Annotated in this window: 44 protein-coding genes and 1 tRNA gene (2 of these 45 cut by a window edge); 26 read left to right on the top strand and 19 right to left on the bottom strand. The window is 35.2% G+C overall.

All coding sequences use genetic code 11. The features are described from left to right. Positions 1–403 carry the 5' portion of an NAD(P)H-binding protein gene (locus NWE55_RS06945; protein WP_155090662.1) on the bottom strand. The gene continues 392 nt to the left of window position 1, outside the view, so only the first 403 of its 795 coding nucleotides appear in the window; its start codon is at positions 401–403; its stop codon lies beyond the left edge, outside the window. Positions 404–502: 99 nt separating this feature from the next. Here NWE55_RS06945 and NWE55_RS06940 point away from each other — a divergent pair, with 99 nt between their 5' ends. Further along, a complete protein-coding gene (locus tag NWE55_RS06940; protein WP_155090663.1) occupies positions 503–1,768 on the top strand; it encodes an alkaline phosphatase family protein in 1,266 nt (421 codons plus the stop codon). Between the two features lie 54 nt (positions 1,769–1,822). Here the strand turns inward: NWE55_RS06940 and NWE55_RS06935 are convergent, their stop codons facing one another. The 7 genes from NWE55_RS06935 to NWE55_RS06905 form a co-directional block, all read right to left on the bottom strand. Then, positions 1,823–2,593 (bottom strand): porin family protein, encoded by a 771-nt coding sequence (locus NWE55_RS06935; RefSeq protein ID WP_155090664.1) that lies wholly within the window; start codon positions 2,591–2,593, stop codon positions 1,823–1,825. Between the two features lie 27 nt (positions 2,594–2,620). Then, complete coding sequence (locus NWE55_RS06930; protein WP_155090665.1) at positions 2,621–3,805, bottom strand: PCMD domain-containing protein; 1,185 nt, start codon at positions 3,803–3,805, stop codon at positions 2,621–2,623. Between the two features lie 435 nt (positions 3,806–4,240). Then, a complete protein-coding gene (locus tag NWE55_RS06925) occupies positions 4,241–5,014 on the bottom strand; it encodes a porin family protein (protein WP_155090666.1) in 774 nt (257 codons plus the stop codon). A 17-nt stretch (positions 5,015–5,031) separates the two neighbouring features. Continuing rightward, positions 5,032–6,189 (bottom strand): PCMD domain-containing protein, encoded by a 1,158-nt coding sequence (locus tag NWE55_RS06920; RefSeq protein ID WP_155090667.1) that lies wholly within the window; start codon positions 6,187–6,189, stop codon positions 5,032–5,034. Between the two features lie 300 nt (positions 6,190–6,489). Next, positions 6,490–7,287: a porin family protein gene (locus NWE55_RS06915; protein ID WP_155090668.1), complete on the bottom strand. Its 798-nt coding sequence runs from the start codon at positions 7,285–7,287 to the stop codon at positions 6,490–6,492. A gap of 1 nt (position 7,288) precedes the next feature. Next, positions 7,289–8,380 (bottom strand): PCMD domain-containing protein, encoded by a 1,092-nt coding sequence (locus NWE55_RS06910; protein WP_155090669.1) that lies wholly within the window; start codon positions 8,378–8,380, stop codon positions 7,289–7,291. A gap of 486 nt (positions 8,381–8,866) precedes the next feature. Next, positions 8,867–10,393, bottom strand: coding sequence for a bifunctional GNAT family N-acetyltransferase/carbon-nitrogen hydrolase family protein (locus NWE55_RS06905; RefSeq protein WP_155090670.1), 1,527 nt, complete (start codon positions 10,391–10,393; stop codon positions 8,867–8,869). Between the two features lie 159 nt (positions 10,394–10,552). Here NWE55_RS06905 and NWE55_RS06900 point away from each other — a divergent pair, with 159 nt between their 5' ends. The 9 genes from NWE55_RS06900 (at position 10,553) to NWE55_RS06860 (ending at position 22,516) form a co-directional block, all read left to right on the top strand. After that, positions 10,553–10,888, top strand: a complete 336-nt coding sequence (locus NWE55_RS06900) for a single-stranded DNA-binding protein (RefSeq protein WP_155090671.1) — start codon at positions 10,553–10,555, stop codon at positions 10,886–10,888. 223 nt (positions 10,889–11,111) lie between these two features. Continuing rightward, positions 11,112–11,801 carry a response regulator transcription factor gene (locus NWE55_RS06895; protein WP_160339247.1) on the top strand — a complete coding sequence of 230 codons (690 nt, stop codon included), beginning with the start codon at positions 11,112–11,114 and terminating at the stop codon, positions 11,799–11,801. Then, positions 11,791–13,149, top strand: a complete 1,359-nt coding sequence (locus NWE55_RS06890; protein ID WP_155090672.1) for a sensor histidine kinase — start codon at positions 11,791–11,793, stop codon at positions 13,147–13,149. The genes NWE55_RS06895 and NWE55_RS06890 overlap by 11 nt, the downstream gene beginning before the upstream one ends. Before the next feature lie 768 nt (positions 13,150–13,917). Further along, a complete protein-coding gene (locus NWE55_RS06885) occupies positions 13,918–14,613 on the top strand; it encodes an MgtC/SapB family protein (RefSeq protein ID WP_155090673.1) in 696 nt (231 codons plus the stop codon). Between the two features lie 21 nt (positions 14,614–14,634). Further along, positions 14,635–16,032 carry a magnesium transporter gene (gene mgtE / locus NWE55_RS06880; RefSeq protein WP_155090674.1) on the top strand — a complete coding sequence of 466 codons (1,398 nt, stop codon included), beginning with the start codon at positions 14,635–14,637 and terminating at the stop codon, positions 16,030–16,032. 215 nt (positions 16,033–16,247) lie between these two features. Next, the gene (locus NWE55_RS06875; RefSeq protein WP_258204678.1) at positions 16,248–17,363 is read left to right on the top strand and encodes an efflux RND transporter periplasmic adaptor subunit; all 1,116 of its coding nucleotides are present in this window, start codon (positions 16,248–16,250) and stop codon (positions 17,361–17,363) included. Between the two features lie 21 nt (positions 17,364–17,384). Continuing rightward, positions 17,385–20,498: an efflux RND transporter permease subunit gene (locus NWE55_RS06870; protein WP_155090676.1), complete on the top strand. Its 3,114-nt coding sequence runs from the start codon at positions 17,385–17,387 to the stop codon at positions 20,496–20,498. A gap of 7 nt (positions 20,499–20,505) precedes the next feature. Continuing rightward, positions 20,506–21,804, top strand: coding sequence for a TolC family protein (locus NWE55_RS06865; RefSeq protein ID WP_155090677.1), 1,299 nt, complete (start codon positions 20,506–20,508; stop codon positions 21,802–21,804). A gap of 10 nt (positions 21,805–21,814) precedes the next feature. Further along, positions 21,815–22,516 carry an outer membrane beta-barrel protein gene (locus NWE55_RS06860; RefSeq protein WP_155090678.1) on the top strand — a complete coding sequence of 234 codons (702 nt, stop codon included), beginning with the start codon at positions 21,815–21,817 and terminating at the stop codon, positions 22,514–22,516. Between the two features lie 91 nt (positions 22,517–22,607). On the opposite strand, the gene NWE55_RS06855 is transcribed toward NWE55_RS06860, so the two are convergent. The 3 genes from NWE55_RS06855 to NWE55_RS06845 all read right to left on the bottom strand — a co-directional run bounded on the left by NWE55_RS06855 (position 22,608) and on the right by NWE55_RS06845 (position 25,051). Continuing rightward, positions 22,608–23,297 (bottom strand): HAD family hydrolase, encoded by a 690-nt coding sequence (locus tag NWE55_RS06855; protein ID WP_258204677.1) that lies wholly within the window; start codon positions 23,295–23,297, stop codon positions 22,608–22,610. 46 nt (positions 23,298–23,343) lie between these two features. Then, positions 23,344–24,318, bottom strand: coding sequence for a deoxyhypusine synthase family protein (locus NWE55_RS06850; protein WP_208103209.1), 975 nt, complete (start codon positions 24,316–24,318; stop codon positions 23,344–23,346). A 172-nt stretch (positions 24,319–24,490) separates the two neighbouring features. Beyond that, positions 24,491–25,051, bottom strand: coding sequence for a Crp/Fnr family transcriptional regulator (locus NWE55_RS06845; protein ID WP_155090681.1), 561 nt, complete (start codon positions 25,049–25,051; stop codon positions 24,491–24,493). A 347-nt stretch (positions 25,052–25,398) separates the two neighbouring features. On the opposite strand from NWE55_RS06845, the gene pafA reads away from it, so the two are divergent. Both pafA and NWE55_RS06835 read left to right on the top strand, forming a co-directional pair. Further along, on the top strand, positions 25,399–27,051 hold the full coding sequence (gene pafA / locus NWE55_RS06840) for an alkaline phosphatase PafA (protein ID WP_258204676.1): 1,653 nt from the start codon (positions 25,399–25,401) through the stop codon (positions 27,049–27,051). Positions 27,052–27,193: 142 nt separating this feature from the next. Next, on the top strand, positions 27,194–30,115 hold the full coding sequence (locus NWE55_RS06835) for a M16 family metallopeptidase (RefSeq protein ID WP_258204675.1): 2,922 nt from the start codon (positions 27,194–27,196) through the stop codon (positions 30,113–30,115). Positions 30,116–30,190: 75 nt separating this feature from the next. Here the strand turns inward: NWE55_RS06835 and mfd are convergent, their stop codons facing one another. Both mfd and NWE55_RS06825 read right to left on the bottom strand, forming a co-directional pair. Then, a complete protein-coding gene (gene mfd / locus NWE55_RS06830; RefSeq protein ID WP_258204674.1) occupies positions 30,191–33,547 on the bottom strand; it encodes a transcription-repair coupling factor in 3,357 nt (1,118 codons plus the stop codon). Then, positions 33,547–34,146 (bottom strand): hypothetical protein, encoded by a 600-nt coding sequence (locus NWE55_RS06825; protein ID WP_155090685.1) that lies wholly within the window; start codon positions 34,144–34,146, stop codon positions 33,547–33,549. Before NWE55_RS06825 ends, mfd begins: the two co-directional genes overlap by 1 nt. Positions 34,147–34,308: 162 nt before the next feature. On the opposite strand from NWE55_RS06825, the gene NWE55_RS06820 reads away from it, so the two are divergent. Next, a complete protein-coding gene (locus tag NWE55_RS06820) occupies positions 34,309–35,262 on the top strand; it encodes an NAD-dependent epimerase/dehydratase family protein (RefSeq protein ID WP_155090686.1) in 954 nt (317 codons plus the stop codon). Positions 35,263–35,302: 40 nt separating this feature from the next. On the opposite strand, the gene NWE55_RS06815 is transcribed toward NWE55_RS06820, so the two are convergent. Beyond that, positions 35,303–35,476, bottom strand: a complete 174-nt coding sequence (locus tag NWE55_RS06815) for a hypothetical protein (protein WP_155090687.1) — start codon at positions 35,474–35,476, stop codon at positions 35,303–35,305. A 296-nt stretch (positions 35,477–35,772) separates the two neighbouring features. On the opposite strand from NWE55_RS06815, the gene NWE55_RS06810 reads away from it, so the two are divergent. The 3 genes from NWE55_RS06810 to NWE55_RS06800 all read left to right on the top strand — a co-directional run bounded on the left by NWE55_RS06810 (position 35,773) and on the right by NWE55_RS06800 (position 37,913). Beyond that, a complete protein-coding gene (locus NWE55_RS06810) occupies positions 35,773–37,065 on the top strand; it encodes an aldehyde dehydrogenase family protein (protein WP_258204673.1) in 1,293 nt (430 codons plus the stop codon). 50 nt (positions 37,066–37,115) lie between these two features. Further along, positions 37,116–37,757 (top strand): trimeric intracellular cation channel family protein, encoded by a 642-nt coding sequence (locus tag NWE55_RS06805; RefSeq protein WP_155090689.1) that lies wholly within the window; start codon positions 37,116–37,118, stop codon positions 37,755–37,757. An 82-nt stretch (positions 37,758–37,839) separates the two neighbouring features. After that, a tRNA-Asn gene (locus NWE55_RS06800) sits at positions 37,840–37,913 on the top strand. Positions 37,914–38,607: 694 nt separating this feature from the next. Here the strand turns inward: NWE55_RS06800 and NWE55_RS06795 are convergent. From NWE55_RS06795 to panC, 3 genes are read right to left on the bottom strand one after another with little or no spacing between them, the layout of a single operon-like run. Then, entirely contained in the window at positions 38,608–39,570 is a 963-nt protein-coding gene (locus tag NWE55_RS06795) for a lysylphosphatidylglycerol synthase transmembrane domain-containing protein (RefSeq protein WP_155090690.1), read from the bottom strand. Between the two features lie 8 nt (positions 39,571–39,578). Then, on the bottom strand, positions 39,579–39,929 hold the full coding sequence (panD, locus tag NWE55_RS06790; protein WP_155090691.1) for an aspartate 1-decarboxylase: 351 nt from the start codon (positions 39,927–39,929) through the stop codon (positions 39,579–39,581). Between the two features lie 11 nt (positions 39,930–39,940). After that, complete coding sequence (gene panC, locus NWE55_RS06785; RefSeq protein ID WP_155090692.1) at positions 39,941–40,789, bottom strand: pantoate--beta-alanine ligase; 849 nt, start codon at positions 40,787–40,789, stop codon at positions 39,941–39,943. 109 nt (positions 40,790–40,898) lie between these two features. Here panC and NWE55_RS06780 point away from each other — a divergent pair, with 109 nt between their 5' ends. The 8 genes from NWE55_RS06780 to NWE55_RS06745 all read left to right on the top strand — a co-directional run bounded on the left by NWE55_RS06780 (position 40,899) and on the right by NWE55_RS06745 (position 51,627). Next, on the top strand, positions 40,899–41,702 hold the full coding sequence (locus NWE55_RS06780; RefSeq protein ID WP_155090693.1) for a glycogen/starch synthase: 804 nt from the start codon (positions 40,899–40,901) through the stop codon (positions 41,700–41,702). A gap of 33 nt (positions 41,703–41,735) precedes the next feature. Further along, the gene (locus tag NWE55_RS06775; protein ID WP_258204672.1) at positions 41,736–43,388 is read left to right on the top strand and encodes a DUF4270 family protein; all 1,653 of its coding nucleotides are present in this window, start codon (positions 41,736–41,738) and stop codon (positions 43,386–43,388) included. Between the two features lie 20 nt (positions 43,389–43,408). Beyond that, positions 43,409–45,253, top strand: a complete 1,845-nt coding sequence (gene glmS, locus NWE55_RS06770; protein ID WP_155090695.1) for a glutamine--fructose-6-phosphate transaminase (isomerizing) — start codon at positions 43,409–43,411, stop codon at positions 45,251–45,253. A gap of 152 nt (positions 45,254–45,405) precedes the next feature. After that, positions 45,406–46,920 carry a F0F1 ATP synthase subunit beta gene (gene atpD / locus NWE55_RS06765; RefSeq protein WP_155090696.1) on the top strand — a complete coding sequence of 505 codons (1,515 nt, stop codon included), beginning with the start codon at positions 45,406–45,408 and terminating at the stop codon, positions 46,918–46,920. Positions 46,921–46,940: 20 nt separating this feature from the next. Then, positions 46,941–47,222: a F0F1 ATP synthase subunit delta/epsilon gene (locus NWE55_RS06760; protein WP_155090697.1), complete on the top strand. Its 282-nt coding sequence runs from the start codon at positions 46,941–46,943 to the stop codon at positions 47,220–47,222. A 422-nt stretch (positions 47,223–47,644) separates the two neighbouring features. After that, a complete protein-coding gene (radA, locus tag NWE55_RS06755) occupies positions 47,645–49,015 on the top strand; it encodes a DNA repair protein RadA (RefSeq protein WP_155090698.1) in 1,371 nt (456 codons plus the stop codon). 16 nt (positions 49,016–49,031) lie between these two features. After that, on the top strand, positions 49,032–50,675 hold the full coding sequence (locus NWE55_RS06750) for a DUF4139 domain-containing protein (protein ID WP_155090699.1): 1,644 nt from the start codon (positions 49,032–49,034) through the stop codon (positions 50,673–50,675). Positions 50,676–50,829: 154 nt separating this feature from the next. Further along, positions 50,830–51,627 (top strand): M48 family metallopeptidase, encoded by a 798-nt coding sequence (locus tag NWE55_RS06745; protein ID WP_155090700.1) that lies wholly within the window; start codon positions 50,830–50,832, stop codon positions 51,625–51,627. 82 nt (positions 51,628–51,709) lie between these two features. Here the strand turns inward: NWE55_RS06745 and NWE55_RS06740 are convergent, their stop codons facing one another. Both NWE55_RS06740 and NWE55_RS06735 read right to left on the bottom strand, forming a co-directional pair. After that, positions 51,710–53,167, bottom strand: coding sequence for a lipopolysaccharide biosynthesis protein (locus NWE55_RS06740; RefSeq protein WP_160339052.1), 1,458 nt, complete (start codon positions 53,165–53,167; stop codon positions 51,710–51,712). 42 nt (positions 53,168–53,209) lie between these two features. After that, the gene (locus NWE55_RS06735; RefSeq protein WP_258204671.1) at positions 53,210–53,962 is read right to left on the bottom strand and encodes a PdaC/SigV domain-containing protein; all 753 of its coding nucleotides are present in this window, start codon (positions 53,960–53,962) and stop codon (positions 53,210–53,212) included. Between the two features lie 275 nt (positions 53,963–54,237). Between NWE55_RS06735 and recO the strand changes: the two genes are divergently transcribed. Both recO and ileS read left to right on the top strand, forming a co-directional pair. After that, the gene (gene recO, locus NWE55_RS06730; protein ID WP_155090702.1) at positions 54,238–54,954 is read left to right on the top strand and encodes a DNA repair protein RecO; all 717 of its coding nucleotides are present in this window, start codon (positions 54,238–54,240) and stop codon (positions 54,952–54,954) included. A gap of 94 nt (positions 54,955–55,048) precedes the next feature. Then, on the top strand, positions 55,049–57,671 hold the 5' portion of the coding sequence (gene ileS, locus NWE55_RS06725) for an isoleucine--tRNA ligase (RefSeq protein ID WP_258204670.1). It continues 779 nt past the right edge of the window; the window shows 2,623 of its 3,402 coding nt (coding positions 1–2,623); its start codon is at positions 55,049–55,051; its stop codon lies beyond the right edge, outside the window.

Raw genomic sequence — 57,671 nt, 5'->3', positions numbered from 1 at the left:
GGGCAGTTGCTTCTTGTGAGTATTCTGTACACTGTTCTGTAATTGTTACTGAAGATGGGGCATAAACGGAAACTGAACTCATCATGATCACATTCTTGATTTGCTGTGTTTCTATTGGCTCAATGAGTTTCTTAAAGTTTAGTGCATAAGTTGGGGTATCTTCATTACGAAAGGGAGGGATGGTAATAATTAGCGTATCTATACCATTTAAGAAAGTATTTAGGACAGCGCTATAATCATCAGTGTATAAGTCTAATAGGTAAGGGTCAATACCTTGTTCTTCGAAGTATTTTAGCTTGTCCAATGAGGTAGTTGTACCTTTTACGGTGTATCCTTTTTCTATTAAATTTTGAGCTAAAGGCAGTCCTAACCAACCACACCCTAAAATACCTATGGTTTTCATATTCTTAATATTAGATTTAAATTTGTTATAAAAATAAGCATTTACTTTGTAGTGCTTGATTTATCTCAAGATATTTGAACATTGAAAAACACGAATAAAATGAACAAACTGTTATTATCAGTTCTTGGTTTTTTGACTATGACATTAAGTACAAATGTTGTAGCTCAAGAAAAAGAGAAACAATTGGTTATTGAGAATCGCTTAAATAACCCAAAACAGGTTGACAAACCTTATGTTATTTTGATTTCTATAGATGGGTTTAGACACGATTATATAGAAAAGTACAATGCCGAGTTTCTAAAGAGTTTAGGGGAACAAGGAGTAAGAGCAGAGTCTATGCTGCCTTCTTATCCTTCTGTAACTTTTCCAAACCATTATACGATTGTGACTGGATTATACCCAGCTCATCACGGACTTGTTGGAAACAATATTTATGATCCTAAAATGGATGCAAGATATTCGTTGGGCAATGCTAAAGCAGTTCGAAATAAAGATTGGTACGGAGGAACACCTCTATGGGTGTTAGCTGAACAACAAGAGATGTTATCTGCTTGTTATTATTGGCCAGGTTCTGAAGCTGATATTAAAGGTGTTTTACCATCGTATTACTACAAGTATTCTGAAAAAACTCCTATGCAGGATAGAATAGGCGAAGTTGTGAATTGGCTGAGCTTACCAGAGGATCAACGTCCACATTTCATCACTTTTTACTTGCCAGAAGTTGATCACGCAGGACACCGTTATGGACCAGATGCACCTGAAACAGAGGCAGCTGTTAAATTCGCTGACGAATCGATTAAACAGTTAGTATCCGAAGTAAGCAAAACAGGTCTTCCTGTTAACTATATTGTAGTTTCTGATCACGGTATGGTGGAATTGAACCAGAAGAAACTATTGAAGTTTCCAATCAAACTTACAGGTGAAGACTTTAAGATTACGAGAAACGGAACGTACGTGAGTGTATTTGTAAATGATAAATCTAAAATTGACTATTGGTACAACAAAATTTCATCAGCTGCCAATAAGAAGTATATGAAGGTGTATAAACACGATGAATTGCCAGAGTCATATAATTTTGGTGGAGAACACGATCGTTTTGGTAGAGTAGGAGATATTGTAGTTACAGCAGAGTCACCTTACTATTTTACAGATAGAAAACTTGCTGGTAGCCATGGATTCGATCCCAAAACAGTAAAAGAAATGCATGCTATTTTCTTGGCGTATGGACCGCAAATCAAATCAAATAAAGTAATTCCTTCATTCGAGAATGTGCATGTGTATCCTATCGTAACTGAAATTTTAGGTTTAGAAGTTACTGAAGATATAGATGGAAATACTGAAGTTGCAAAACAAGTATTGAAGTAAAATTTTTGATCATTAAAAAAGGCATATAGTCAATTGACTATATGCCTTTTTGTTTTAAAACTGATAACCAAAACCTAAGTTAAGGTATATGTTGTGCATGGAGAATGATATCGCATCGAAATCACTTCTAAGTACCCCATTGAATCCATAAGTAAGATCTGAGAATAGTTTGAAGTTTTTATTCAACGTCCATTCACCTCCTATTTGAGCTCCCCATTGAAACTTGCGAACTTCGTCCGAGAAGTCGTATTCTCCACGTTCCTCATCTTTAAAGTTGATTCTATCACCGACAGGAGAGTCTTTTCTAAAGGTTCCATCATAGACATAACCATCAAAGTTCTTGTCAATAAGACCTGAGAGATATACTCCCCCATAGATGTTCCATTTAGGCGTTATTCTATAGACTGCAGATATAGGAAATGTTATGTAAGTATTTCGAACATTTGTGCGTACTTTTCCATCATAGTATCCATTTAATTCTGTTCCTTCATAGAAAATACGAGTTTTGTAATCTTTTACTTCAGCTTTTGTTTTCATACCTTTTCCTTCAAATCGCAAGCCGATTCTTACCCCCCATTTTTGATCAACTGTAAGCCATTTAGTAGCATTCGCTTCCAAGCCTAATTGTAATGTTGGATTATAACTGTCAATCTTTCTAATTTCACGAGGTAATCCCAGAGGAGAGCTCCCTCCAATACTAAATTGAGCTCTTACTTGATAGTCCATATTGTGGATAAAGAAGTTTTCTTCTTTTGTGTTTTCTGTTACTTGAGCCGTAACATATAAGGGCATCAGAGCAACTAATATGATATATATATATTTCATTGTTTCAAATTTTTAGAATAGTTGTCATTAATTGTCTTCAAGAACAAGTTCAATCTCGTCAATCCAAAGTGTACTACCGATAGCACCTCTAAAGTCTGCTCCTTGGATACTGGAAGTGAATACAAGTGCAATCATATATTCTTTTGAAGGGTCAAAAGTTTTGTCATTAACATTTTTGAAATTTGCTTCAAATGGCGTCCATTGTTCAGTTTCTGGATAACTACCTTCCTCTATTCTCGCAACCATTACCATTTTCTCACTCTCAAAGTTATGAACACCATCCAAATAATTCTTGTCTGTTGTCTTTTCAAATAATATGGCATAAGCGTCCCATGTATCTCTATCTAAGTCTTTTAGAGCAAATTCATTTTTAGCTCCATAAAAATCACCTGCTTTATATTTGTAGAAGCCTTTTAATGTGATGGGCTTTCGATTGGTATTATAAGGTATACCAAATTTCGGTGACGCCGCTGGTACTGACATGTTTAAACTAAAAGTACCAGTAAATAAATTACCAGCTGCGATCCCTGGTGTTTTTATGAATCCAGTCATTTTGTGATCTAAACCAGTGAGAATGGTTGATAGCTTCGCCGCTTTGCCTTTGTATCCATCAAAATCTACAGCAGTGGGATATTGTGAAGGATTTGTTAGTTTTAATTTTCCAGCAGGCATTATTGAAAACCCTTGGTTCCCACTTGACCAAAGGGTGTTTACCTCATTTTTATCTGTATAGCTTATGAAATTAATATATACATCAGAAGCATACCTTTCATCGACGTCATACTCTTCTTGTAAAACCGCACTTCCTTTGTATAAAAGGTAGTCTTCTAAATTAAAGTAAGTTGGAAACTCACTAAGGATAAAATTCACATAATACGTTTTGGTCCAAGCATGGTCTTCAGAAGTAACAATATACTTCTGAGGTCCATTTGTAAAGTCCAAGCTGGTACCACTTTCAGGTTGGATGGTAGCTCCAGGAGAAAGTACAAATTCAGGGGCAAAAATATTGTCTTCTTTATTTTGTTTTAGTTGGAATATTATAATATCCTCATCTCCAACTTTTTTATTGTGATTGAGAAGTAGTACTTCTGCATCTGCTATTGTAGCCTCTAATATATAAGCTTGTTTGCTCGGTGCTTCATCTTTTATGCATGAGGATAATGTCACGCTTATCAGTAAGAATAAGCTAAACAATAAGTAGTTTTTTTTCATTGAATCGTCATTTACGTTAATTTACTTTTGTATTACTCTATCTAAATAGAAATTTAACTCACAAAGGTATACATCTATTAAAGAGTAGATAGTTTCCTTGAAAGTTGTTAATGATATGGTTTAAGTGTAAGGTGGGGATAAGAAAGTGTTCTTATAGGGCAACTAAAGATTGGATACATTGAATTGTATTTATCTTGATGATGGAAACTTTGTTATTTATGTATTATATAAATAAGCCGACCTGTTTAGAGTCGGCTTAATTTTATATTAAGTTTGATTAGATATAATTTCCACATTAGTTAAATACTGCAAAACCACTCTACTTTATTGTGTTAACAAGATCTCTAAGGTAACACTTTTGCAGATTTGAATTGCAACATTAGGTCTACTTGAAATTATTATCTTTTGTTTATGTCCCTATCGCATATTTTTGTTTTAAAACTGATAACCAAAACCTAAGTTAAGGTATATGTTGTGCATGGAGAATGATATCGCATCAAAGTCACTCTTAAGCACCCCATTGAATCCATAAGTAAGATCTCCGAATAGGAAGAAGTTCTTATTCATTTTCCATTCAGCTCCAATTTGTGTACCCCATTGAAATCTATTTACTTCATCTGAGAAGTCGTAATCAGCTTGTTTACCATCTTCAAAGATAAGTTTTTGACCAGTCGAATTACCTTGTCTTAAGTAACCATCATAAACATACCCATCAAAGGATCTGTCAATGGTAGCAGATAGATAGATACCTCCATATACTGTCCATTGAGTATCTACATTATAGGTAGCTAATATTGGAAAAGTTAAGTAAGTGTTTCTCACTTGTGTCTTTACATTACCAGTGAAGTTACCTTTTACTTGTGCTCCGTTATAATTGATCTGTGTAAGGTAATCTTTTACTTTCGCATCTGTTTTCATTCCTTTTCCTTCCACTCTTATACCTGTACGGATACCCCATTTTTGTTCCTCTGTAAACCATTTTGTGAAGTTAGCCTCCATTCCTAATTGTAACGTTGGATTATAACTTTTTATATCTCTTATTTCACGTGGTAGTCCCAGTGGAGTTGCTCCACCGATACTGAATTGTGAACGTATTTGTACCGTTGTATTTGTATTGAAGAAGTGTTGTCTTTTTACCTTTATTTCTTGTGAAAAAATAGGCAATGAAAGTGCACAGATTAATATCGTTGTTATATATTTAAAGTTCATGTGATCCTTTTTTTAGATTAGTTTTTAGGGTTCTCGTTTTCATCATTTGTCAAGATTTCAACCTCGTCAATATACAAAGTACTTCCAATGGCACCATTAAACAAACTACCTTCTTCACTCGAAGAGAAGACTAAAGCAAGTTTATATTTTTTGTTCTTTGGGTCATAGGTTTTTCCTTCTACATATTGGAATGGTACTTCGAATAAGGTCCAAGTACTTGTCTCTTTTTTCTGTGATTCAGGTACTCGTGCGATAGAGACGATCTTTTCATCTATAAAATCATGATCTCCATATAGCACATCTTCTGGACCTGCTTCAAACAAGATTGCATAGGCATCCCATCTATCTTCTTTGATTTTGTTTTTCTCTAAGTTATTAATTTGGAATTCCTCACCTCTTTTATACTTAAAGTATCCTCTAAGCATAATTGGTTCTTTAGTGAAGCTAACTCCAAATTTAGTTCCTTTTAATGGTTTAGATACCGCTATTGCTAAATCAAATTCTCCTAAGAATAAGTTACCTGCAGCAAGGGGACTTCCCATCATAGGACCTAAAGGTTCTGTTGATAATGTGGTAAGTTTTAGTCCATGTCCTACAAACCCATTAGATACAGCTGAAGTAGGAAAGTCACTTGGCTTTTTCGGATTGTCTGTATCTCCATCAGTCATCGCAAAACCAATGTTTCCACTAGCCCATTCGAAAGTTTCTTTTTCTTTTCCCGTATCTTCATCTATTCCGTTCTCATAGAATACGTGGTAGATATCTGCATTATAGAAACCACCAGCTTTCTCCTTGAATGTTTCAAATTGATATGCTGTTGATATTTCAGAGTTTACAAATTCTATAGTATAGTTTTTTTTGAAAGTAGCACTCTGTGAAGTTACTTCATAAGTCAAAGGCCCTTTACTAAAGTCTCTTACCGTTCCGCTTGCTGGTATAATTGTTGCTCCGTTTGTAAGTCGAAACTCTGGTGCTACTTTAGTTAAATCAAGTGATTTATATACGGTAAATGTCACTTTATCATTTGAAATAATAGGAGATGACAATATAAATTCCTCCGGAATAGTTGCTATTTCTATATCAGCCTCGTTATTTAATGCCTCATCTTTGATACAAGATGAAAAGGTTATCCCTATAAACGCGAGTAGGGGTATAAATAAGTAATTTAATCGCATAGGTTAATCATTTTATTAATTAGTAAATTATTATGTGTTATGTTTTGTTCGGTAAAAACCGAACTGCAAATTTACACAAACTATTTGATTGATTAATTGATTGCTAAATCACAGTGAATTGGAATCTTTAGCTTTTTTTGGTCTAAAAAGCTAAATAACAATTCGTTTTATTAGCGAATTGTTATTTTTAGGTGCGTTTTTTTAGAGTTTGACAGTGAAAATAACGCGAATGGCTTTTGAATAAAAAAAAAGCCTGAAGATAGTATCTTCAGGCTTATGCTATAGGGTATGAGATGAAAACTAAAATTGGTAACCAAATCCTAAATTGACGTAAATGCTATACATATTAAAAGTTATGGCATCAAAGTCTTTTTTGAATAAGGGATTTAACCCCCAGTTTAGATCGGCAAATAGGCGAAAATGTTCATTCATCTTGTATTCACCCCCAAATTCTAACCCCCATTGAAATCGGTTTAATTCATTCGAAAAATCGTAGTCACCTTTGGCACTTTCTTCGAAGACAATAGGCGTACCAACGGGTGTGCCCTCACGCATTACTCCGTCGTATACATAGCCTGTGAAGTCCTTATCTATCAATCCAGAAAAGTAGAAACCGCCATAGACATTCCAGCTATTTGTCGCCTTCCACGTTGCTAAGACTGGAAAAGTAACGTAAGAGTTCTTCATTGTGGTCTTCACATTTCCTGTAAAATATCCTTTAGTCTGTTTGCCTTCTTCTCCATCTATTTGGGTATAGTAGTTCTTTACATTTGCATCAGTTTTCATTCCTCTGCCTTCAAATCGCAAACCTGTTCTAATTCCCCATTTTTGGCTTTCTGAAAACCATTTTGTAGTTGTAAATTCCAGACCAAGTTGCAGAGTTGGATTATAGCTGTTTACCTCTCTGATCGATGCTGGCATTCCAAGTGGAGTACTTCCTCCAACACTGAATTGTGCCCTCAGTTGGTGGTCCATGTTTTCTTGGAAGAAGTTACGAAACTTCGAGGTAGTAGAAACCTCTGTATTCTCTTGAGCAAGGGCTGTAGTAGTACAGCAGCTTGCAACTAGCAGAACGGTATATAAAAGTATATTTTTCATCTTATTCGTCTTTGTCAAAAACCAATTCTATTTCATCTACCAGTAAGGTGCTTCCAATAGCCCCTGTGAAAAATGCTCCTTCTATACTCGAAGTCATGACTATAGTCAGCATGTAATCTCTTTGAGGGTCGTATGTCTTTCCAGGTAGTAATTCAAAAGGCACTTCAAACTCAGTCCAAGTGTTTGTCTCTTGTCTTAGTTCTTTTGGTATACGCGCAATGGCTATATTTCGAGGATCTTTAAAATTGTGATCTCCCGATAAGTAATTATTTTTCTTCTGCGTTTCAAAAATGATTGCGTAGATATCGAAGTCGTCTTTTTTATTTGGAACAGGTTTGAAATTCACATCTGTTACCACTTCACCAGCTTTATATTTATACACTCCACGGAGTGATTTGGGCATTTCTCCATTGTATGGCAGTCCAAATTTGGTTGATTTAACTGTATTTAGATAGTTTAGTTTAAATGTACCAATGAATAGATTACCCGCAGCGATTGGATTACCCGTTTTGGCTGCGAAATCAGCTGTGTAAACCGTTTGCATTTTTACGGCAAGTCCTCCGCGACGTCCAGGAGCAATTGTAGTTGGGTATCCTTCAGGGGGAGTAGATCCAGCTATTGTAGCATATCCCTCATTGCCACTGTCCCAATCCATTATTTTATCTCCATTGGATCCAATCTCAAAAAAGCGATAATACCTGTCTTTATCTGTTAGTTCAGCATTATTGAAGGTGTATAAGGTACTTAATTCGTCTGACGTGAAACTTATTGTATAATCTTTACGCCACTTTTTGTCTTGTGCAATAACAGTTACCTTTTGGCTGTTTCTAAAATCTCTTGTCAGGCCGTTTGGAGGATCTAACGTCGCATTAGGCGATACTATAAAAACAGGAGATTGATGTTCAAGGTCAATATTTGACTTGACTCTAAACTCCACTGTAGTATTCGTAATAATAGGTTCTGTCTTTAAGTATTCTGACGGAATGTATGCCTCTAAAATATCTGCATTTGTATCGAGTTCTTCCTCTTTAATACAACTAATTGTGATTATAGAAGATAGAAAAAGTAGACTAAGAGCGATTTTCCTAAACATAGTAAGTTGTTTTTATTACGATAGTGAATATACAAGTTTCTTGCCAATTTTTAGTTTTGTTTTATCACTTCCTGTGATGTCAAAGGTCATCAAGTCAGTGGAGAGTAGAGATAGAGTGTATCTGCCAAGGCTTTGAGGTATTGTAGGAGGACTTGTTATCGCTGTGTTCTAATATTGTTGACAGGGTTATCGCATAGTGGTCGGCTAAAAAAGGTAATAAATAAGCCGATCACAAGCCGACCAAAAGCCGACCACAAGCCGACCACCATTTAAAAGGATGCCTAAAAGGTGGATTTAAAATGCGGGTAATAGGTGGTTTTATGGCCTTTTTTGTGTGATAAAGGTGTCGTTTGCTTGAAGTTTAATGGTTGTGAAGAGGAGTGATACTCAAAGGGGGGACTTTGGGTAAGAGTTATAAACCTAAAAAGGGACTATCTCATTGTTTTTTGAGATAGTCCCTTTTTATTGACGTATAGTTCAGTAGGTTTACTTTAATTTTCTTGTTTCATAGAGATCCAGTCTTCTGTCTTTCTTGATTTGCACACTACCGTGTTCGTGTAATTCTTTTAGTAAATCAACGTCAACGTCAACAATCAATGTCATTTCAGTATTTGGAGTAGCCTCTGCTTTAACCCCATTAGTAGGGAAAGCGAAATCAGAAGGCGTAAACACAGCAGCTTGAGCAAACTGTATATCCATGTTGTTTACTTTAGGCAAGTTACCAACACATCCTGCAATAGCAACATAGCACTCATTCTCAATGGCTCTTGCAGCAGCACAACTGCGAACGCGTGAGTATCCATTTTGGGTATCGGTCAAGAATGGAACAAATAAGATATCCATACCTTGATCAGACATCAATCGCGATAATTCAGGGAACTCTACGTCATAACAAATCATAACGCCAATTTTTCCACAGTCGGTGTCGAAAGTCTGTATTTTCGAACCTCCTTGCATACCCCAATAGTGTACTTCGTTTGGCGTAATATGTATTTTTTGATACATTTCGTAGGATCCATCTCGCTTACATAAGAACCCTACGTTGTAAAGTGTTCCATCTACTAAGTGAGGCATACTACCCGTGATAATATTTATGTTGTAGGATATTGCAAATTCTTGAAACTTCTTGCGAATAGGCACAGTGTATCGGGCTAATTCTCGAATAGCCTCTGCTTCTGATAAGTGGTTGTAATCGGCCATTAGTGGAGCAGTAAATAGCTCAGGGAATAGCGCAAAGTCACTTTCGTAGTCAGATACTGCATTAATAAAGAATTCTGCTTGATCAAAAAATTCATCTAAGTCGTTTAGGGGACGCATTTGCCATTGAATTAATCCAAGTCGAATAACACTTTTTTTGGTGTTAATTAACTGAACATCTTTTTCATAGTAAATATTGTTCCATTCAAGTAGGACAGCGTATTCTTTAGAGCTAACATCACCTTCAAGATAGTTGCGCATTAACCTTACCATGTGGAAGTCGTTAGCCAATTGGAAAGACATCACAGGGTCGTGAATTTCTTTGGTTTTTACTTTCTCAAGATACTGCTTTGGAGTCATTTCTTCAGCGTATTTTGAATAGTTGGGAATACGACCAGCAAATACAATAGATTTTAAATTCAGCTGTTCACATAATTCTTTACGGGCGTCGTATAAACGTCTTCCCAAACGCAAACCTCTATATTTAGGGTGAATAAACACATCGATACCATAAAGTACATTTCCTTTAGGGTTGTGCGTATTGAAGGTAGAATATCCCGTAATTTGATCATAAGTGTGCGCAGACATCGCCTGCTTTTCATCAATAATTAAAGATAAAGCAGAACCTACCACGACATCATCTACTAAAATTACCAATTGACCTTCAGGAAAGACATTTAGCAAGTCAGCAATCTCCCCTTTATCCCAGTAAGGATCTTCCAATCCTTTGTAGGATTCCATCATCGAACGCTTCAATTCTATATAATCGTCAATCTGTAAATTTCTTAGTTCAACTTTATTAATTTGGTTTTCCATGATTTTTTGTTGCAATTTACAAAGATTTAAGGATAGGAAAAGGATAAATAATGTGAAAATTATACAAAATTTATAAAAAATGGTCTATTTTTTGCTTGTAATTACATAGCGAGAAACCAATATATTTAACCATGCTCGCAGATTTAAAACCAAAAAACTATGAGTTCATTAAAAAATCGAGTTCAATTAATTGGACGTATTGGGCAAGACCCAGAAATTAAGCGTTTTGAAAAAGATAGTATTAGGGCAACTTTTTCGATTGCTATTAATGAGGTGTATTACAATGAGAAGAACGAGAGGGTGGAGTCTACTCAATGGCACAATGTTGTAGCGTGGGGAAAAGTAGCTGAGATAGTTGAAAAATTTGCTTCAAAGGGTAGGGAAGTGGCTATTGAAGGCAAATTAGTTAATCGCACTTACACCGACAGTGAAGGCAATAAGAAATACATTACAGAAGTGGTAGTAGGAGAAATTTTACTCTTGGGTAGCAAGTAATTAGAGATTTGAAAGATAATTGATTTATTATAAAAACAATGATAAACTCTATCAACGGAGTTTACATTGTTTTTTTTTGTCAGATGTTTTTCGCACATCGATTGATTAGGATATATTGGAGTTTAGTCTCTGTGAAAAAGAATATAATCAATAGGCCTCATGGATACCGTATTGTTAGACGTTTAAAAAATAGTAACTTGCAGATTATTAAAAAGTAATTGACGTGGTTTCTATTTTAGTCATTGAAGATGATATTCGCGTAGCAGAGTTATTGCAACGCAGTCTGGAAGAACAACAGTATAAGGTTGATGTAGCCTATGATGGTTATATGGGGCGAAAATTGGCTTTACAGAGGGAGTACAGCTTGATTATCACAGACGTTATATTGCCCAAAATCAATGGCATTGATTTGTGTAAAGAACTAAAAAGAGAAATACCACAGGTTCCGATTATTATGCTTACGGCACTCGGTACGACTGATGATAAAGTCGAAGGATTTGATGCTGGTGCAGATGATTATTTAGTCAAGCCTTTTGAAATTAGAGAATTGTATGTTCGCATTCGAGCGCTTATTAAGCGCTTTGAAAATAACAATCCCACAAAATCGAATATTTTGCGTTATGCAGATATGGAGCTTGATTTGAATGAAAAGAAGTTTAAACGATCTGGTCAAGAAATTCACTTAACTCCCAAGGAGTTTAACCTTCTTCAATATATGATGGAGAATCCTGAACGCGTATTGTCCCGCAGCGAGATATCCGAGAAGGTTTGGGACACGCATTTCGATACAGGAACTAATTTTATCGATGTGTATATTAACTACTTGAGAAAAAAAGTAGAGATAGATACAGCAAATAAACTAATACATACTAAATCGGGTATGGGCTTTATTTTGAAACAGAATGAAAATTAAAACGAGGCTTACATTACTTTTTACTGTTTTAGTAGCGTCAATACTGCTTGTGTTCGCAGGGGTTATCTATTGGTCTTCTTCTCAGAATAGAGAAATTGAATTTTATGAAGAGCTCGAGAAAGAGGCAATTACAAAAGCTAAACTTTTTTTAGAGGCTAAAGTTAAGACTAACACCTTACACCGTATTTATTTGAATAATAGTCAGATTATCAACGAAGTTGAGGTGGCTATTTACAACAGTTCTTTTGAGTTGTTGTATCACGACGATGTCGAAATTGACCGTGTTAAAGAAACGGACGAAATGCTGACCTCTATTTTAAAGTTGAATCAATTGCACTTTATGCAAGATGATTGGCAGGTTATCGGCATGCTTTATAAGTACGATGGAAAAGATTATATCATTACTGCTACTGCCTTTGATGAATATGGATATACTAAGTTGCAAAACTTGTTTTATACCATCATTGTATTGACTATTGTCTCCTTACTCGTTATCGCTTCTTTGGGTACCTTTTTTGCGAGTAGAGCACTAATGCCAATAAAGAAGATGATCAGTGAGGTAAATAAGATAACAGCTACTAACTTGGACTTGAGGCTGAGCAATGAACAAAATAAAGATGAATTAGCTGCCTTGGCTAATACCTTTAATGAAATGCTAAATAGACTTGAAAGTTCCTTTGATAGTCAAAAACAATTTGTTTCGAATATTTCTCATGAGTTGCGCACCCCTTTGGCTGCTATAATTGCTGAGTTAGACTTGGCATTGAATAAAGAGAATGAAAAAGAAGCGTATGTACAGACAATTCAAAATGCTTTAGCCGATGCCAAAAAGTTGGTAAAGTTATCTAATAGTTTATTGGACTTTGCTAAGGCGAGTTATGATCCTACTGAGATTGTCTTTAAGGAAGTTAGAATTGATGAAATTATTTTGGATGCTTGTCAAAAATTGCAGAAGTCAAATAGTACTTATAAGTTTAATTTCCTTATCGATGAATCTGTAGAGGAGGAGGAAATGATGATTGCTTCTGTAAATCCATATTTAATGGAGGTGGCGTTGATGAACCTTTTGGAGAATGCTTGTAAGTATTCTGATAATCATCACGGAACAGTGAGTTTGTTTAATATCAGAGGTCGTTTAGTGATTAAGATAGCTGATAAGGGGATTGGGATGAGCGCAGAAGATATAGAGAAGATTTTTAAACCTTTCTATAGAGGAGATAACGGCAAGTATTTGGAGGGAAATGGCATTGGACTTTCACTGACTAAGAAAGTGGTGGACTTGCACAAAGGAACTATTGCTGTTACTTCACAAGTAAATAAAGGAACCGAATTTGTAATCACTTTATAATTCAGTGGGCGTGTATTATTAGCTATTTAAAATGCATATCTTATTGTTACTTACTCCTTGAGTAGGCAAAAAACTGATTGGTTCAAACGGCTTTGTTTGAACGAGGGTCTCCTTCGAAATTTAGTCTAAAGATTACTAAGGGCACAAAGCGCATTTGTTGTTTTTTTGTGCCTTGACTGTTTTCTGTGAGAGTATTCTCCCTTGTGTTTTTTATCACTTTAAATAACGCAGAGGGTGATAATAGCACTTTTAAAATAGCAGTTTTTTATTTCGTTAAATTCAACTGCTGTAGTTGTTCGTTGACTTATCTTGTCAATTGATTAGAATTTTACCTCCTCTGTTTTGGTAAACCCAAATACGCGATAGACATATAAATGAGAATAAAGTATACGAGAATAGGCCTGATTTAGTAATACAAGCATATAATAGTTTTGGTTGTACAGCTAATGAAGGGACTATGGAGTAGAATTGCTTTGCCGTATTTTGCTAATACAGATTTTGGGTTTATCCCTTTCGTTAATCTGGTGTATTGTCAACTTGTATATTGTCGAATGTGACTTAGACGATCAATTTTTCTGTTTTTCTAATAGAATTCTAATATTTTTCTAAAACCTTTCTAATAGCCTTCTCTAAAGGCTTCCTTTACTTTTGCCACATCAAAAAATAAGATATGGACACAGAATCCTTTATAGTTATTCATTGTTAAACCATCCTGCTTAGTTGCTCATAATACATGTGATTGCTCAGTAGGAGCAAAAAGTAAAAGTTATGGCAATTTCAGTATTTATTTTAAGATTATTACTTGCTTTCGCATTAGGTGCTTTGATCGGTGTAGAAAGACAAGTAAGACAGAAAAGCGCAGGATTGCGAACAAATACCTTAGTATGTATAGGTGCGGCTGGTTTTGTATTGATGTCTTATCAGATTGGGGGTACAGCTGTAGGGAGAGTAGCTTCTTATGTTGTTAGTGGAATAGGTTTTTTAGGAGCAGGTGTGATTATGAAAGACGGATTTAGCATTCGCGGTTTGAATACAGCAGCTACTATTTGGTGTTCTGCTTCTGTTGGTTCTATGTGTGGAGTAGGACTGTGGAAAGAAGCAATCGTCATGACGGTATTGATTGTGGGAGCCCACTTGTTATTGCGTCCTTTAGGATCAGTTATTAATAAGCTTTCTTTTGAGTCAGAAAGCGATTCGTCAGAAGTACACTACGAGATAATTGTGGGTTGTAAGGAAGAAGTAGAGAATGCTATACGCGTAATGGTCTTACAACAGCTAAAATCTCAAAAGGATTTGCAAATGCGCTCATTGAAAAGTTCAGATAATGGCAATCCAGCTTTCTCGTATTTAAAATTTGAGATTTACTGTATTGGAAGGAAAGATGAGGTATTAGAGCAAATTACGAAGAAAGTTTCCTTAGAGTTTGGAGTGTCTGAAGTTTCTTGGGAACTAACAACTTATTAACCGATTAAAAACAGAAATGCGATGAAAAAGACGACCCATGTACCAAGTAATCTGACCAAGTTGGCTAAAGATTTTCAAAGTATAGATCAAATGATGACAATGCTTCCCGTTTTGAAGAAAATGCCCATTATAGATATTAGTGAAGTGTTGTCTTTAATGGAGAATAAAGATCTATTTACTGTTTTATGTGAATTTCCCATTTCAGAGCAAGGAGAGATTTTTGCAGAATTTCCCTTAGTAAAACAACTTTCCTTTTTTCAACAAATAAGTAAAAAACGCTTTTCAAAAATATTCGAAGAAATGCCTTCTGATGCAAGAGCAGATTTGTTTCAAATCTTAACGCAACAAGAGCAGATTGACTTATTGCCTTTTTTAAACAAGCACATCAGAGAGAATGTTTTGGCTTTGAGTTCTTATCCAGCAGATACTGCAGGTGGGATAATGATCACTGATTTTGCTACTGTTTCGAGAGATATGTCTTGTTTTGAGGCCATACAAAAGGTGAGACAAGATGCCCCTTCCAAAAAGACTATTTACTATGTGTACGTCGTAGGAGAGGATCAGACTCTTGTAGGCTTTATTACTTTAAAAGATTTGATCATTGCTGAGCCAGATGTATTGGTCAATGATGAACTCCACACAGAGTTTGTCTTTGGTTATGTAGATGAATCAAGCGAATCAGTGGCGGCTAAGATTGATAAGTATGAGTTAGTTGCACTGCCTATTCTCAACAGTAAGAATCAACTTGTTGGAATAGTAACCCACGATGAGGCTATTGATGTAATACAAGCAGAACATACAGAAGATATGGAGCGCTTTATGGGAATTATCAGCAATAATGAAGAATTAGATTACAATCAGACAAGCATATTTGATCATTTTAAAAAGAGAGTATTCTGGTTGGTTACTTTGGCTATTGTAGGTATTATTTCTGGATTGATAATTCACAGTTATGAAGGAGCCTTAGCGCAGATGATGATTTTAGCCTTGTATATGCCTATGGTAGCTGATACAGGTGGGAATGCCGGAAGTCAATCTGCAACTGTGATCATTAGAGCTTTAGCATTAGGACAAGTTAATATGAAATCGTGGTTTGCTATCTTGTGGAAAGAAACGCGAATTGCATTAATGCTGTCTATTTGCTTAGGAGTATTGGCTTTTGCAAAGGTAGTTTTCTTGAGTTGGGAGACTGATATTCCAGCGGCATATTCGCTGGTAGCAATAGGTGGAGTTATTGCTTTAGCTCTTTCGTTACAAGTTATTTCTTCTACAATTATAGGGGCTGCACTGCCTTTGATAGTCAAGAAAGTAGGAGGTGATCCTGCTGTGGTAGCCAGTCCAGCTATAACGACAATTGTTGATATTTCAGGTTTATTAATTTACTTCAGTATAGCAGCTACCTTTTTTAATCTAAAGTAGCACAGTTATTGTTATATAAAATATTAAGTATTTGAATTGAGTAAAAAGGATGAAAAAAATACGATTTAGAAGTGATTTGAGCCCAGAAGGGTAGAATAAATCTTTTTTTGTAGGAATTAAGAGTAATAAGTTTATATTAATTAACATAATAAGGCGTAAATTTATTGTTAATAATTAGGTTTTAAAATATAGTAAAAATTAAAATATTAAACATAATGGCTAAAAAAGTACAAATAGCAGGTGTTTTAGGCTTGAGCCTCTTATTGAGTTTTTGTTCAGATAAGAATGAGCAAAACGGTGAAACAGCCCAATATTTGGTGGAGAATAAGGTAATTTCTTTGACCGAAAACTCAAACTTGAAAAGTAGAATTAAAACAACTTCAGTAAGTGAGGAGGATTTTACTTTTGATTTAGTTACAGCAGGAATTGTCAAAGCAATTCCTAACCATTATGCAGAGATAGCTTCTCCGTTTTCTGGTAGAATAATTAAGTCTTTCGTGAAATTAGGACAGAAAGTAGCTGTAAACACTCCTTTGTTTGAGGTTACTTCTCCAGATTATTTCGATGCACAAAAAGATTACTTTGACTCTAAGCAAGAGTATAAGCAAGCTTCTTTAAATCTGAGAAGACAAGCTGACTTACTTGAGAATGGCGTAGGTGTTCGTCAAGAGTATGAAGAAGCAGAAACAGAAAATTCGATTGCCAAAGCTGCTTTTGACAATGCAACAGCAGCAATCAAGATTTACAATGTAGAGCCGACGAGTTTAGTTTTAGGCCAGCCTCTTATAGTTCGTTCTCCAATTGCTGGAGAGGTATTGGAGAATAATGTAGTTATCGGTCAATATATCAATGATGATTCAGAACCAGTAGTTAAAATTGCTTCTCTGAATAAGATTTGGATTGTTGGGAAGATTAAAGAGAAAGACATTAATCACTTAAACAAGCTAAATAAAGTTCAGGTAGAATTGTCTGCTTATCCAGATCAACCAATTGTAGGAACGATTTACCATATCAATGAGATTGTAGATGAGGAGACAAGAAGTATTGACGTACTTATTGAGGTGGAGAATGACAAGCGTATTCTAAAACCTGGAATGTATGTCAATGTGCGTTTTATTGATCAACCAGAAAAAGTAATCTTAGTTCCTTCTCGTTCAATTTTACAAGGTGAAGATGATTCTTTTGTTTTTGTGGCAGTATCAGAGCATAGCTATGTCCGCAAGAATGTGAAAATTGGCGGAGTATCAGGAGATAAAACAGTGATTTTATCAGGATTAGACAAAGGAGATAAAGTTGTAAGTGAAGGGGGAATTTACTTGCCACAACTTTAATAACTACAAAAGACACAGACAATGAAAAAAAACATAATAGACTTAGCTATTCACAAAAGATGGCTTGTTTCAGCTCTATTTGCACTGTTATGTATATTTGGATATTACTCTTGGAAACAATTATCTATAGAAGCATATCCAGATATTGCAGATACGACATCGCAAGTAGTGACGCAAGTACCAGGATTGGCTGCAGAAGAAATAGAATTGCAAATTACTATTCCTGTAGAACGAGCATTGAATGGAATGCCAGGAATGCACGTAATGCGTAGTAACAGTACATTTGGATTGTCAATGATCACTTTAGTTTTTGAAGATGGAATTGATGATTATTTTGCAAGACAGCGTATACAAGAGCGCTTAAATGGACTTGACCTACCTTATGATGCAGTACCAGAGTTAGATCCTCTTACATCTCCTATTGGAGAGGTGTATCGCTATATTATTGAAGGTGATGGTTATAGCTTAAGAGAATTGACGGATTTGCAAAACTTCGTGATTATTCCCAAGTTGAATCAAGTACCTGGTGTAGCTGAAGTAACAAACTTTGGGGGTATTACAACTCAGTTTCAAATTGAATTAGACCCGCGCAAATTAGAGCAATATGATTTATCGTTAAGTGATGTCACTGAGACAATCGAGGAGAATAATGTCAATGCTGGAGGAAGTGTTTTAACAAGAGGAGATCTTGGCTATGTTGTAAGAGGAATCGGTTTGATTAAGGACCTTGAAGACTTAGGGAAGATAGTTGTAAAGGCAGAGAACGGTATTCCTGTATTCTTGAATGATTTAGGACAATTAAAATACGGTAATGTAGAGCGAAAAGGAGTCTTAGGGTATAGTGATCGCGAAAGAAATTACTCTGATAGTATTGAGGGGATTGTCCTGTTGTTGAAACACGAAAACCCATCAGTAGTTTTAGAAAAGATTCACCAATATGTTGATGAATTGAATAATGGACTATTGCCAGAAGGTGTTAAGATACATACATTTTTAGATAGAACTGATTTAGTTGATACTACTCTTAGCACTGTTTCAACGACTTTGATAGAGGGGATAAGTTTAGTAGTAATCGTTTTAATTGTATTTTTAGGTAGTTGGAGAGGTGCGTTATTAGTAGCGATTACAATTCCGGTGTCTTTGCTTTTCGCATTTATCATGATGCGCTTTACAGATATACCAGCAAACTTATTATCGCTTGGTGCAATTGACTTTGGTATTATAGTCGACGGTGCAATTGTAATGATGGAATCTATTCTGAAGAAGAGGGAGGATAATCCGGATGAAGAGCTGAAGGAAAAATCTATTGCGCAAAGAGCAAAAGAGGTTGCAAAGCCTGTATTCTTTGCTACAATTATCATTATTACAGCTTATTTACCGCTATTTGCCTTTGAGCGTGTGGAGAAAAAGCTTTTTACACCTATGGCATTTACAGTAGGGTATGCTTTAGCCGGAGCTTTATTGGTAGCTTTAATCTTAATACCAGGTTTGGCGTATGCTGTTTACCGTAAGCCGAGAAAAATCTACCACAACAAGTGGTTAGAAAAGCTAACGGGAATGTACCACAATCGCATCATTAAGATTGTGAATAAACCAAAGCAAGTTTTTGCTCCAATATTAGTGGTATTGGCGATTACAATTGGATTGACTATAAAGGTAGGTAAAGACTTCTTACCTCCGTTAGATGAAGGTTCTATATGGCTTCAGGTAACATTACCTCCCGGGATATCACTGGAAAAATCAAAAGAGTTGAGTGATACGTTACGCGCACGTACGATGAAGTACGATGAAGTAACTTATGTCATGGTGCAGGCAGGTCGTAACGACGATGGAACAGATCCATTTACACCTTCACACTTCGAGTGTTCTGTGGGGATTAAACCTTACAAAGAATGGCCAAGAGGAAAGACTAAGGATGATTTAATTGAAGAATTATCAGCCGAGTATGAGAGTTTGCCTGGATTTACAGTAGGTTTTGCTCAGCCGATGATCGATGGTGTTATGGATAAAATATCAGGGGCTCACTCTGAATTGGTTGTAAAGGTTTTTGGAGAAGATTTCCACGAGACGCGCCGTATTGCAAATGAAGTTTTAGGAACATTGAGAACGGTAGATGGTGCAGTAGATTTAGCTATTGACCAAGAACCACCACTTCCACAGTTGCAGATTCACGCTAACAGAGATAAGATTGCACAGTATGGATTGAATGTATCTGACGTTGCAGAACTTATCGAAGTAGCTATTGGTGGAAAGGCTATCTCGCAAATATTTATTGGGAACAAGGTATATGATATCAGTGCGCGATATACAGAAGAAAGTAGAAATACACCTGAGAAGATTGCAAACTTAATGTTGACTTCAAGTACTGGTGCAAAGATTCCATTATCTCAAGTAGCAGAAGTGAAAACAAGTACAGGAGAAAGTACTATTACCCGTGAAATGAATAGACGTCACTTAACTGTGAAACTGAATGTCCGCAATAGAGATTTAGGATCCCTATTGAAGGAGGCACAGCAAAAGATAGAGGAGAATATCACTTATGATCACGAGAAGTTCCACATAGAATGGGGTGGGCAATTTGAAAATCAAAATCGTGCATATAGTCGTTTAGCTGTAATTGTTCCATTGACCTTGTGTTTGATGTTTGTCTTGTTGTATGGTGCTTTTGGACAGTTTAGACAGGCAGGATTATTAATGGTTGTTGTTCCACTGGCTCTTTTTGGAGGAATGCTTGCCTTGAATATACGAGGAATGTCTTTGAACGTTTCTTCAGCAGTTGGGTTTATTGCCTTGTTTGGTGTAGCAATTCAAAATGGGGTAATTATGATTTCTCACATCAATGACTTGAGAAGAAAGGGATTTGCTTTGTTAGATGCTGTATTGACAGGAGCAGAACAAAGGTTTAGACCAGTCTTAATGACTGCGACCGTTGCTATTTTGGGATTATTTCCAGCGTCTATGGCTACGGGAATCGGATCTGATGTGCAAAGACCATTGGCAACAGTAATTGTTTATGGATTGCTATTTGCGACTATATTAACGCTATTTGTGTTACCTGCGCTTTATTATTTAGTGGAACGCAAATGGGGGAAAGATAGTGATTTTGTAAAAAGTGAAGTAGAAGAAGAAAATTAGTCAGAAAATGAATAATTTAAAAAAATACATAGGAATAGGTTTAGTTATTCTTTGTAGTGGAAGTACACTGTATGCTCAGAACGGGCATACAGAGAACTCTGGAAACAAGAATGCGATTACTTATAAAGAGTTCTTGAGTAGAATGATAAGTAATAACCTAAGTTATACAGCAGAGCGATTCAATATTGATATTGCTGAGGCTGAGGTTCAAGCAGCAAAGGCTTTTCCCGATCCAGAGTTAAGTTTTGGATGGGCTGACAATCAGCAAAAGCGCATGCAAATGGGGTATGGCTTTGAGGCAGAGTTGTCTTGGGATTTGGAGCTCGGAGGTAAGCGAAAAGCGAGAAAGAATTTGGCACGCGATCAAAAAGTCTTGGCAGAATTAGAATTACAAGAGTTCTTTCATACGCTGAGAGCTGAATCTACGGTTACATTTCTTGAAGGCATGCAAAATAAGATGTTATTCGACATTCAACGAGATTCTTATTTGTCTATGCAACAAGTAGCTCAGTCAGATAGTATTCGTTATAGCTTGGGACAAATAAGCAAAGTAGATGCTATTCAAAGTAAATTAGAAGCCAAGTCAATGTGGAATGATTTACAAGATGCAGATGATACTTGGGAGAATAGCTTAGTGGAAATTAGAAATATTATCAGTGTCAATAGACATGATACAATTTACGTTCCTGAGGGGAGTTTTGATAAGTTTGCTCGATTATTTGACTTAGATGATTTAATCGTAACGGCTCAAAATAACCGTGCAGATTATTTGGTTGCAAGACAGAATAAGGTTGTAGCAGGTCGTCAAGTTGCCTTAGCAAGAGCTGAAAGAGCGATTGATTTGGGACTAAGTGTAGGAGTTGAAAACAATTCATTCGTAAAAAATGCTGTTGCTCCAACACCTGGTAATACTGTTGTAAAAGCGGGAATCTCTGTTCCTTTGAAGTTTTCAAATCGAAAAGAATCGGGGTTAAAGACTGCATTGTATGAAGAAAAACAAGCAGATCTGGAATACTTATCTATTGAGTTAGAGCTTGAAAAAGAGATTACACAGGCATATCGCAATTACTTGACAAAACAAAAACAGATTTACCGCTTTGAGAATGGGATGTTGCAAGAAGCTAAAGAAGTATTTGAGGGGATCAAGTATAGTTATCAGCGTGGTGCAAGTAGCTTATTAGAAGTATTAGACGCACAGCGTACCTATAATGAGATACAACAAGCTTATGCAGAAACGCTATTTGAGTACGCTTCAGCTTTAGTAGAGTTGGAGAAAGCAGTAGGTATTTGGGATATTGACTTTTAAGATGTGTATTATGAAAAAAATTATATTAGGATTATTCTTGTTTTCTGTTTCGTTGATATCAGCGCAAGATATCAATGAAGACCTTAAAGGAAGAACTACATTTGCTGTTAAGGCGGGATGGTTACAATCAACGCTGAAAGGCGATGACGTTGACTATTTAGCTGTAGATGGTAAAGTAGATGCCCGCAATAGCTTTTTTGCTGGTGTAAGTGTGGATAATAGTATTGGCAAACACTTTGGGTTAAAGCACGAGTTATTTTATCAAAATTACGGAGGTGAGTTTAAAAGAGAACTTGAAGATCACGTATTTGATGCTACGTTAGAAATGCATAGTTTGCGCTTGAACCCGATTAGTGCAGTATTTCAAGTTAAGGGATTGCAACTCTATGCAGGACCCTATGTGAATATGCTGTTGTATTCTTCTATTTCGGCAATAGATGAAAATGGAAAGAAGTACAAAGATCACGGCATATTTGGTAGTACAGAAGATGATCAAGAAGACAGTAAGTACTTGCAGAAGATGGATTATGGTATTGTTGCAGGATTGGAATACCAGTTTAAGTTTGGCTTGATTATCGGAGCACAGTTTACTCGTGGGTTTGCCTCAATATTTGATAATTCAAATACTTTTGGAGTAGAAGAAAATGAAGGAGCAAATGACTTTAAAATATATAATCAGAACTTTAACGTCTTTGTAGGTTATCGCTTTTAAGATGATTAGATTGTTGTAAAAGAGAAGCTAATGTGTTTTAGCTTCACTAAGATGTACAAAAAGCCTCATAATTATGAGGCTTTTTCTTTTACTATAAGAGTATGTTTTTTACTTCAGATAACTTCTTTATTACTTTGAAGTTTTCGTGTACTATTGGGTGATCTATATGCTCGTGGAGCCATGTTGTATGAAAAGGTACATGTACAGCATGTCCCCCTAATTCAAGAACTGGCAATACGTCTGAACGCAGCGAGTTACCTATCATAATAAATTCATCTGCATTTATATCAAGTCGTTTCAACAGTTTTTGATAGTCTATTTCTTCCTTGTCTGTCATTACTTCAATGTGGTGGAAATAAGGACCTAAACCAGATTTGTGTAATTTTCGGTGTTGGTCTTTTAAATCTCCTTTCGTAGCGACAACAAGTTTGTATTTGGATTGTAAATCTTGTAGAACATCTTCAACATCATCTATTAGTTCAACAGGTTTAGTCAATAACTTTTTACCTATTTTGACGATTTTGTCAATAACTTTGACATTTACAGTTCCTTTCGATATGATATTTGCAGCCTCAACCATGGATAGTGTAAATCCCTTGATACCATATCCATAAAGAGGTAAGTTATCGATTTGCGTTTTGAAGAGGATTTGAGAAATACTTTGATGTGTGAGATAATCTTCTAACAAAACACAGAACTCTTGTTCGGCTTCGTTGAAAAAAGGCTCATTTACCCATAGTGTATCATCTGCGTCAAAAGCTACTACTTTGATGTTTTTCATATATAATTGTATTGTTTGACATACAAATATACTGTGAAATAAAATCTTATTGTTTCAAAATATAAGCAAAGATTAAAGGTGCTACAATAGTTGCATCAGACTCAATCATAAAGCTTGGTGTGTCAACATCGAGTTTGCCCCAAGTAATTTTTTCATTTGGAATACAGCCAGAATACGATCCAAAAGAAGTTGTAGAATCCGTAATTTGACTATAGTATCTCCATTTTAGTATGTTTTCTTTTTCTAAGTCTTGCTCTAACATAGGAGCTACACACATTGCAAAATCTCCGGCAATTCCTCCTCCGATTTGGAAGAACCCCACTCCTTGTCCAACAGCATTGTGCTCGTACCAGTTTGCTAACCAAACCATGTATTCTAATCCACTTTTGACAGTTGATGCTTTTAGCTCTTGTTTGATTACATAAGAAGCAAATATATTCCCCATAGTTGAGTCTTCCCAACCTGGTACTACAATAGGTAAGTTGCGTTCAGCAGCAGCTAACATCCACGAGTTTTTCGGGTCTATTTCGTATTCGTCCTCTAATACTCCACTAAGCAATAACTTATACATATATTCATGAGGGAAATAACGTTCGCCAGCTTGCTCTGCATCTTTCCAAATTTTCTCGATGTGACTTTGTATTTTTCTGAAGGCTTCTTCTTCTGGGATACAGGTATCGGTTACGCGATTGTATTTGTTTTCAAGTAACTCAAGTTCTTGTTGAGGTGTTAAATCGCGGTAGTTTGGTATTCTCTTGTAGTGAGAGTGTGCGACTAAGTTCATAATGTCTTCCTCTAAGTTGGCACCAGTACAGCTAATGATGTCCACCTTTCCTTGTCTAATCATCTCTGCTAACGAAATTCCTAATTCTGCTGTACTCATTGCACCTGCAAGAGAGATAAGCATTTTTCCTCCTTTTTCTAAGTGTGTTTCATAGCCTTTAGCTGAGTCTACTAAAGTTGCTGCGTTGAAGTGAAGGAAATTTTCTTCTAAGAATTGTGAGATCGGTCCTCTTTTCATTGTCATAATTTTGTTTTACTGCGTATTTCTAAACTGTTGTTATATTCTAAATATCAATAGCAATTACACCTGTTTTGTCTTGCAAATGAGGTGTTTGTGTTGATTTTAGATATGCGTCAGCGAAACTAATTAGAACATTAAGGATAATATTTATCCTATGATAAATATTAATCTATTTTTCTTTTCTTATCCTACTTAAGCTTACTTGAGTAATTCCTAAATAAGAAGCAATGTGTTTTAAAGGGACACGTTGAAATAGGGTGGGTTGATTGCTTAGAAGTGCCTCATAGCGTTCTTTGGCAGGTAACAAATCTCTTGTAATGATGCGTCTTTCAACTTTAAGCAATTCTTTTTCTGCTAATTTTCTTCCGAGATTGGCAATGTGTATATCCGAAAGGTAGAAAGTGTTGAGCTTGTCAAAGTTGATTTCATAAAGCTCACAATCAACTAATAGCTCTATGTTTTCATAGCTCTTTTTATTCTCTACGTAATTTTGCATGGATAAAATGGTAGCACCTTCTTCTCCAAACCAAAATGTGATTTCTCCCTGATCGTGGTAGGAGAAAGCTCTTACGACTCCTTTTTTGATAAAGTAAAGTTTGTTTTCAAACTTATCCGCCTGCAGTAGAATGTGTCCTTTTGGAAATGACTTTTCTATTGCAATATCTTGAATAGTTTGTTTTGATTCCTTTGGAAGTTCATAGATATTGTCAAGTATTTGTTCTAAAGTCATTTTTTGTCAAATTTAAGGGAGTAAATCTATTATCGCTGTAAAGATAAGCTATTTAAAAAAAAGTAGTAGAAGTGCAAAGATGTAGTTTTTTGTAGGTATTTCAGTTTAGAAAGAAAAGCATTTAAGAGAGGTGTTTGCTAATATCTTCGTTTTCATTTTCATTGCTAAGAGAACCAGAATAGCTATTTCAAGCTTTTTTTTATTGTTAAACTTGATTCGTTATTGTGATATAGATTATATTAATGTTAATATTTATGTTTTTGGGCTTAAGTCTTTTTTTTCAAGGTCTTACTTTAATAGATTTGTAAAACTTAATATATAGAAGAAAGCAAATAAACACTTTAAGAATGAATTTTAAATCAACCATTTACGCAGCAGTAGGATGTCTTTTTTCTGTTGCAGCATTAGCAAATGAGACTTTGCCAAAACCAAAGTTAGTAGTAGGATTAGTTGTAGATCAAATGAGATGGGACTATTTGTATCGCTACTATGACCGTTATTCAGATAATGGTTTTAAGCGTTTGCTTAATGAAGGTTTCTCAAGTGAGAATACTTATATAGATTATGTACCTACTTATACTGCAATCGGGCACAGTACTGTTTATACAGGAAGTGTACCAGCTATTCACGGAATTGCGGGTAATGACTTCATTATTCAAGCAACAGGAGAGAGCATGTATTGTACACAAGATGACTCTGTCGTAGGAGTTGGAGGAGGAGAAGGTAAGATTGGGAAACAATCACCTAAGAACCTACTTGTCTCTACAGTGACTGACCAATTAAAATTGGCGACTAATTTTCAATCTAAAGTAATTGGAATTGCAATTAAAGATAGAGGGGGTATCTTACCTGCTGGACACTTTGCAAATGCTGCTTACTGGTTAGACGGTACAACAGGAGATTGGATAACAAGTACTTTTTATATGAATGATTTGCCTAAGTGGGTAAAGTCTTTTAACAAACAAAAGTTGGCTGATAAGTACTTTAAACAGGGGTGGAAGACCTTATATCCAATGGATAGTTATGTTTTGAGTATTTCAGATGACAATGAGTATGAACAACCTTTTAAAGGTGAAGATAAGCCTGTTTTTCCACGTAATTTAGTAAAACTTAAAAAGGATAATGGCTATGATTTAATCAAATCAACTCCATTTGGAAATAGTTTGACACTTGATTTCGCAAAGGCTGCAATTGAAAGTGAAGAACTTGGGAACAACAGTAAAGGAGTAACGGATTTCTTAGCTGTAAGTTTATCGTCAACAGATTATATTGGACATCAATTTGCAATCAACTCTATTGAGATTGAGGATACATATTTGAGATTAGATGCTGATTTAGCTGAATTTTTTGAGTATTTAGATAAGAAGGTTGGGAAAGGGAATTACACTTTGTTCTTGACAGCAGACCATGGAGCTGCACACAACCCTAAGTTTTTTGCAGATCAAAAAGGTAATGCAGGTTATTTCAATACTGGTGAAGCTCGAAAAATTTTGAATGAAAAGTTAGCTAAGAAATTTGAGCAAGAAGATATCATCAAAAGCTTGACGAATTACCAAGTTCACTTAAACAATAAACTGATTGAAGATAAAGACTTAGAAGAAGATGATATTCGCGAGTTTATTGTAAGAGAGATGAAGAAGCTTGAAGGAATTGCATTCGTAACAGATATGGATAAAGCTGCTCAAGCGAGTATTCCTCAAAAAATTAGAGAGCGTATTGTGAATGGTTATAATATTAAGAGAAGTGGAGTTATTCAGTATATCTTAGAGCCACAATGGTATAGTGGAAAGAAAGATGGAAAGGGAACAACACACGGAACATGGGGATCTTATGACGCTCATATCCCAGCAGTATTTATGGGATGGGGAGTGAAACCTGGAAAAACAACAAGAGAAACTCATATGACGGATATTGCGCCAACTATTGCCGAGATTTTAAAAATCGAAGTTCCAAATGGAAATATAGGAACGCCAATCCACGAGGCTATTGATGTAAAATAAATAGATATTTTATAGAAATATTAAAGCGTTATTAGTGCTAATGTACTAATAACGCTTTTTTTATAATTTAGATTGTTTTTTAATAGTGATAGTTCGTTTTTATTTTTAGCTTTGAAATATCTACAATAATTTTTTAGTAAATATGAAAAAAAGACTTTTACTAGTTAGTTTTATGTTAGTTGTTAGTGCCACACTACATGCACAATATAAAACTATAACAAAGAAAGATTCTAATGGTTTTAAATATGAGACTGTTGAGAATGATCCTTCAAAAGCGCGTATTTATACCTTAGAGAATGGTCTTAAAGTATATTTGGCACAGAATCACGATGAACCTCGTATTCAAACCTATATACCAGTGCGTACAGGATCAAATAATGATCCAGAGGATAATACTGGACTTGCTCACTATTTAGAGCATATGTTGTTTAAAGGTACTTCTAAGTTAGGAACTGTAAATTGGGAAGCTGAGAAAGCTATGATTAAACAGATTTCCGATTTATATGAAGAGCATAAAAAGGAAACAGATGTAGAGAAGAAGAAAGCAATTTATAAGAAGATTGATGAAATCTCTAAAGTTGCTTCACAATATGCTGTTGCTAATGAATATGATAAATCTGTAGCTTCAATCGGTGCATCAGGCACAAATGCTCATACCTGGTTTGACGAGACTGTATACAAGAACGTGATTCCGTCAAATGAATTGGAGAAGTTCTTGATTATTGAACAAGAGCGCTTCTCTGAATTAGTATTGCGTTTGTTTCATACAGAGTTAGAGGCAGTTTACGAGGAATTTAATAGAGGTCAAGATAGTGACTATAGGACTTCACATGAAGCTATGATGAAGCTATTGTTCCCTACTTCTCATTATGGTACACAAACTACCATTGGTACTTCAGAGCATTTAAAGAATCCTTCAATGGTGGCTATCCACAATTATTTTAATCAATATTATGTTCCTAATAATATTGCAGTTGTGTTAGTAGGAGATTTAGAGTTTGAACCAACGATTAAATTGGTAAATGCCTATTTTGGTTCAATGAAGAAGGGGGTTCAGCCTAAAGAATATGTTGCTGTTGAACCACCGTTAACAACTATACAATCAACAGAGGTTTTTAGCCCTCAAAGTGAGAGAGTTGAAATAGGTTTTCGCCTTGGTGGTGTAAAAACGGAAGATGCTACTTACCTATCTTTGATTGATATGTTATTGAGCAATGGGCAAGCAGGTCTTATTGACTTAGATGTCAATCAAAAGCAAAGAACGCTTTACGCAGGTAGTTCACCTATGATTATGAAGGATTACTCTGTACACCAGTTAACAGGTATGCCTAATGAAGGACAAAGCTTAGAAGAAGTGAGAGATATTCTTTTAGGAGAGTTAGAAAAGATTAAAAAAGGAGACTTTGACGAGTGGCTATTAGAGGCTGTTGTAAATGAGTTTAGAAAGAACTCTATGATGGCTTTGGAAAGCAATGACGCGATGGCTACGGAAATGTATCAGGCGTTTATTTACGGAAGAACTTGGGAAGAGACTGTAAGCGAGATTGACAAGATTGCTAAAATTACCAAAGCGGATGTAGTGAAGTTTGCAAATGAAAAGTATGGTGATAATTATGCTATTGTCTATAAAAGACAAGGTGAAAATAAAGACTTAGTTCGCGTAGAGAATCCTGGAATTACGCCTATTGATTTGAATAGAGAAAGTGAGTCAGAGTTTTACAAACGCCTTAAGAATATCGCAGTACAAGATATTCAGCCTGAATTTATAGACTTTGATTCGGCTATTAAAAAAGATAAAATCGGAAAAGTGGGAGGTACTTTGTACTCCATTGAGAATAAAACAAATGATATTGCTACAGTAACTTATATCATGCCAGTGGGTACTGATCACGGTAAAGTATTAGGTTTAGCAGTTGGTTATTTAGATTATTTAGGTACAAATAAATATTCTGCAGCTGATATTCGCAAAGAGTTTTACAAATTGGGAATAGAGTATTCTTTTAGTACATCTACAGATAAAACATTTATTACCGTAAATGGATTAAAGGAGAATATACCTGCAGGTATAGCTTTATTAGAGCACTTGTTGACAGATGCGAAAGCAGACCAAGAAGCGTATAACAATTTAGTAGATCAAATCTTGAAAGGTCGTCAAGATGCAAAATCGAGTAAAGGCGGTATTCAAAGAGCATTGAGCAGTTATATTGTTTCAGGAGAAGATAGCCGCTTTAAAGATATATTTAGCGAAAGTGAATTGAAATCTTTGAATCCTAATGAATTGGTGAGGATTGTTCATTCGTTTAGCGATTACAATCAAGATGTTTTCTACTATGGAAATGATTTAGCAGCAACGAAGAAGGCTGTTGAAAAACACCATAATTTAGGGAAGAATAAGAAAGTTCCAGCGTTGAAAGTTTATCCAGAGCCAGAAACAACAGGAACAGTATATTTTGCACCATATGATATGGTACAAGCTGAAATTTCATTTAGAGGACGTGAGATCAAGTTTAATAAAGATATCTTAGCAGCGAGTAATATTTTCAATAATTACTTTGGTGGAGGAATGGCATCTGTGGTTTTCCAAGAGATTAGGGAGTCTAAATCACTGGCTTATTCGGCTTATGCATATTACTTCAATGCAGCAGAGAAAGAGAAGTATAACTATGTGATGGCTTATGTTGGAACACAGGCAAACAAATTACCTCAGGCAGTAGATGCAATGATGGAATTGATGAACGATATGCCAAAAGCTGAAAATCAGTTTGAGAATGCTAAGAGTTCTGTATTAAAGAATATCGCAACACAACGTTATACGAAAGCTCAAATATTCTATTATTGGTTGACTTTAAAAGAGAAAGGTATTGATTACGATATCAATAAAGATCTTTACAAAGAGATTCAAACTATGAAAATGGATGATTTAGTTGACTTTTTCAACAAACACGTGAAAGGTAAATCATTTAACGTTGGTTTATTAGGTAAGAAAGAGAACCTTGATTGGGAAGCAGTGAAGAAATTTGGAAAGATTAAAGAGCTGACTTTAGAAGATTTATTCGGGTACTAATACATTATTTATATAGCTTAAAAAAAGCCTCAAGTATTTTACTTGAGGCTTTTTTTGTTCTATTGAAAGGTTGTTTTATTCGTTTAAAAGAGAGATATATTCCAGGCCTTGTTTTATTGATTTTACATTATTAAATGTTAGCAATAAGCGCAATCCTGCTTTTGTTTGCTTTTCTTTTATACTACATATATTCGCTCTGTGTTGAACGAAAGTAAACACGTTTCTGAATTTTGCTGTTTGATAAAATTCCGATTTCTGATCGCCAATAAAGTAGCAGATCATCTTTCCTTGTTTCATCACTATTTTTTCTATTCCCATGTCAATAGCATGCTTTTTTATACGCAAACTATTGTGTAAAGCAATCGCTTGTCTTGGCAAGGGACCGAAACGGTCAATAATACGCTGCTCGTAAGCGACTAAATCTTCATCTGTATTTATAGAACTTAGTTCATTGTACAAGTTTAGACGCTCAGTAATATTGTTGATATACTCATCAGGATATAGAATTTCGAAATCAGTGTCAATCTGTACATCGCGAACAAAGACCTTATTTTCCTCTTTATTTTCATCTTCATAAAGATCTTTAAACTCATTTGCTTTAAGCTCTTCAATCGCTTCTTGCATGATTTTTTGGTAAGTTTCAAATCCTATTTCATTGATAAAACCACTTTGCTCACCTCCTAATATATCACCTGCTCCACGTATTTCTAAGTCTTTCATTGCAATATTAAAGCCACTGCCTAAGTCACTGAACTGTTCAAGAGCTTGGATTCGCTTTCTGGCTTCTTCTGTCATCGCTGAATAAGGAGGGCAGATAAAATAACAGAATGCTTTTTTATTACTTCGACCAACGCGTCCTCTCATTTGATGTAAATCAGAAAGTCCAAAGTTATTTGCATTGTTGATTAATATGGTGTTGGCATTTGGAACATCTAATCCACTTTCAATAATTGTAGTCGCTACAAGAACATCAAATTGGCCATCCATGAAAGCAAGCATTAAGTCTTCTAATTTTTTTCCTTCCATTTGACCATGACCTATACCTACTTTAGCATCAGGTACAAGACGTTGTATCATTCCAGCAACTTCCTTGATGTTTTCAATTCTATTATTGATGAAATAAACTTGCCCACCTCTTTCTATTTCATAAGAAATAGCATCTCGGATTACTTCCTCATTGAATCCTACTACATTCGTTTCTATAGGATATCTATTAGGTGGAGGCGTTGTTATAACTGATAAATCCCTTGCAGCCATTAAAGAAAACTGTAAAGTTCTTGGAATTGGGGTAGCAGTTAGTGTTAACGTATCTACATTTTCTGATATTGTTTTTAGTTTGTCTTTTACAGCTACTCCAAACTTTTGTTCTTCATCAATGATTAGCAAACCTAAATCCTTAAAGACTACATTTTTGTTTACTAATTGATGCGTACCGATAATGATATCTATTTTTCCATCGGCAAGGTCTTTCAGTATTTCGCTTTTTTGCTTTGCAGTTCTAAATCGATTGATGTAGCTGACTCTTATAGGCATGTCTTTTAGGCGTTCTGTAAACGTCTTAAAGTGTTGAAATGCCAGGATTGTCGTTGGCACAAGTATCGCGACTTGCTTGCCGTTTTCGGCCATCTTGAATGCAGCGCGAATAGCTACTTCGGTTTTTCCAAAACCTACATCTCCACAAACTAAGCGATCCATCGGACGCTCGCTTTCCATATCTGCTTTTACCTCCTGAGTTGCTTTTAATTGATCAGGAGTGTCTTCATAGATAAAAGAACTTTCTAATTCGTGTTGTAAATACCCATCAGGTGCACATTGAAAACCTTTTTGAAGTTTTCTTTTCGCATAAAGCTGGATGAGGTTGAAAGCGATGTGTTTAACTCTTGCTTTGGTTTTGTTCTTTAAGTTTTTCCATGCACTTGAGCCAAGTTTATATATTTTTGGAGCTACGCCGTCTTTGCCATTGTATTTTGCAATTTTATGTAAAGAGTGGATGCTTACATACACAATGTCATTGTCTGCATAGACTAATTTTATAGCCTCTTGTGTCTTGCCTTCTACTTGTATTTTTTGCAAACCTCCAAATCGGCCTATACCGTGATCAATATGAGTAACGTAGTCACCCACAGACAGTGAATTGAGCTCTTTTAGTGTGATGGTTTGCTTTTTCGTATAACCATTCTTTAGATTAAATCTGTGGTATCGTTCAAATATTTGATGGTCCGTATAACAGGCAATTTGGTTTTCTTCATCGATAAATCCTTCAAAGATTGGGTGAACTAATGTTTCATAGGACTGTACTACTACTTGTTCATCCGCGTCTTTTAGAGAATGGAATATCTCTTTGAAACGACGTGCTTGATTCTCGTTTGAACAGAATAAATAATTCTTTATTCCATTGTCTGTATTGTCGTTTAAACTTCTTACCAATAAGTCAAACTGCTTATTGAAAGAAGGTTGGGGTTTGATGTGAAATTCATATGTATTGTCAACATCAATTAACTTTGTTTCATCCAGTTCAACAAAACTGAGAAGTTCTATTTTATCTAAGAAGGCTGCCCCGTCAATAAACATACCTTCTGGTGAGGTATGAGCAAGGTCTTTGTTTAGTTTTTCGAATATCGTGGTAGCTTTGTCAAATAAGCGGTTTAATTGTTCGACAACAAGGGCCGTATTTTGAGCAAATACTACTGTGTTTTGAGAAATATAGTCTAAGAAACTCTCTCTGCCTTCAGTAGAAAATTTATTCTCTACGTTGGGAATGATTGTTATCTTTTTCTTTTTTTCGATAGACAATTGTGTCTCAACGTCAAAAGTACGTATACTGTCAATCTCATTACCAAAAAATTCAAGGCGATATGGTTCGTCATTTGAAAATGAGAAAACGTCTAATATACCTCCGCGTACTGAAAACTCTCCAGGTTCAGCAACAAAATCAACTCGTTTAAAATTATATTCAAAAAGAGTTTCGTTGATAAAGTCAATATCGTACTTGTCGCCAACATTGATTTTCAGCGTGTTCTTCTCCAGTACTTTTTTAGTTACAACTTTTTCAAAAAGAGCTTCTGGATAGGTAACGATAATAGCTGGTTTTTTTCTTGAACTAATGCGGTTTAATACCTCTGCGCGTAAAAGAATATTTGCGTTATCGGTTTCTTCAATTTGATATGGTCGTTTGTATGAACCAGGGTAGAACAAAACATCTTGTTTATTCAACAAACTCTCCAAGTCATTTAGGTAATATGCTGCTTCTTCCTTATCATTAAAAATAAGTAGATAAGGAACATCTGACTGGGAAAATAAACTTTCTATTTGAAAGGAAATCGAAGAACCAATAAGACCTTTAAAACGCAGTTTTTTACCACGACTACCTGCTAAATCTTTTAGTATTTGATTTGTTTTTGTAGTGTTATGATAGATTTGTTTAATATCCATTATTCTTCTGTTTGTTCATCTGGGTTAGCTCTTCTCTCCTCGTTTATAAGCTCAAGCATTTCTTCTTCCCCTAATTCTAATGGAATCTTTTTCGCTTGTAAATTGCGTTCCATATTTTTAATTAGGAGTGTGATATTTTTATTTGTCTCTTTTAAGTACATGTCAACCTTGCCTATCTCTATTGGATCCAGGTTTAAGAACATATTTAAGTTTTTTACTGAATTGTAAAGGACCGTTAAGCGAGCTTTATTGTCTTTTTCGTCAATTTCTACGGGGTATTTGACAAAGGTGATTGACTGTAATCTATTGTCAATTTGAGCAATCTTTTTTTGATATGCATCAATAGAAGTAACTGGTTTAAGTTCAGCTTCTTGCTTAAACTCTTTCCACGCATTCCATTTACTTAGTATATCCGTTAGCTCTTGACTTGTTTCTGGAATATCAATCTTCCAGTTAGCTTCGAGGTATTTGAATACACTATCTTGGTGTTTTGTATAGCGTTCTTGTTCAGCTTGTTGCTGTTTTTCTTTGTCTTCGCATGCTATCGAAAGGAATGATAGCGTAAAAATACTCAGTATAAATAGAAATGTTTTTTTCATCTTAATCACAATAAGGCTCAAATTTACAAAGTTATAGGTTAATAATTAGTAACTCTCTCATAGATTGTTATAATAGTTATAAAGTATCTTCTATTATGACTATTTCCATTGATTTCTTTCTATACTTCTTTTATATTTGTGGTTTATTATAATTTATAGATAATGGGAACCAAAATTCTTATCATAGGGGCTTGTGGACAAATTGGGTCAGAGCTAACATTAAAGTTAAGAGGTATTTACGGAAACGATAACGTAGTTGCTTCTGATATACGAGAAGGGAACGCGAATCTGATGGAATCTGGGCCTTTCGAGATATTGAATGCTATGGATTTTGATGCTGTTTCAGCTGTGATCGAAAAGCATCAGATAGAAGAAGTTTACTTAATGGCTGCTTTGTTGTCAGCTACTGCTGAGAAGAATCCTGCTTTTGCATGGGAGTTGAATATGAACTCTCTTTTCCATGTTCTTAATTTGGCAAAAGAAGGAAAGATTAAGAAAATCTTTTGGCCGTCTTCAATTGCTGTTTTTGGGCCTACTACTCCTCGTGTAATGACGCCTCAATATACTGTAATGGAACCAAGTACTGTGTACGGTATCTCTAAGCAAACTGGAGAGCGCTGGTGTGAATATTACTTTAATAAGTATGGTGTAGATGTAAGAAGTATTCGCTATCCAGGTTTAATTTCTTGGACTACTCCTCCTGGAGGTGGGACAACAGACTATGCGGTTGATATTTTCTATAAGGCGATTGAGGATAAACATTACAACTGTTTTTTATCTGAAAAATCAGCTTTGCCTATGATGTATATGGACGATGCTTTGAATGCTACAGTTGGTATTATGCAAGCGAAAAAAGAAGATATAAAAATCCGTTCATCGTACAACCTTGGTGGAATCTCGTTTACGCCTGAGGAAATTTACGCAGAAATCAAAAAACACATTCCTGATTTTACAATCGAATACAATTCTGACTTTAGACAAGCTATTGCCGATAGTTGGCCAGCAAGTATTGATGATAGTGCAGCTCAAACTGACTGGAATTGGAGTCACAAGTATGACCTTGAGGCATTAACCAAAGTTATGTTGGAAAACTTGACAAGAGTTTTAGCAAAATAAGATAAATCTTAAAACGCCAGAGTATTTGCTCTGGCGTTTTTTATTTCTTAAGCTTTTTGAATACTAATTTATATAAGGGTATAATAGTAATGACTAAAGCTGCGATAATTACAATTGTACTTAGATTGTCCGATAGTAATCTTTGTGTTTTTAAGATTAAGGCTACTGCAAAAACAATCAATCCTACGACTAAAAGCTTTAAATTGTTATTCATTTTTTCTAATTTGTACAAATATAGATAATAACTTAAAGTTTATTGAATAAATATATTACTAAAGGACTTACAATCATTACAAAGGAAATTGTAATGAAAAAATAGGCTGTTTGTGCATTCAGTATGCCAAATTGGAAAAGCAAGATAGAAAGTGCTAATATTCCTAAACCTAATAATAAAATAAGTGTATTTCTTTTCATTTGCATAGGTTGTTTATTAAATAATAAAATTACTCATAAAATACAATATAAACACTTCTTTTGAAGTGTATTAACTTCTATTAAAGATATAGTGATATGGAAAATAAAATAAAAGAGATTGTAAACTGTGCAAATCAGTCCTACTCTAAGTGGAGAAAGCAGGATATAGAGCATAGAATAACTTACTTAAAAGCTTTGAAAAACAATTTGTTAGCTAATAAAGAACACTATGCTTCTCTGATGACAAAGGATATGAATAAGCCTTTAATACAAGCTATAGGAGAAGTAGAAAAGTGTGGTAAATTAATTGATTATTATATTGATCACGGTAAGCAGATATTGAAAGGACGCACGATTGCAACAGAGTGGTCAGAAGTATATGTCGTTAATGATCCCTTGGGAGTGATATTAGGTGTGATGCCTTGGAACTTTCCTTTTTGGCAGGTATTTAGATTCGCTGTACCAACCTTATTAGCGGGAAATACAGTCATCGTAAAACATGCGAGTAATGTGCCTTTAAGTGCAGAAGCACTTGAGAATTGCTTTAAAGTAGAAGGCTTTGAGCAAGTTTACTTCAATGTTACTATTCCTGGTAAAGAAGTCAATTCGCTAATAGAAAGTCCTTACATAAAAGGAGTTTCTTTGACGGGAAGTGAAGCAGCAGGTAGTTCTGTTGCCAAAAAAGCTGGTGAATTAATTAAACCTGTCGTATTAGAATTGGGAGGAAGTAATGCCTTTATTGTTTGTCAAGACGCAAATCTCGCTAAAGTTATTCCTGTAGCTGTGAATGCAAGATTTCAGAATACTGGTCAAAGTTGCATTGCAGGAAAGCGTTTTTTAGTACACAATGCTTTGAAAGAGCAGTTCATCGAGCAATTTCAATTAGAGGTGAGCAAATTAAAGAGAGGAGATCTATTTGATAAGAACACTACGATTGGGTTAATGGCGAGGGAAGACTTGGCGATAGAGTTGGAAAGTATTATGAAAGCATCTATTTCTCAAGGAGCACGATTAGTGTTTGGTGGTCATCGCGAAGGAAGTTGGTTCGAACCTACTTTACTCGCTGAAGTTACTCCTGAGATGGAGGCTTTTAGACAAGAGACTTTTGGTCCTTTAGCAGTAGTTGTAGGTTTTGATACCTTAGAGGAAGCGATACAGTTGAGTAATGATTCTCGCTTCGGTTTAGGCGTGTCTATCTTTAGTGAAGATGTTGACTTACTGAGAAGTAGAGTTAGTGATTTTGAAGATGGAGCAGTGTTTATCAATGAGATGGTAATCTCAGATCCACGAGTGCCTTTTGGGGGAAATAAGTTTTCTGGTATTGGTAGAGAAATGTCTGAAGAAGGATTATTGGCATTTGTCAATAAGAAATCAGTAATAATAAAATAGAAATAGTGTTAATTTTTAGTAATTTTGGTTAATACATAAATGTGTTAATCATGGTGGATACTTTTATCGAATTTTATGATAAGATCAATTTTGTTGATTTAATTGAGTTTTGTGGAACATTTGCATTTGCTATTTCAGGGGTTCGTTTAGCTTCAGCAAAAAGTGTGGATTGGTTCGGCGCTTTTGTCATTGGATTTGTCACTGCTACAGGTGGAGGAACTCTCCGTGATCTATTGCTAAACACAACGCCATTCTGGTTGTTATCAAGTGTTTATGCGTGGTGTACAATTCTGGCTTTACTTACTGTTATTCTGTTTAGAAAACAGTTGGTACGTCTGAACAACACGTTTTTGTGGTTTGACAGCATTGGCTTAGGTCTTTTCGTTGTGGTAGGAACGGAAAAAGCAATAGCATTTGGTTATCCTTTTTGGGTAGTTGTAATTTTAGCGACTATTACGGGAACTGTAGGAAGTATAATACGCGATATAATGATTAATGAAATTCCTGCCATGTTTAGGCAAGAGTGGTATGCCTTAGTGTGTATTTTTGGAGTGATGATTTACTATGGGTTAATTTATTTGAAGATGTCTGAGCCAGTAGTACAAGTTCTTACAGCAGCTTCTGTTTTTGTAATTCGTTTACTGGCAACTCGTTATAAATTGGGGCTTCCGACATTGAAGGATGAAGATTAAAAAAAGTATTTTTTTTTGATTTTTTAGTTTGTATAAATGAAATTTCGTTCTATATTTGCATCGCAATAAAGGTAACACACCTTCCTCCTTAGCTCAGTTGGTTAGAGCATCTGACTGTTAATCAGAGGGTCCTTGGTTCGAGCCCAAGAGGGGGAGCAGAAAGCCAGACAGAAATGTCTGGCTTTTTTTATTTACACTACTTTTTGTTGTTCTGGAAGTATGTGGTTAACACATTTGAGTCTAAAGTAGAACACAATCTTAATAATATTTCTATTCTTTCTCGTTTATCCTTTCCTCTTACAGTGGAAAAAGTTTGTGTTTTGAGTAAATTTTAGTGAGTTTGATGTGTTTTAGTGGTTAAAAGCGCTTAAGAAGAAGTAGTCAATCATTGATCTAAGCAGTTATCCTAATTTTCAATACTTATTTATTGTTTGAGCCTTTTTACTTTGGAAAGAATTGAGGCAACGATAGAGTTGAAGTCCTTCAGGGTGAATTAAACACAGGGAATAACTGTGTTTTCTTTGGACTTTCTAAGAGGTTTCTTGGGGTATTCTTCGAGTTTTGCTTGTAGGAAGCCTTGTTTTTCCAAGAAAACCCCAAGCAAACTGCGAGAATACTCGAAGAAAGTGGCTACATCTTTACAAGTAGGTGGAGGTTAATTTGGCAAAACAGAATATTGGGATCACATGCAAATTTTGTGAATAAGCTTATAGGTCGTTTAGGTAAGAACTATTGTTGAGTTCGCGATGAGATAAGATTAAGTTCAATGAGTGTTGTAGAGGGATAGCTGTTGCTTGTAACAAGGGATTAATTCTAAAAATGGTTGTGATAATGTCAACACATGAGTAACCTACTTTCCCTTGTAATAGATAGGTAAAAAAAGAAAGGAAAGTGCACCGAAAATGATTACAATCCCTGTTTGAGTAGTCCATAGAATCCATCCAAATGCAGTTCCTGCTACAAGTGATACATCAAAAAGGAGTAAAAGTTGTGCAATGATTAATGGGAAAGCTCCAAAGCCTCCATTGGTAAACGAAACAGCAAAACTACCTGCAACAAACGACGATATGACAATAGGAAAGCTTAATCCACTTGTGTCTGGTAAGGCATGCATACCAAAGTAGAAAGTCGCGATATAACCTACCCAAATCAACAGTGTATAGAAAAGAAATGATTTCTTATGGGGCATTTTCATGGTGCTACTCAAGCCTTCTCCCAAGCCTCTTAGTTTGTTTTTGATAAGCGTGATTACCTTCCACTTTAAGTGTTTGAAAACAAAATAAATAGTAGCGACTCCTACAAGAGCTAAGATTCCTAAAATAAGTAATTTTTCGAAGGGAACATATTTTGACAGGAAGTCCTTTAGTACTGTAAACTGTAGCGATAACGCGAGTAATACACAGAATAGCAAACAAAATAAGTCAACTATACGTTCTGATACGATACTCCCAAATCCTTTGTCAAAGGGAACTTTCTCGTATTTCTGTAACACTAAAGCACGTGATACTTCTCCTGATCGAGGAACTGTTAAGTTTAATAAGTACCCTATGGATATCGCCATGAAATTGGTTGTCGTAGAGCAGGAATGCCCCATGTATTTCAAAGCAAATTTCCAGCGATAGGCTCGCGCCCAAAGGCTTAAAATAGAAAAGATTGAGGCGATGAAAATGTAGTTGTAATTAGCACCTTTAAAGTACTGTATCATCTCGTCGATCTGCTCAGAGGTAAACTGACGGAAAGCGTAATAAACCAAAAAAACTCCCAACAAAAGTGGGAGTAGTATATTGGCTATTTTGCTTATTTTTTTTTTCAATTTGAGTATTAACCTAATTGATTTGTTTCTTCATTAGGAAAAATAATAGAAGGCTTAAATGTTTTAGCTTCTTCAAAATCCAGGATACCATACGTAATGATAATGATGATATCTCCTTTGTGTACTTTACGCGCAGCAGGTCCATTCAAGCAGATTTCTCCACTGTTTCTTGGTCCTGGAATAGCATAAGTTTCAAAGCGTTCTCCGTTATTGATGTTAACAATAGAAACTTTTTCTCCTTCAATGATGTTAGAGGCTTCCATTAAAACTTCATCAATCGTAATACTACCGATATAATGTAAATCTGCTCCAGTTACTTTTACACGGTGGATTTTTGATTTTACAACTTCAATTTGCATTTTGAGTTTGTTTAATTAAATGATAAATTGTCAATTAAGCGAATACCTTCAATATGTGCAACTAGAAAACCTCTATATTTCTGTCCTTCAGTTTTTTGAATGACAGGTTTTAGAGTTTCTTCACTTGCAATGGTGAAGTATTCGAGTTCAAAGTTAGAATTATTTTTAAATTCACTATCAACAAATTGCTGAACTTTTTCAATACTTTCTGTCGCAAATAGTGTTTTAGCTTGTTTTAACACTTCGTATAAAAAAGTTGCTTTGTGCAAACCGTCATTCGAAATGCGCTCATTGCGTGAACTCATTGCTAAACCATCTTCACCGCGGAAAATTGGCACACCTACAATTGTTACGGGGATGTGTTTTTTTTCTACCAATTTCTTGATGATTAACAATTGTTGAAAATCTTTTTCTCCAAAGTATGCTTTTGTGGGAAGTACTAATTCAAAAAGTTTGCTTACAATAGTACCTACCCCATCAAAGTGTCCTGGGCGTGAAGCTCCTTCCATTTCATTTTCTAATCCGTCAAAATCAAATGATTGAGCTACTGCATTGTCACCGTAGATTTCTTCCACTGAAGGCGCAAATACAACAATTTGTTCAGAAAGAGAGGATATTGTCTCAATATCTCTTTCTAATGTACGCGGGTATTTTGCTAAATCGTCTGCATTGTTGAATTGCGTTGGATTGACAAAAATACTCACTACCGTACAATCATTTTCATTTAATGATTGTGCCATTAATGACAGGTGACCATTGTGAATAGCCCCCATCGTAGGTACCAAACCTATAGCCTTATTTGCATCACGTAATGGTTTTAAATACGCTTGTAAATCGGCTTTTGTACTAAAAAGAAACATCCGCTTCGTGTTTAAAATAATGGCAAAATTAGTTATTTAAGAAATAACTCCATAAAATTTTGTAAATTTGCAACGTTTATTTATTTCACAAAAGAAATTAAAAATCAAGATGAAAGATAAGAGGATATTATACGTATCATCTGAAGTGGTACCGTATTTAGCAGAAAATGAAGTTTCATTAATGTCTTATGACGCTCCAAAGATGATCAACGATCAAGGTGGGCAAATAAGAATTTTTATGCCGAGATATGGTAGTATTAACGAAAGAAGACATCAATTACACGAAGTAATTAGACTATCGGGTATGAACTTGGTAGTGAATGATATGGATATGCCTTTGATTATTAAAGTTGCTTCAATTCCAAAGGAGCGTATCCAAGTGTATTTCATTGATAATGATGAGTACTTTAAGCGCAAGTCTACGTTTACAGATGATGATGGAAAACTTTTTCCAGACAATGATGAAAGGGCAATCTTCTTTACAAAAGGAGTTATAGAGACAGTTAAGAAATTAAATTGGGTACCTGATGTTATTCACGTTCAAGGGTGGATGGCTTCTTTATTACCAGTTTATTTAAAACACTACTACAAAGACGAAACAATCTTTGCAGATACAAAAATTGTTACATCTGTATTTGAAAAAGGGTTTGAAGGTGACTTGAGCAACAATATGAAAGCAAAAGTTGCGTTTGATGAGTTACCAGAGGAAGTGATTTCTGAATTTGGTGAATCTACTTACGATAATATTATGAAGAATGCGATTAACCATTCAGATGGTGTAATCATCGCTTCAGAGAATGTAGATTCAAATTTAACAAAATATATAGAATCTATTGAAAAACCTTTTTTACCTTACGTCGGTAAAGATCAATTTGCAGAGGCTTATTCAGAGTTTTACAAGAAATTCTTTTAAGATAAACTAATTAAAAAATTCTGTTATTAATACATGAATCAGAAAAATATCATCAAAGGGTTATTCCTTTCGTTAGGTTTAATTACACTACAGGCTTGTGACAGCGATTTTACAGAGACTGGCGCAGACATTATTGGAGGTGGAGAATACCAAGTAGAGTCATATATCGTAGAAGATATTAAGGCATATAACCAACCTTATGGACCAACAGATGCTTCAAGATTACCTGAGGTTTCGATAGGTTCTTATGATGATGGTATTTTTGGAGTTAAATCTAAAAGTATTGCTCTAAACTTTGCTACTCCAAGTATCTTGAACGAGATTGACAATACAATCCAGGTGGATTCAGCTTATATCTATTTGCCTTATTACAATACGGAAGTAGAAAAAGTGGAGAACGATGTTACTTCTTATAAGTTGAAAAGTAGATACGGGAATGGAATATTTAAGTTGGAAGTTTTTCAACATGATTACCTAATGACTAATGATGATCCATTAGGAGGAGGTAGAAAATACTTTAGCAATCAAAGTAAACTTTTTGAAAATACGCCTAATGGCCTTTCAAGTGTTTTGAATGAGAACACAACGGTTCTTGTGGACAATAGAGGTATTGTGTTGTATAAGAAAGACAAGGATGGCAATGATCAGGTAGATGATAATGGAAAGAGAATAGTAAAAGAGGTATTACCTGCAGGAATGTGGATAAACTTGGATAAAGCACACTTTCAAAGCAAGTTAGCTGATATTGCAAGTGCTGATGAATTTCAGAATAAATTTAGAGGATTATACCTAAAAGCTTCTTCTATGGGAAGTGGAGAGGGAACAATTCTACTTGTGAACCCAGCTCAAGGATATTTGAGAGTAGCTTATACGCAAGAGGAGAAAAAGAAGAATGAAGATGGTACTGAAACGACTAATAGAATTCGTCGTGAGGTAAAATTACCTTTGTTAACTTATGCAAATCCAAGTGTTGCTAATTTAGCTGTTTCGAAAAATATTTTAGTGAATTTAGAAGAAAATGATACTAAGGTAGAAGATGTGTATGAAAGTGCACCAAATAAAGAATTAGGTGATGACAAGTTGTTTGTAACTGGAGGAGGAGAAGGTAGTATTGCTGTTATCGAGTTGTTCAAAGAAAACGATTTTGCTGAGTTAAAAGCTTTAAGAGAACAAAATGTCTTAATTAATGACGCTTTCTTAACGGTATATACTGATGAGGCATCTATGGCCGGTCAAATTAATCCAGAAAGATTGTATTTATACAATTTTGATAGCACTTCTAACATTCCTGATTTTATTGCAGATGCTGCTACATCAAAACCTATTTATGGTGGGGCCTTTGAAAAAGGAGGTGAGGATTCTAAAAAAGCTAAGAATTCTTATACATTTAGAATAAAAGACCACATTCAGAATTTAATTAAATCGAAAACATTAGTGAGTCCAAAATTGGCCATTAGTGCATCAAATAGTTTTACTTCCACAATTGGTCAAATCAATTATAAAGATTTGTACACTGGTGGAGAGGATGGTGATTCGAAAGTAATAGAGAATACACCGAAGAATATAACGCAAATGCCTTCTATTACAATTACAACTCCTATTGGAACTGTAATTAATGGTACAACAGGTGCTGCGGGAGTGAAAAAAATGAAATTAGAAATTTTCTATACAAAAACTGTTAAATAACATTATAGCAATTACTAAGTATGTGTGGAATCGTAGGTTATATTGGGCATAGAGATGCTTATCCAGTGATTATAAAAGGGTTGTCAAGATTAGAGTACAGAGGATATGACAGTGCAGGTCTTGCAATTTTTGATGGCGAACAAATCAATTTGTGTAAAACAAAAGGAAAGGTAGCGGACTTAGTAGAGAAGAGTGATGAAGCTATAAAAAAAGGTACAATAGGAATTGGACATACACGTTGGGCTACACACGGGGTTCCAAATGATGTTAATTCACATCCTCATTTTTCGAACTCTGGTGAATTAGTAATTATTCACAATGGAATTATAGAGAATTACGATACTCTAAAACAAGAGTTGATTAAGAGAGGTTATGTTTTTCATTCAGATACAGATACTGAGGTATTAGTAAACCTGATAGAAGATGTACAAAAGACACAAGGTGTAAAATTAGGTAAGGCTGTTCAGATTGCATTGAACCAAGTTGTTGGAGCTTATGCAATTGCAGTTATGGATATTAAAAAGCCAGATGAAATAGTGGCGGCTCGTTTGGGAAGCCCATTGGCAATTGGTATTGGTGATAATGAGTATTTTATTACTTCTGATGCATCACCATTTATTGAGTACACTAATAACGCCATCTATTTAGAAGATGAAGAAATGGCTGTTATTCGCTTGCACAAACCATTGCGTATCCGCAAGATTAAAGATGACTCTTTAGTGGATCATTATGCACAAGAGTTACAATTGAATTTAGAGCAAATTGAGAAAAATGGTTATGACCATTTTATGCTTAAGGAAATATATGAACAACCAGAGGTTATCAAGGATACATTCAGAGGACGTTTGTTAGCGGATCAAGGGATTATCAGAATGGCTGGTATCGAGGACAATATAGATAAGTTCTTGAATGCAAAGCGAATCATTATTGCTGCTTGTGGTACTTCATGGCATGCTGCTTTAGTAGCAGAATATGTTATTGAGGAGTTTGCAAGGATTCCGGTAGAGGTTGAATACGCTTCAGAATTTAGATATAGAAATCCAATTATCGATAGTGGTGATGTTATTATCGCTATATCTCAATCAGGAGAAACAGCGGATACGTTGGCAGCTATTAAATTGGCTAAGTCAAAAGGAGCATTTGTATTTGGTGTTTGTAACGTGGTTGGGTCATCTATTTCGAGAGAGACACACGCAGGAGCATACACGCATGCAGGGCCAGAGATTGGTGTTGCATCTACAAAAGCATTTACAACACAGATTACAGTGTTGACTTTAATAGCATTGAGATTGGCTAAGGCAAAAGGAACTTTAGCAAATTCTGAATATTTAAAATACCTACACGAATTAGAATTAATTCCAGAACGTGTAGAAGAAGCATTGACAAAGAATGAGGAGATATTAAAGATTTCTGAAGTCTATAAAGATGCTACAAACTGTTTGTATTTAGGTAGAGGGTATAATTACCCAGTTGCCTTAGAAGGAGCCCTTAAATTAAAGGAAATCTCTTACATACATGCAGAAGGATATCCAGCTGCAGAGATGAAGCATGGGCCTATTGCTTTAATTGATGAACACATGCCTGTTATCGTGATTGCTCCAGAGCAAGAGCACTATGACAAGGTAGTTAGTAATATTCAAGAAATTAAAGCGAGAAATGGTAAAATAATCGCAATTGTTACTAAGGGTGATAAGCAAGTTCGTGAATTAGCGGACCACGTTATCGAAGTTCCTGGAATATCAGAATCTTTAACGCCGATTATCACGACAATTCCATTACAATTGTTATCATATCACATTGCAGTTTTAAGGAACTGTAACGTTGACCAGCCTCGTAATTTAGCGAAGTCGGTGACGGTAGAGTAATAGAAAAAATGCGTTCCTATTGTAGGTTCGCATTTTTTATTTAAAATAAAAATTCAATCATTTTAATTTTCAGAGAAAAAAACTATCTTTGCACTCTGAAAAACAAGAATTTTTCAATAAACGTAAATAGCTGTTAAATAAATACATAAGCAATGTCTAAAGTTACAGGAAAAGTTGCGCAAGTTATCGGACCAGTAGTTGATGTGGTTTTCAACACTGAGAATGCCGAACTTCCAAGAATTTATGATTCGTTAGAAATCACTAAACCAGATGGTTCTAAATTAGTACTTGAAGTACAATCACACATTGGAGAAGATACAGTTCGTACAATTTCAATGGACTCAACAGACGGGTTAAGTAGAGGTTACGCAGTAGCTGCTACAGGATCTCCTATCCAAGTTCCAGTTGGTAAAGAGGTATTTGGTAGATTGTTTAATGTAGTGGGAGACGCTATTGATGGTCTTGGTAATTTACCTAAAGAAGGTGCAAATGGATTGCCAATTCACCGTCCAGCTCCAAAATTTGAAGATTTATCTACTTCAACTGAAGTATTATTCACTGGTATTAAAGTAATCGACTTAATTGAGCCTTATTCAAAAGGAGGTAAAATTGGATTATTCGGTGGTGCTGGAGTTGGAAAAACAGTATTGATTCAAGAGTTAATTAACAATATCGCTAAAGGACACGGTGGACTTTCTGTATTTGCAGGAGTTGGTGAGCGTACTCGTGAGGGTAATGACTTATTACGTGAGATGTTAGAGTCAGGTATTATTAAGTATGGTGAAGATTTCATGCATTCTATGGAGAATGGAGGATGGGATTTAACTAAAGTTGATAGACCTGGAATGAAAGATTCAAAAGCAACTTTCGTTTTCGGTCAGATGAATGAGCCACCAGGAGCACGTGCACGTGTTGCATTATCTGGGTTAACTATCGCTGAGTACTTCCGTGATGGAGCAGGTGATGACCAAGGAAAAGACGTATTATTCTTCGTTGATAATATCTTCCGTTTTACACAAGCAGGTTCTGAGGTATCAGCGTTATTAGGACGTATGCCTTCTGCAGTAGGTTACCAACCTACATTAGCAACTGAAATGGGTGCGATGCAAGAGCGTATTACTTCTACTAAGAAAGGATCTATTACTTCTGTACAGGCGGTTTACGTTCCTGCGGATGACTTAACTGACCCGGCACCAGCAACAACGTTTGCTCACTTAGATGCTACTACAGTATTGTCACGTAAAATTGCTGAGTTAGGTATTTATCCTGCAGTAGATCCATTAGATTCTACTTCACGTATCTTAACTCCAGAAATTTTAGGTAAAGATCACTATGCTTGTGCGCAAAGAGTAAAAGAAATCTTACAAAAATATAAACAACTTCAAGATATCATCGCTATCTTAGGTATGGAAGAATTATCGGAAGACGATAAATTAGCTGTACACAGAGCTCGTCGTGTTCAACGTTTCTTATCTCAACCATTCCACGTAGCTGAACAATTTACAGGTATCCCAGGAGTATTAGTTGATATTAAAGATACAATCAAAGGATTTAATATGATTATTGATGGTGAATTAGATCATTTACCAGAGGCAGCATTCAACTTAAAAGGTTCTATCCAAGAAGCTATCGAAGCTGGAGAGAAAATGCTTGCTGAAATTAAATAATCACTTAAAAACAAATCATTATGAAATTAGAAATAGTATCACCTGAAGCTACCTTATTCTCTGGAGAAGTTACTTCTGTATCAGTACCAGGAGTTAAAGGTGAGTTTCAAATGCTAAATAACCACGCGCCAATTGTGTCAATCTTGACTAAGGGTGATGTGAAGTTTACAGGAACTAACATTTCTATTGAAGATGCATTTATTTCTAAATTCCAAAAAGTAAGTAATGATACGTATCACTTACCTATTAATCTTGGAACTATTGAACTAAGTGACAACAAGATTATAATCTTAGCTAACTAATTGTTAGTTTTCAAAATAAATAAAAGACCTACTCATTGAGTAGGTCTTTTTTGTTTATAGTAGGTTTGCTTTTATTCTAAGACATAAGTTTTTTAATAGATAATGGCCAGTTAACTATTGCCAAATTGTTTAGACGTGTCCTTTGTCATTCCCTGTTTACACCTGCACATACGATTAATCATAGTAGGTGTTTGGCTTATTTTAGGTTTCAGTTTATCCACTTCGTTAGAGGTTGTTCCCTTGCTTGTTTAGTGTGATTTTCTTTTTATTATGCATTAAAGTAGTTTTTCTTAAAATATCGTGCGAGGCTATAATTGTATTGTTGCTAGGTTTTGAGTCTTATAAATTGGTGGTAAATTAGTTCAAGTTTGAGTATTAATATTGTAAATTTGAATGACTAGATATTAATTTTTTATAGAATAATGGCAAAAGTAAAGACGGCTTTTTTCTGTCAGAGTTGTGGTACACAATACGCTAAATGGCAAGGACAATGCAATGCTTGTAAAGAGTGGAATACGTTAGTAGAAGAGGTAATCCAAAAAGAAGAAAAGACAGCGTGGAAAGCAGTAAGTAGTTCTCCTAATACCATGAAGAAGGTAGCAAAGCCTCTAAAGGTACGAGAGATTGACAGTACAGAGGAGATTCGTATGAATACGATGGATGGGGAGCTTAATCGTGTTTTAGGAGGTGGACTGGTACCTGGTTCTATGGTACTTTTAGGTGGTGAGCCTGGGATAGGAAAAAGTACATTATTATTACAGATATCTTTGCGTTTACCTTTTAAAACTCTTTATGTATCAGGAGAGGAGAGTCAGAAACAGATAAAGATGAGAGCAGAGCGTATTAATCCTGCTAATGACAACTGTTATATCCTCACAGAAACGAATACACAGAACATCTTTCGTCAAATAGAGGAGATACAGCCTGATGTATTAATCATTGACTCTATTCAAACTTTGCATACAGAATATATTGAATCTTCTGCTGGGACAGTGTCTCAGATCAAAGAGTGTACAGCAGAGCTAACCAAATTTGCTAAAGAAACTGGAACTCCAGTGTTGATCATTGGACATATAACAAAGGATGGAAGTATAGCAGGGCCTAAAATGCTTGAGCATATGGTAGATACCGTATTGCAGTTTGAAGGGGATAGAAATCACGTGTATCGAATACTAAGAGCACATAAAAATCGTTTTGGTTCTACAGCAGAACTTGGTATTTATGAGATGCAAGGAAGTGGTCTTAGAGAGGTGTCTAACCCGTCTGAAATACTAATATCGCATAAGGAAGAAGAATTATCAGGTACAGCTATTGCGGCAACATTAGAGGGAATGAGACCTTTGATGGTAGAGGTGCAGGCTTTAGTGAGTACAGCTGTATATGGTACTCCACAGCGTAGTGCTACGGGATATAATCTGAAACGACTGAATATGATCCTTGCCGTATTAGAGAAAAGAGCTGGATTTAGATTAGGGCAGAAAGACGTATTCTTAAATATCACAGGTGGAATTACAGTAGATGATCCAGCTATTGACTTAGGAGTAGTAGCGGCAATATTATCATCTGATCAAGATGTATCGATAGGTAAAGATTTTACATTTGCAGGGGAAGTGGGGTTATCTGGTGAGATAAGACCTGTAAATAGAGTAGATCAACGCATACAAGAAGCAGAGAAGCTTGGTTTCTCTACTATTTTTGTTTCAAAATATAATAAGATTAGTCATACAGGAAGAGGAATTAAGGTTGTTCTAGTGACTAAGATTGAAGATGTAGTCGAATACCTCTTCGGATAACTTAAAATTGAATACTATGAAAAAGAACTTAACGATTGTTGCATTAGCTTTGACTACGGTTATGACATGGGCACAGAAGCCTGTATTTACTCCTGCTAAGCTAGAGAGTGCTCGAGTGTACTTTAACAGTGCAGAATTAACGCATAAGGCTAAAGTGAAGCTGCCTAAGGGAACTTCAGAAGTGGTGATCACTAATGTAGCTGATTATCTAAACGAGTCTACTATACAGATCGGATCTATATCTGAGGTTACAGTAATGGCTATACAGTATAGTAATCGCTATGTAGAAGAATATGATAGTGCAGTAGACTCTCCATTGTTGAAGCCTGTAAGGGATAGTATTAAATTAGTTCAAACTGAATTAAAGAAAGTGAATAATGCTATTGATGTAGAAAGTAGAACAATTGATTTATTAGACTCTAATCAGAAAGTAGGTGGAGAACAAGGAACAACTACTGCAGAAGTGATGAAGATGGTAGACTATTATAAAACAAAGAGACTACAGCTGAGTACAGAGTTAGATAAGTTAAACGAGAAGAAGGAAGACCTTAATACTCGACTAACCAATTTACAAGATAAGCTTGCTTTTAACGAAGGCAAAAGTGAGAAATCTAGCAAGGGTAAACTGATTATACAAGTAATGAATGACAGAGAGGGTGAAGTGCCTTTTCAGATTAAGTATTTAACGAATGCTGCGTCATGGAAGCCTTTTTATGACCTAAGAGTAGAGAAGATTAACTCTCCTGTGAAGGTCGTGTATAAAGCGGATGTAAAGCAGAGTTCTGGTATTGATTGGAGAGGTGTGAATCTTAGTTTGACAAGTGGTGTAGCGAATCAGAGTAATGTTATCCCTACTTGGAGAACGTGGTTCCTTGATTATAATACTTATGTAACGACTTCTGCATATAATAGAAATGCAAATAAAAAATTAAATGTAATGGCAGATATGTCTGCTAAAATGAGTTATGAAACAGAGTCATCTTCTATGCTAAAGGATGCTGTTGTATATGAAGAGAGTACAATGAGTACTTTTACCCAAGTCAATGAATCACAGTTAAACGTATCATTTGATATAAATATTCCATACACGGTGATGTCTAATAATAAGTCACATAGTGTTACACTTAACGACTTTTCTATTCCTGCGGAGTATAAATATTATGTAGCTCCTAAGCTTGACCTAAATGCTTATTTAGTAGCAACGATTAAGGATTATGGTAATTATAACTTATTAACAGGGGAGGCAAACGTAATCTTTGATGGTGTATATGTTGGTAAGACAACCTTGAACCCTGCAAACACAGAAGAGGAAATGAAACTAAACATGGGTAAAGACCCTAAAGTAGCAGTTACTCGTATCTTATTAAAAGATAAATCAGGTACTAAGATGTTATCTTCTAAAAAGTCTCAAAACTTCGTATACGATATTACTGTCCGCAACAACAAAGCTGAGCAGATCAATATACAAGTAGAAGATCAATATCCTATCAGTTCTAATAAAGACATAGAAGTAGAATTAACAGAGACTTCATCAGGAAAGCTTAATGAAGAGAAAGGGCTTGTGAAGTGGGATCTTAGATTGAAAGGAAATGAAAGTAAGTCTGTTCGCTTTGGTTATCAAGTGCGATCAGATAAGAATCAAATATTAGACCTGAAATAGGTTTATAGGATAGTAAGTACTTTATAGAAAAAGCGAAACAAACTCTGTTTCGCTTTTTCTATAAAAAGACAGTCCTTTTTACTCATTCTGTCAATGGAGTAGTTAGAGCAATCATTTTTTAATCTACATTTGTATATGTAAAATGTTAACAAGTATGAAAAAAATTTTATTAACTGCAGCGGTTGTCTTTTTGGGTATGACAACAGCTCAAGCTCAATTTGGTAAATTGGGTGGTAAGAAAGTAGAAGCTTTAACTACAGCTGTATCAGCTTTTACAGTGTCTGATGCAGAGATTCAACAATCGGCAAGAGAAGCTGTAAAATGGATGGATGAGAACAATCCTGTTTGTGAGTTAAACTCTAAGCAAAAAGATATGCGTGAATATGCTGAACGTCTTGAGCGCATCTTCGGTCCTTATAAAAATTATGATGGATTAGACTTAAACTACAAAGTGTATTACGTTACAGACATTAACGCATTTGCTTGTGCAGATGGGAGTGTACGTGTTTTTTCTTCTTTAATGGACATCATGACTGATGATGAATTATTGGGTATCATTGGTCACGAAATTGGTCACGTGAAATTAGAGCATACTAAAAATGCTTATAAACAAATCCTTTTAACAGAAGCAGCAGCTAAATACGTTGGATCTACGAAGGGAACTGTTGCTGATTTGATGAATTCGGATTTAGGAGGAATGTCTCAAAAATTAATGGGAGCATCTTTCTCGAGAAAGCAAGAAACGGATTCGGATGATTATTCTTATAAATTCTTAGTTTCTAATGGAAAGAACCCACAAGCATTAGCAGATGGTTTTCAGAAATTTGTAGATATGGAAAAAGAGTATGGCGCTGATAAATCTTTAGGAGCAAAAATGTCTTCAAGTCACCCTGATAGTGAGAAACGCGTAAAACGTGTAGAAGATAAAATTAAGAAAGAGGCTAAGAAGTAGTCTAACAGAGTTTTATAATAAAGAAGAGTCGCTCCTATTGGAGTGACTCTTTTTGTTTTATCAGTATTTTGCAGAAGTTAAACTATCTCTTGAGCATCATTTTCAGCATATTTCTCTCATTGATACAGATCACTATACCAAAAATTATAATTGTCCCTATTCCAATAAAATAGTTTTCTCTGAAACAATAGAAATAGATAAATGACAATAATATAGATAATCCCATATATCCCGTAATAGCTTTTTTATCATAAGGGATAGGGTAGTGTTTTTGTCCAAGTACATACGATATGAGCATCATAGATCCATACGCAATTAGCGTGGCAATAGCTGAACCCATATAGCCCCATATTGGAATAAGCAAATAATTAAATACTAAGGTGAGTATCGCTCCTAAAATAGAAATATAAGCACCTACCATTGTCTTATCTCTAAGTTTGTACCAAACGGATAGATTTGTGTATATTCCCATACACAAGTTAGCTAAAATGATGAGTGGCACTACGATCATCGCATCCCAATAAGATTCATTGCGTATGAATAGTACTTTTAAAATATCTGAAAAGACTATGACTCCTAACATAATAGCACTTCCAAAAATTGTAAAGTATTTTGTAATCGTTGCGTACTTCGTTGGAGCGTCATCGTTCTTTGCATAGTTAAAGAAGAATGGTTCAATTCCCAAAGTATAAGCTTGTCTGAATAGCACCATGAATAAGCCTAATTTATAACAAGCAGCATATTTTCCTACTTCTGATAATGCAATATCCGCTGGGAGTAGGCGCTCAAGTAATATCTTGTCAAAGCTTTCGTTAATTGCAAAAGCAAGTCCACCAATCATTATTGGGAAACTGTATTTGAGCATCTCTTGTATTAGAGATTTGTCTATGCGCAGTTTGATATTCAGGTAATCTTTGTAAAAAACTAAGAACGTAAATAAACTTGCTGTAAGATTGGCTATAAAAATATAAGATACTTGGTAATCCTCAATATAAATAGACTGGAAGACACTATTTGGATACTTTGTACTAAGCAAAGGCAGTAAGTATAGGAAGAATACATTTAAAAAAGTATAAATACAGACATTTGCTATTCTTATGATGCTATAAAAGACAGGTCGCTGATCTGCTCTTAACTTGGCAAATGGGACAATTACTAATGCATCTAAGATTAGAATACCCAAAACATACTGTAAGATGTCAATAGGGATATTTAGAAGGGCTACCCAATAATCTATAGTTAATAAGCCTATACATGCAAAGACTAATGTCGTACAGGTCAAGAATAATAAACTATTGTTTACTACTTCTTGCTTGTTCTCTTTCTTATTGTAGAATCTAAAAAAAGCAGTTTCCATTCCAAATGAGAGAATCACATTTAAGAACATCATAATAGAAAAAATGACACTGTATTGCCCATAAGCATCATTTTTCATTAAATCTGTGTGAAAAGGAACAAGGAAGAATCCTATTACTTTTGGAAAAACAGCTGCTAAACCATAAATAGCAGTTTGTTTAAATATCTTTTTATATATACTCACGTGTTATTCTTTTGTATTCACTTTGCAGTTGGAGGGGCAAATTTATTGATCTTCGTCTTCTAATTCTTGAATATTAATTTTAAAGTATGGCGCAATGTCCTCTTTTAAGAAAACAATTTCGTCTTTTTCATCCGTAAAGGGAAAATTAGAAGGATTTACATAAGTCATGATTACACTGTCGTCTTTGATAAAGAGATCTTCAGGGTACTCAACTATTCCTTTACTATCTTTTAAATCGTTTATATAAGCTATTTTCGAACTTAATAGTCTTGAAATACTCTCCCAGTCCTTGTATAAATCTTTTTGATTGAGAAGTACTCCCTGTTTCATATCAAAGATTAAACTCTTTTTTCCCTTATACCCATGTGCCCCACCGGCAAACGTATAGTATTCTATTTTAATAGAGAGAATATCGTTGTTTAAAAATGTTTTATCAGCTTTTACTTTTGCTTTCCAAGGTAAGTTATCATCTGGAAACTTTTGCGAAAAGTCTTTGTAAGCCTCAATAAAAGATTCAGTTAAATCGATGTAAGAAGTAGTTTGTGTTAAATCACTTTCAAACGAAACGAGTTCAGTGATTTCCTCTAAAATTACTTTGTTTATATTATCGTAGATCAAGTTTTCGTGAGCTGTGATTATAGGAACTTTTATTGTAACTTCTGTGTTTCCTTCCTCATTTGTATAGCTTGCTTCAAATTCCTCATCTTCAAAAGAAATTGGCAAGGATTCGGTTGTTTTGTCTGTACAGCTTATGGCAATTAAGCTCAAGAAAAGAATGCAAAATAGTTTTTTCATAGTTTCATTTTTTACAAAGCTATATAATATAGTAGAATAGTGCTTTATATTTTCTTAAATATACTTAATCGCACGCATTTTATTGCAAAAAAGTTTATTATATCATTTGTGGTTTAAGTATGCTTTCCTCATGGAGGTATAGTATTTTTAGCTAAGGAAGTGTTTTGTGTAGTTTATTAAAAAAGAAGAAGTAGCAACTCAGGTATATGTAGCGTATATTTGGAGAGTGCTTTTTCAGAGCCAAAGAAGGAGAGGGAATTTAAAGAATAATTTGTATGTTAGTCAAAACAAAGGCTATTGTACTAAGTGCAATAAAATATCAAGAGAAAAGCTTAATAGTCAAATGTCTAACGAGAGAAGTGGGGGTACAAACTTTTTTTGTTAGAAATGCTTTTGCAAAAGGGAAAAACGCACAAAAGAACGCTTACTTTCAGCCCTTGATGAATCTTGAGGTAGAGTTTACTTTTAAGAATAAAGGGGCTATGGAATATTTAAAAGAAATAAGAGTAAGTCATATTTATCAAGATATGTACTATGATTTCTCAAAGAATAGTATAGCCATTTTTGTGGGTGAGGTTTTGCATCATATAGTGAGTGAACAGGAGAGAGATGAACATTTTTTTGATTTTGTTGAGACTGCTTTGATGTGGCTTGATACACACGATGAAACTCAAAATTTTCACTTGATTCTCTTAAAAGAACTGACAAAGTATTTTGGTTTTTACCCTGATGACACCTTTTTAGATTGTTTTTACTTTAATTGGGTAGAGGGTGTATTCTGTATGGAATACGATTCCCGTTGTTTTGATGCTGAGGAAACAATAGTATTTAAACGACTGTTAAGCTTAGGCTTTGAAGATGATCAAAAGGTTTTCACAGGACGAGATAGAAAATTATTATTAGAGTTGATGATGCGTTATTTTGAAGAGCATTTGAGTTCATTTAAGAAGCCAAAATCACTTGAAATATTAAAGGAAGTATTTAGCAATTAGTATTTTTAATCTTTTTCCAACCAATTAATTAGGTTGTATTTAAAGGAAAATGCTTAAATTCGCGCAATTGATAAAAAATAGTATAATAATAACGATGAGCACTAAATTTAGAGAATATAAAGGTCTTGATTTGACAGGGGTAGCATCTGAGATGCTTGATTTTTGGAAAGAACAATCAATATTCGAGAAAAGTATTAGTACGAGAGAAGATAATAAGCCTTTCGTATTTTTTGAAGGACCACCTTCAGCAAATGGTAAGCCAGGAATTCACCATGTTATGGCTCGTGCGATTAAAGATATTTTTTGTCGATATAAAACATTAAAAGGATATCAAGTAAAGCGTAAGGCTGGATGGGATACTCACGGATTACCTGTTGAATTAGGTACCGAGAAAGAATTGGGAATTACAAAAGAAGATATTGGCGTTAAGATTACAGTAGAAGAATACAACCAAGCTTGTAAGCGAACTGTAATGCGCTATACAGATTTATGGAACGACCTAACTGAAAAGATGGGGTATTGGGTAGATATGAATGATCCTTACGTTACTTATAAGTCTAAGTATATGGAGTCAGTATGGTGGTTGTTAAAACAGATTTACGACAAAGATTTGTTGTACAAAGGATATACAATTCAGCCATATTCTCCAAAAGCAGGTACGGGACTATCCTCTCACGAGATTAATCAACCGGGTGCTTATAAAGATGTTACAGATACTACGATTGTGGCTCAGTTCAAGGCGATCGAAGAAACTTTGCCTTCTTTTTTACAGGGATTTGGTACTGTTCACTTTTTAGCTTGGACAACTACACCTTGGACATTACCTTCGAATACTGCATTAACAGTAGGACCTAAGATCGATTATGTATTAGTCAAGTCGTTTAACCAGTATACGGGTGAGGCGATCAATGTAGTGTTAGGAAAACCATTAGTAGGTAAGCAATTTGCAGGTAAATTTGCTGCAGTTGAAACAGAGGAAGAATTAAACGCATATAAAGAAGGTGACAAGAAGATTCCTTACTTAGTAGTAAAGGAGTTTAAAGGTGCAGACTTGGTGGGTATTAAATATGAGCAATTATTGCCATATACATTGCCTTACCAGAATCCAGAGAATGCGTTTAGAGTAATATCGGGTGATTTCGTGACTACAGAGGATGGAACAGGAATTGTGCATACAGCTCCTACATTTGGTGCGGATGATGCTAAAGTAGCAAAAGAGGCTACTCCAGAAGTTCCGCCAATGCTTATCTTAGATGCAGACGAGAATCCAGTTCCGTTAGTTGACCTACAAGGTCGTTTCGTAAAAGAGATGGGAGACCTTGGAGGTAAATACGTGAAGAATGAATACTATGATGAGGGACAAGCTCCAGAGCGTTCAGTTGACGTAGAAATTGCTATTCGCTTAAAAGAAGAAAACAAGGCTTTTAAAGTAGAGAAGTACGTTCACAGTTACCCACATTGTTGGAGAACAAATAAACCTGTATTGTACTATCCATTAGATTCTTGGTTTATTAAAATTACGGAAGTTAAAGACCGTATGTTTGAACTAAACGAAGAAGTGAATTGGAAACCGAAAGCGACGGGAGAAGGACGTTTTGGAAATTGGTTGAAGAATGCCAATGACTGGAACCTTTCAAGATCTCGTTATTGGGGTATTCCATTACCTATTTGGAGATCTGAAGATAAAACAGAAGAATTAGTGATTGGTTCTGTAGAGGAGTTAATCAATGAAATAAATAAATCGATTGCTGCAGGCGTACAAAAGACTAATCCTTTTGAAGGGTTTGTTGTTGGAGATATGTCAGAAGATAACTATGAAAAAGTTGATTTACACAAGAATGTTGTAGATCAGGTAGTACTTGTATCTTCATCAGGTAAACCGATGTATCGCGAGACAGACCTTATCGATGTATGGTTTGATTCTGGTTCGATGCCTTATGCACAATGGCATTATCCGTTTGAAAACAAAGATTTAATTGACAACAATAAGTCATATCCTGCTGATTTTATTGCAGAGGGAGTAGATCAAACAAGAGGATGGTTCTATACATTACACGCAATTGCGACATTAGTATTTGATACAAAAGCATATAAGAACGTAGTGTCTAATGGATTGGTATTAGATAAGAATGGACTAAAGATGTCTAAGAGTTTAGGAAATACGATAGACCCTTTTGATACATTAGCAGAACATGGGCCAGATGCAACGCGCTGGTATATGATTTCAAATGCTAATCCTTGGGATAACCTTAAGTTTGACTTAGAGGGTATTACAGAGATCAGAAGAAAATTCTTCGGTACATTATACAATACATATTCATTCTTCGCTCTATATGCCAATATTGATGGATTCAAATACGAGGAGGCTGATGTGCCTTTAAAAGACAGACCAGAGATTGATCGTTGGATTTTATCTGAGTTGAATACTTTAGTTCAAAAAGTAGATGAGTACTATGCAGAGTATGAACCAACTAAAGCAGCTCGCGCAATTACTGAGTTTGTTACAGAGAACTTGAGTAATTGGTATGTTCGTTTATGTAGAAGAAGATTCTGGAAAGGAGAATATGGACAAGATAAATTGGCAGCTTACCAGACACTATACACGTGTTTAGAGACAATAGCTAAGTTAGGTTCCCCTATTGCTCCATTCTTTATGGATAAGCTTTACAGAGACTTAACATTAACTTCATCTAAGGAAAGCTTTGAGTCTGTACATT

It is taken from the genome of Myroides albus, from assembly GCF_024722315.1.
GTDB classification, from domain to species: domain Bacteria; phylum Bacteroidota; class Bacteroidia; order Flavobacteriales; family Flavobacteriaceae; genus Flavobacterium; species Flavobacterium album_A.
The sequence above is the reverse complement of the archived record's forward strand: the minus strand, read 5'-3'. Positions and strand labels throughout refer to the sequence as shown.

Coding starts and splice junctions, on each gene's coding strand:
- NWE55_RS06940 (WP_155090663.1), top strand. CDS start 503: ATGAACAAACTGTTATTATCAGTTCTTGGTTTTTTGACTATGACATTA.
- NWE55_RS06935 (WP_155090664.1), bottom strand. CDS start 2,593: ATGAAATATATATATATCATATTAGTTGCTCTGATGCCCTTATATGTT.
- NWE55_RS06930 (WP_155090665.1), bottom strand. CDS start 3,805: ATGAAAAAAAACTACTTATTGTTTAGCTTATTCTTACTGATAAGCGTG.
- NWE55_RS06925 (WP_155090666.1), bottom strand. CDS start 5,014: ATGAACTTTAAATATATAACAACGATATTAATCTGTGCACTTTCATTG.
- NWE55_RS06920 (WP_155090667.1), bottom strand. CDS start 6,189: ATGCGATTAAATTACTTATTTATACCCCTACTCGCGTTTATAGGGATA.
- NWE55_RS06915 (WP_155090668.1), bottom strand. CDS start 7,287: ATGAAAAATATACTTTTATATACCGTTCTGCTAGTTGCAAGCTGCTGT.
- NWE55_RS06910 (WP_155090669.1), bottom strand. CDS start 8,380: ATGTTTAGGAAAATCGCTCTTAGTCTACTTTTTCTATCTTCTATAATC.
- NWE55_RS06905 (WP_155090670.1), bottom strand. CDS start 10,393: ATGGAAAACCAAATTAATAAAGTTGAACTAAGAAATTTACAGATTGAC.
- NWE55_RS06900 (WP_155090671.1), top strand. CDS start 10,553: ATGAGTTCATTAAAAAATCGAGTTCAATTAATTGGACGTATTGGGCAA.
- NWE55_RS06890 (WP_155090672.1), top strand. CDS start 11,791: ATGAAAATTAAAACGAGGCTTACATTACTTTTTACTGTTTTAGTAGCG.
- NWE55_RS06885 (WP_155090673.1), top strand. CDS start 13,918: ATGGCAATTTCAGTATTTATTTTAAGATTATTACTTGCTTTCGCATTA.
- mgtE (WP_155090674.1), top strand. CDS start 14,635: ATGAAAAAGACGACCCATGTACCAAGTAATCTGACCAAGTTGGCTAAA.
- NWE55_RS06875 (WP_258204678.1), top strand. CDS start 16,248: ATGGCTAAAAAAGTACAAATAGCAGGTGTTTTAGGCTTGAGCCTCTTA.
- NWE55_RS06870 (WP_155090676.1), top strand. CDS start 17,385: ATGAAAAAAAACATAATAGACTTAGCTATTCACAAAAGATGGCTTGTT.
- NWE55_RS06865 (WP_155090677.1), top strand. CDS start 20,506: ATGAATAATTTAAAAAAATACATAGGAATAGGTTTAGTTATTCTTTGT.
- NWE55_RS06860 (WP_155090678.1), top strand. CDS start 21,815: ATGAAAAAAATTATATTAGGATTATTCTTGTTTTCTGTTTCGTTGATA.
- NWE55_RS06855 (WP_258204677.1), bottom strand. CDS start 23,297: ATGAAAAACATCAAAGTAGTAGCTTTTGACGCAGATGATACACTATGG.
- NWE55_RS06850 (WP_208103209.1), bottom strand. CDS start 24,318: ATGAAAAGAGGACCGATCTCACAATTCTTAGAAGAAAATTTCCTTCAC.
- NWE55_RS06845 (WP_155090681.1), bottom strand. CDS start 25,051: ATGACTTTAGAACAAATACTTGACAATATCTATGAACTTCCAAAGGAA.
- pafA (WP_258204676.1), top strand. CDS start 25,399: ATGAATTTTAAATCAACCATTTACGCAGCAGTAGGATGTCTTTTTTCT.
- NWE55_RS06835 (WP_258204675.1), top strand. CDS start 27,194: ATGAAAAAAAGACTTTTACTAGTTAGTTTTATGTTAGTTGTTAGTGCC.
- mfd (WP_258204674.1), bottom strand. CDS start 33,547: ATGGATATTAAACAAATCTATCATAACACTACAAAAACAAATCAAATA.
- NWE55_RS06825 (WP_155090685.1), bottom strand. CDS start 34,146: ATGAAAAAAACATTTCTATTTATACTGAGTATTTTTACGCTATCATTC.
- NWE55_RS06820 (WP_155090686.1), top strand. CDS start 34,309: ATGGGAACCAAAATTCTTATCATAGGGGCTTGTGGACAAATTGGGTCA.
- NWE55_RS06815 (WP_155090687.1), bottom strand. CDS start 35,476: ATGAATAACAATTTAAAGCTTTTAGTCGTAGGATTGATTGTTTTTGCA.
- NWE55_RS06810 (WP_258204673.1), top strand. CDS start 35,773: ATGGAAAATAAAATAAAAGAGATTGTAAACTGTGCAAATCAGTCCTAC.
- NWE55_RS06805 (WP_155090689.1), top strand. CDS start 37,116: ATGGTGGATACTTTTATCGAATTTTATGATAAGATCAATTTTGTTGAT.
- panD (WP_155090691.1), bottom strand. CDS start 39,929: ATGCAAATTGAAGTTGTAAAATCAAAAATCCACCGTGTAAAAGTAACT.
- panC (WP_155090692.1), bottom strand. CDS start 40,789: ATGTTTCTTTTTAGTACAAAAGCCGATTTACAAGCGTATTTAAAACCA.
- NWE55_RS06780 (WP_155090693.1), top strand. CDS start 40,899: ATGAAAGATAAGAGGATATTATACGTATCATCTGAAGTGGTACCGTAT.
- NWE55_RS06775 (WP_258204672.1), top strand. CDS start 41,736: ATGAATCAGAAAAATATCATCAAAGGGTTATTCCTTTCGTTAGGTTTA.
- glmS (WP_155090695.1), top strand. CDS start 43,409: ATGTGTGGAATCGTAGGTTATATTGGGCATAGAGATGCTTATCCAGTG.
- atpD (WP_155090696.1), top strand. CDS start 45,406: ATGTCTAAAGTTACAGGAAAAGTTGCGCAAGTTATCGGACCAGTAGTT.
- NWE55_RS06760 (WP_155090697.1), top strand. CDS start 46,941: ATGAAATTAGAAATAGTATCACCTGAAGCTACCTTATTCTCTGGAGAA.
- radA (WP_155090698.1), top strand. CDS start 47,645: ATGGCAAAAGTAAAGACGGCTTTTTTCTGTCAGAGTTGTGGTACACAA.
- NWE55_RS06750 (WP_155090699.1), top strand. CDS start 49,032: ATGAAAAAGAACTTAACGATTGTTGCATTAGCTTTGACTACGGTTATG.
- NWE55_RS06745 (WP_155090700.1), top strand. CDS start 50,830: ATGAAAAAAATTTTATTAACTGCAGCGGTTGTCTTTTTGGGTATGACA.
- NWE55_RS06735 (WP_258204671.1), bottom strand. CDS start 53,962: ATGAAAAAACTATTTTGCATTCTTTTCTTGAGCTTAATTGCCATAAGC.
- recO (WP_155090702.1), top strand. CDS start 54,238: ATGTTAGTCAAAACAAAGGCTATTGTACTAAGTGCAATAAAATATCAA.